The organism is Gluconacetobacter brunescens (assembly GCF_048695475.1).
GTDB lineage: Bacteria > Pseudomonadota > Alphaproteobacteria > Acetobacterales > Acetobacteraceae > Gluconacetobacter.
In genome coordinates this window covers 115,343-172,796 of record NZ_JBLHEN010000001.1, presented here as the reverse complement: position 1 = coordinate 172,796, position 57,454 = coordinate 115,343, and the positions used below count along the sequence as shown (strand labels likewise).

The following is a 57,454-nucleotide window of genomic DNA, read 5'->3' as shown; positions in this document are numbered from 1 at the left end:
GGAAACGGCGGTCGCGGCGGCGCTGGAGGCGGAGCGCACTGCCGCCGACGACGAGCGCGAAGTGCGCTGGACGGCGGACGGCCGATTTGTCCGCCGCCTGCGCGAGGGCCTGCCGGCGCGCGCCGAGGGCCCGAAAATGGATGTGCGGCTGATCCAGCCGGTGCCCGGCCCGCTGGACCGGCTGTGCTGGATGCCCGAGCCCAGGGTCGCACCCGGCCCGCGCGACGTGGTGATTGCCGTGCAGGCCAGCGGCCTGAACTATCGCGACGTGCTCTCGGCCATCGGCATGCTGCCCGACGAATTGCTGCTGGACGGTTTCGCCGGCGCGACGCTGGGCATGGAATGCGCGGGCACCGTGCTGGAGGTGGGCGCGGAGGTTACCGACCTGGCTCCCGGCGACCGGGTGATGGCGCTGGCCGCCGCCGCGCATGCCAGCCGGGTGGTGACCGACCGGCGCAGCGTCTTCGCGCTGCCGGAATGGCTGTCCTTCGCGGCCGGTGCGACCATTCCCGTGACGTATCTGACCGTGCTCTATGCGCTGGAAACCGTGGGCCGGTTGCGGGCCGGCGAGACGATCCTGATCCATGGCGCGGCCGGCGGTGTCGGCCTGGCGGCCATTCAGTACGCCAGCCATGTCGGGGCGCGCATCATCGCCACCGCCGGCTCCCCCGCCAAGCGGGCGGCGCTGCGCGAACTGGGGATCGAGACCGTGCTGGACAGCCGGTCTCTGCGGTTCGGGGCCGATGTGCTGGCCGCGACCGGTGGACAGGGCGTGGACGTGGTGCTCAATGCCCTGAGCGGCGAGGCCATGGAGCGCAGCCTGGAACTGGTGCGGCCGTTCGGCCGCTTCCTGGAACTGGGCAAGCGCGACTTTTTGGCCAATACGCGGGTCGGCATCGGCCCGCTGCGGCAGAATGTCAGCTATCATGCGATCGACGTGGATGCGCTGGTACGGCATCGGCCCGATCTGGTCTCGACCGTGACCGACCGGCTGCATGCGCTGCTCGAGGACGGGGCGATCGGGCCGCTGCCCTATACCGCCTTCCCTGCCTCGGCCGCGACCGATGCGTTCGCGCTGATGCGGACCTCGGCGCATGTCGGCAAGATCGTGCTGACCATGGGGCCGGTCCATGTGCCGCCCGTGCTGGATGTGCCGGCCGACCGCACCATGCTGGTGACGGGCGGGACCGGTGGCTTCGGGGCGCGGGCCGCGCGGTGGCTTGTGACCCGTGGGGCGCGGCATCTGGTGCTGGTCAGCCGGCGCGGGCCGGCGGCCGAGGGCGTGGCGGCGTTGCGCGAAACGCTGCTGGAGGCCGGGGCTGAGACCGTGGAGGTGCGGGCCTGCGACGTGACCGACCATGCGGCGCTGGCGGCACTGATCGCGGAGATCCGGGCCACCATGCCGCCCCTGGGCGGGATCGTGCATGCCGCCGTCACGGTGGCGGACGGGCTGGTGGCAACCTTGTCCGAGGAGCAGGTGACGGCCTCGGTGCAGGCCAAGCTGACCGGCGCGCTGTCGCTGGATGCGCTGACGCGGGATGATCCGCTGGCGCTGTTCCTGGTCTTCTCTTCCGCCACCATCACGCTCGGCGCGCCGGGCCAGGGGGCTTATGTGGCGGCCAACGCGGCGGTCGAGGCGCTGATCCGGCGCCGGCGCGATGCGGGCCTGCCCGGCTGCGCCGTGCGCTGGGGGCCGATCGGCGATGCCGGCTTCCTGGAACGCAACGAGGCGGCCCGCGAGGCGCTGGACCGGCGGCTGGGCGCGCGCTCGATGCGCTCGATGGCCGCGCTGGATGCCTTGCCCGACCTGCTGGCCTCGTCCGACCCGTGGCCGGTGCTGGCGGAAATGGACTGGCAGGCCACCGGCAGCCTGCCGATCCTGAGTGAGCCGTTGTTCGGCGCCGTGGCGCGGCGCCGGGACGAGGACGGCGATAGCGGCGACCTGATGAGCCTGCTGGCCACGGCGACCGAGGAACGGCGGGAAGAGATCGTCGCCGACCTGATCCTGGGTGAGCTGACCCGCATCATGCAGACCGACCGCGAGGCCCTGCCGCTGGACCAGCCGCTGGCTGAACTGGGCATGGATTCGCTGACGGCGGTTGAACTGGCGCTGGGGCTGGAACGCCGGCTGGGCGTGTCGCTGCCCGGCTTTGCCTGGCAGGAAATGACGGTGCGGCGCGTGGCCCGCCAGGTCTCCACCCTGCTGGGCAACAAGGGGCAGGAGACGGCGGCCGCCACGCCGGACGAGGCCGTGATGGCGCGCCATCTGGCGTCGGACGAGGAACGGAACGTCGTGGTCGAGGCCGGCGAGGTTGCCGAAGAGACCGAAACGCCGGAGCCCGTGCTTTCGAACGAAGAAGAAGCGAGGCGATGACAGGACCAAAATTCGGCCGGCGGCTGGGCGAACGCATCAAGCTGCTGGCCAGCCTGTCGGGCAGCGCACCGGCGGAGAGCAGCACGCGCGGCTGGTCGCTGCCGGGCGTGGAGGAAATGGAGTTCATCGCGAAGCGGGCGGCGGCGCTGGGCGTCTCCGACCCGTTCTTTCGCCAGCATGACGGGCTGGCCGCCGCCACGACCCTGATCGACGGGCGGGAATATATCAATTTCTCGTCTTACGATTATCTGGGCCTGAATGGCGATCCGCGCGTGATCGCCCAGGTGGAAGAGGCCCTGCACCGCTACGGCACGACGGTTTCCGCCAGCCGCATGGTCTCTGGCGAACGGCCGTTCCACCGGGAACTGGAGGGCGCGCTGGCCGACTGGCATGGCGCCGAGGATTGCGTGGTGATGGTGTCGGGCCACGCGACCAACGTGACCACGGTGGCGCAGCTCATGCGGCCGGGCGACCTGATCATCCATGATGCGCTGGCCCATAACAGCCTGATCCAGGGCGCGATCCTGTCAGGTGCGCGGCGCATCGCCTTTACCCATAACGACGTGGCGGCGGCGCGCGAGCAGTTGTGGATGCATCGCCGGGCGCACAAGCGCGCGCTGCTGGTGCTTGAAGGCCATTACAGCATGGATGGCGACATCCCTGATCTGGCGGCCTTCGTGGAACTGGCCCGCGAGTTCGACTGCATGACGCTGGTGGACGAGGCGCACTCGACCGGCGTGCTGGGCGCGCGCGGGCATGGCATTGCCGAAGAGACCGGCGTGGCGCCCGATTCGATCGATCTGTGGATGGGCACGCTCAGCAAGAGCCTGATCTCGTGCGGCGGCTATATTGCCGGCCGTGCCGATATCATTACCTATCTGAAGCGCACCGCCGCGGGTTTCGTCTATTCCGTCGGCCTGCCGCCGACCAATGCCGCGGCCTCGATGGCGGCGCTGGGCATTATCCGCGAGGAACCCTGGCGCATTGCGCGGCTGCGCGAGAACGCCACCCTGCTGCTGCACCTGTTCCGCGAGGCCGGCTTCGATACCGGGACCTCGGAAGGCTACGGCATCGTGCCGGTGGTCACCGGCAGTTCGCTGCTGGCCGGCCGGCTGTCGCAGGCGCTGTTCGAACGCGGGCTGAATGTCCAGCCCATCATTCACCCGGCGGTGCCGGAGAAGGCGGCCCGCCTGCGCTTCTTCGTCAGTGCCTCACACACGCCCGAGCAGATCGAGCAGACCGTCTCGATCGTGACTCAGGCGCTGCGCGCGCTGTCGGAATAGGCCGACAGGATCCGCCGCACCGAGCCCTCGACCGCGAGGGCTCGCCCCTCGGGGGTGAAGAAATCGCCTTCGACCAGGACTTCCTGGATCAGCATGCGGCAGAACGCATCCAGCAGCCCGGCATCCGGCATGCTCGCCTGGCGCCAGAAGAGATCCAGAGGCTCCTGGAACGTCAGCCCTGGAACATCGTAGATGGCTTCGCCGAGAATCTTGACCGGCCTGTTGCGCCGCAGGGCCAGCAGCCCGACCGTGCTGTTGACCGTGACGATCCCTTCGCTGGCGTCCAGCACGGGTTCGAGCAGGCCGTCGGCCATGAAATAGACCCGCGCCGCGATACCCAGCGCGCGCGCGCGCCGGATGATCAGCCCTTCCCAGTCCGTCAGGCGCGGATCGAGCGGGTGGCGGCGGACGACCAGGGCCAGCGTGTCCGGCGCATGCGCGGCGAAAGAGGCCAGGATCTGTTCCAGCGCCTCGGCCATGCCGTGGAATGGCGAATGGACCCGCAACTGGTAGTCGCCATCGAGTTGCATCGGCACCAGCATGAAGGGACCCCGGGGCAGGATCGCGTCCTTCGGCTTGCGCACCACCCGCCCCGCCCAGTCCCGCAGCCAGCCCGCATATTCCACGAACGGACTGACCGCCGCGTGGAAGCGCGCGTGGGGAAACAGCGCCGTCATGGCCACGCGCAGCCCGTGATAGGAGACATCGTAGACCGCGCGGCGCAGGAAATCGGAATGCGGCTCGTAATGCATGGCGGGCCACGGCGCCTGGCCCCGTTCGCGGATATGCGCGGCATCGCGCGGCAGGGCCGAAAATCCGTTGACGCCATGCGGCTCCAGCGTGATCCAGCCGGGCCTCAGATATCCTTCCTCGAACACCCAGATGGCGATGCCGTGCGCGCGCGCGATCTCGGTTGCCACAAGATGAATCGGGCGGCAGTCGCCGAACAGGATGAGTCCGTCCGGCTTGTCCTCGGCGATGATCTTTTCAAGGAAGGCAGGCAGGGCGCGCTCGCGCCCGCGAAACCATGTGACGTCGTGCGAAAAGACCACGTCGCCGCCATTGAAGGCGATGCGGCGGACATGATGGCCGGCGGCCCGGAGCGCGATCGCCAGCTCGGAGAAAAACGGCGTGGCATTCCCTTGCAGCATCAGAAAACTCAGCAAACCGCTCCCACCTTCCGTCCGTCACACATGACTGCTCCCTGGCACGCCCGTGCGTTATGTCCCGTTTCCGTTCTCGATCACGCCCAGCGCGCGCAGACCGGCCGCCACCTGGGTCGGCCAGTCGGCGAATGACGGGAGCGCCCCGCCGGCCGCAGCTTTTTCATCCCCGCTCCGTTCGCGGATCGCACGCCGCCAGCCGGGGCCGTCCAGAGGGTCCAGATAGACCGGCAGATCTCCCGCGATTTCGCGAAAGACCGGCAGATCGCTGCACAGGCACGCAACCCCCATCGCCAGCGCTTCCAGCAGCGGAAGACCGAACCCTTCGGCAAAGGACGGGAACAGCAGCGCACGCGCCCCCCGGACCAGGCCCGCCACGGCCTGGTCGGATAACGTGGCATGTTCGTGAACGATGCCCTGCAAAGCAGGGCATCGTTCGATCATGTCCAGGATATTTTCGTTTTCCCATCCGCGCCGGCCGATGATCACCAGATGCGGCAGGGGCGTGGCGCCGCCCTCCATCGCCATCTGGCGCCAGAGATTCAGCAGCAGCAGATGGTTCTTGCGCGGCTCGATCGTCCCCAGGATCACGAAATAGGGGGCATCGGGCGCCAGATTCCCGACGGATGCCGGAATGCTGGACGGGAGGAGGCAGCCGTGATGCACCACGCTGACCGGCGGGCAATGCCCGTGGGGCGTCAGATACTGCCGCAGGGCCTCCCCGACCGGCCGGGACGGTACGATCACGCTGTCGGCCAGCCGCCCCACCGTGTCCATGCGGCGGCGATGGCGGTCGGGTTCGGTCGGGCGGGCATATTCGGGATAGTCGATCGGGATCAGGTCGTGGACCATGACCGCCATCCCGGCATCGGCCCGTTTCAGGAAGGTCTCGATCGCATCGTCGCGCATCAGGTGATGATGCGAAAGAAGGAGATATGTCCGGCGTTGTTTCGCACGGCCGGCCCTGCCGAGGGCCGCGGCCTGCAACAGCAACCCGGCCAGCAGCGATGCCGTGCGCGACGGCCGCGTGCCGCCTGCCCAGGCCCGTGCGAGGATGCGCAGGAAACGATCCGTCAGCGCGCGCGGCAGGAGGCCGATGCGCCCGACCGGATGAAAGGCCACGAACAGGACCCCGGACGCGGGAAAGCGCATGAGATACAGCGCATATTCCAGTTCCACGCGGTCGATCCCCGTCGGCACGGCGCTGCCGGCGCGCGACAGCAGGCGGGAAATATCCATCAGAACCGGACGGGGCGTGATGTCGGCCGCCTGTCGTGAACCGTGAGCCGGGCTGCCGCTCATAAGGTACGGACCGCCCGGACGCGCGCCCATGCCTTGCGCAGGGCCGTCTGCGCGGCCAGCGCGCGCATCCACGGGGTGGGTCGCCAGAGGTCGGGGGTTTGCAGGCGGTCGATCAGAACTTCCGGGCCGCAGGGCAGGCGCGTGACCGGGTCGAGATAGCGTGGAAACAGGATCAGCACTCCGGCAACGAGGTCTTCGAGGGACAGGCGCCGTGTCCGGCGCGCGGGAACATCCCCCAGATCGACCGTAAGCCCCCACCCGGCATAGAACGGCGCGCCATATGTAACAACCCGCCGCCCACGCATAAGCGCTTCGAAACCGGCAAGAGAGGTCAGGGTATGGACCTCGTCGACCCGGGCGATCGTATCGAGGATCGCGCCGCCCCGGTCGATGCGATCGGCCAGTTGCATGACAACGGAATCATCCATGTGGCCCAATCTGTGCGTTGCCTCGACATCCGGATGCGGCCTGTAGACGATAAAGGCGTCAGGATTATGTCGCCGGACCGCCTGGAGCAGCTCCAGGTTGCCGCCGATCCGGCCGCCGCCGCAGCGCACCGACTGGTCGTCCGCCACCTGTCCGGGCACCAGGATCGTCCGCCGGTCTCCGCTGTCCCACGATTCGGGCGCATGCGATGCACGGCCCGCGCCGTATTTGGAAATGCCGAGCCGGACCAGGGAGTCGACGAGCCGTCCGGCGCGGGCACGCAGGGCGGGGCCGAAGGAGGCCGTCGCCAGGATATGCTCCAGATCGCTCTCCCGCGCCGGATCGTAATAGATTCCGCGGGTGTCGATGGTGATCGACGAGGGCGGCATCAGCGCGCTGCCCAGACCGATGGAGCGGACGAAACCATCCTCCACGCGCCACAGGGGCGTGCCGGCCCGGCGGGCATCGTCCTCCAGCCCCGGCGGCAGGCGTGTTGCCCAGACGGCCATGGCGCCCGGCAAGCCGGCGCGAAAGGCCGGGATGAAGGGAGGCGCGCCGGGTGCCTTTGCCAGGAAATCGGCAATGCGCCGCCGTTTCCATCGCGACATGCCCAGACAGGCCCCGATCTGGCGGTTGACCATGATCGTACGGCGCCAGTCGGCCAGCAGCGTGATGGCCTCGGCACAGGAGATCGGCGCGGCGGTGTAGGGGCTGACATACGCCGTGCGGTCCAGGAGATCCGCCAGCACATCGGCCCGCAGGAAGGGCTGCTCACGCCCGCCTTCGGCCCCGAGCATGATGGGCAGGCCACGCAGGGCCGCCAGGCGCACGATATCGCCCACCGAATCGGCATAGACCCGCGTTGCGCCATCCAGCAGCGCATGCGGGTCGCTCTGCCATGGGGCGTGCGCGATGCCGAGGCGGCCCGCCAGCCCGGAGGCGGCCTCGCTCGGCCCCCGGCGAACCAGCAGGACATCGCGTGCGGCATGGACCGCCAGGACGTGCTTCAGCATGGCGACGGCGCGATGGCGCGCGCGCGCCGTGCGGGACAGGACGACCAGGACCGGACGCCGCTGCCCGGGCGCCGGAGCCCAGAAAGAGCCGCCGACCCGTTCGCGCCAGATGCGCTCGGCCAGTTCTTCCCGCTCCGAATCCGGCACGGGGAACGCGGGCGCCGCATCCTGCCGCGCACGGGCGAGAACGGGCACGGATCGGTGGAAGGGCGGTATCCGCAGCAATCCGGTCATGCGCGGGGCCGGCCCGCCGGCGGGATGACGGAGCAGGCTCGGGCTTTCCCGGCATGTGCTGCCTGCATGTCACCATTCTCCCATCGAAGACTTATGAAACAGCCTCTTAGCATGGCCGCCTCCGCACCCAAACAGTCGATCCCGGCCGTGGTTGCCCCGCCCGGACAGCCGAACGCGCCGCAGGAATACGCTGGCGGCTGCCGTTTCGCTTATCGCTGGCCGGAGGGCGCGTATTGCGCGTCGTACCAGGCGACGAACGCATCCACGCCGGTCTGAAGCGGCGTGGAAGGACAGAATCCGGTCAGGGCCCTGAGGGCCGAGCAGTCGGCCCAGGTTCGGGGCACGTCGCCCGGCTGTATCGGCAGATAATGGCGCACGCATGGCCGGCCGGTCGCTTTTTCGATCGCCGCGACAAATGTCGCCAGGCTGACGGGCTGGCTGTTGCCGATATTGACCACGCGATAGGGGGCCACGGGGCTGCTGCCCGGATCGCTCTCGCCCGCTTTCTCGGGCGCCACCCTGGAGAGGCGCAGGACGGCCTCCACCACATCGTCGATATAGGTGAAATCGCGTGCCATCTCGCCATTGTTGTACAGCGTGACCGGCTTGCCGGCATGGATGTTGGCGATGAACCTGAACAGCGCCATGTCCGGCCGCCCCCACGGGCCGTAGACGGTGAAAAAGCGCATGACCGTCGTGGGGATTCTCCAGATATTGGCATAGGAATGCGCCAGGTCTTCGGCCGCTTTCTTGGTCGCCGCATACAGGCTCAGCGGATGATCGCACCGATGCGCCTCGGAGAAAGGCAGGAGTGTGTTTGCCCCGTAGACCGAGGAGGAGGAAGCCATCATGAAATGACGGGGCGGGTTGCGGCGCATGGCCTCCAGCAGCGTGTACGTGCCGACGATGTTGGAGCCGATATAGGTGCCGGGTGCGTCCAGACTATGGGAGACGCCCGCCTGCGCGGCGAGATGCAGGACCATCTGCGGCGCCGATTGCGCGAACACCGCGCCCAGCGCCCGCGCATCCTCCAGCATGAACTCGTGGGACGTGAACTTCCCGAACAGATGCAGGATGGCATGACGCTGGCGTTTCAGGGCAACATCATAATAATCGGTCATCCCGTCGATACCGATGACAGTGTATCCGTCTTCCAGCAGCCGCCTGGCGACATGAAACCCGATAAATCCCGCCGTGCCGGTCACGAGAATACGCATCTGAAACTCCAGAAAACCCCGGCCAGAGCATTTCCACCAAAGAGAGGTTCGGTGGAAATGCTCTGGTTTATTGTTTTTACGAGCATCTTCGCCTGTTCGAACGCACATGTTCAAACAGGGTCCGCTCTATACACATGCTGCCCGGCATGGACAGGCCACCACGGCGCGCATCACATCAGCGAATCGTAAAACCCGCGCAGCCGGTCGAGATAGGCATCGGGCGTAAACCGGGCGGCGCGTGCTGCCCCCCTGGCTATCAGCGCCAGACGGGCCGGATCGTTCTCGCCCCAGCCATCCAGCAGGCGGATCCCCTCGGCGATGGCGGAGACATCGAGCGGATCGACCAGGATGGCGGCGTCTGCCGTGGCGATCTCGCCGGTCGCGCCGCCCCGCGCGGTCAGAACCGGGGTGCCCAGGGCCATCGCCTCGACGATCGGCAGGCCGAATCCTTCGGCCAGGGAGGGAAACAGCAGGGCATGGGCGTCCTGCATCGTCCTGATCAGGGTGGCGCGATCGCTCCAGGGCAGGCGGATGACCGGCACGTCGCCGACGAACGGCGCGTAATCGGGCCTGTCGTCACCATCGGGGCCGATCAGGACCAGCGGGCGGCGCGTGCCGCTGCGCGCATGGGCGGCGACCAGGCGGCAGATGTTCTTGCGTCGCTCGACCCGGCCGACATGCACGAAATAGCCCGGCGGGGCCGGCGGCCGGGCGGCGCGTGCCTGCCGCAGTTCCTCGTCGGAGAACGTCACGGCCTGGTACAGATTGTGGATGCGGGACGGGGCGATGCCGCAATGCGTGATGATGTCCTGCCGGGCTGTTTCGGACACCGTTACGATCATATCGGCGCTCTCGGCCAGGCGCGCCATCAGGCGCCGGAAACGGTCGGGGTCGATTCCCGTCAGGTCCGGATGGGTCAGCGGCACGGCATCGTGGACCGTGACCACGTTGCGCGCGCCTTCCAGCCGGATCGGCAGGGGGTAGGTCCAGTGCATGATGTCCGGCGGCGCGGCCGTCCGGACCCGCGCCAGGGTGCCCTGATGCGTGAATTTGACGTGGGCGATGCGGAAGATGTCGGGACAGACAGCCCATGGCGCCCCGCAGGGCCCCTGCCCCACCCCCTCGCCCGCCCCGCGCAGGGCCGCGCGGTAATGCGGGCGCAGGCTTTGCAGCCGGCGCCATATCTGGCGGCCCGGCGTGTGCGGGTTGGCGGGGGCCTGACCAGGGGCGTAATCGGTGAGGCAGGTCGGCTTCATGCCCGCGCCGGCCAGGCATTCCGCGATCATTTCCGCATAGCGTGCCACACCAGTGCCACCAGCCCGGTTCACATTCCGGGCATCCAGCCAGATCATCGGCATGGCAAAAGCTCCTTCTTCCCGGTATGAGACATGCCCCATCGATCCCCGCGCGACGAGAACCGAAATTTGCCAAGCACGCTTCCGACTGCCCAGACGCGACAGATGACCGCACCGCGCCGCGCGCAGAAAACGGGGGAATAGGATGTACGGTTGGGCTATCGCCGCCGTATCGGGCCTTGCGGTCGTGGCGCTTGTCATCCTGCGGATCACGAGCGGCAGGCCGTTCCGGCCGCTCTGGAACGATCTGCCCGATGTGGCGGTCGCGCTCATATTATGGCTTTCGCTGGCGCTGCTGACGCAGCGCCCGGCCTCGTCGGCGTTGCTATGGGTGGTGCTGGCGGCAGGGTTGCTGCTGGCCGACCATACCAAGCGGGCGGTGCTGCGCGAGCCGATCGTGTTTGCCGATGCCAGCGAACTGCTGCTGGTCTTCACCCATCCGCGCTTCTACCTGCCCTATGTCCACCCCGCGATCTTCTACGGGATCGGCGGGCTGCTGGTGGGCGCGACGGCGGCGCTGTTTTCCATCGAGCCCCCGGCCATGCCGGGCGACCCGGCCCTGTCGCGGCTGATCGGGGCGCTGTTGCTGATCGTGCCGATCGCCGCCTATTTCTGGCGGCCGTCGCTGAATGTCATGGCCAGCGTGATCCGCCTGCTGCGGCCCACCGGCGACCCGGTGGAGGATGCCGAAAAGCTGGGCATGCTGGGCAGTTTCGCAGCCCATACCGTGTGCTCGCGCCAGGAGCGCCCGGCACGCCAGGCCGCGTGTAGCTTCGGCATCGTGACCGTGCCGCCGGACAAGCCGCCGGTGGTGCTGGTGCAGGCCGAATCCTTCTTCGATATCGGCAGGCTGGACCCGGCCCTGCCATCGCCCCTGACGGATTACCAGGCCTGCCGCGCCCAGGCGTGGCGCCATGGGCGCCTCGATGTCGATTCGTGGGGGGCCAATACCACCCGCAGCGAATTCGCGGCCATCAGCGGCGCCACCCCGGCCGACCTGGGGCTGGACCGGTTCAACCCCTATTATTCCTTCGCGCGCCGGCCGCTGGACACGCTGGCGGCGCGCATGCGGCAGGCCGGCTACCTGACCGTGTGCGTGCACCCATACGACCGCCGGTTCTATGGCCGGCACAAGGTCATGCCCAACCTGGGCTTCGATCACTTCATCGGCGGCGAGGCGTTCGAATCCCGGCACGGCGAGCTGGTGCCCGACGAAGTGCTGGGCGACTGGATCAACGATTTCATCGCCCGCGAGACGCGGCCCGTCTTCCTGTTCGCCATCACGGTCGCCAATCATGGCCCGTGGTCGGCGCAGGCCAGGACCGAGAGCCCGTTCGCGCCCATGCTGGGCGGCTATTTGGACAGCCTGATGGGCACCGACCGGATGATCGGCCAACTGGCCGGTTCCCGATGGCTGAACGAGGAGGGCGGCATCTTCGCGCTTTATGGCGACCACCAGCCCAGCCTGCCGGTCCTGCTGAACGATGGCGCGCATATCGGCGCCTCGACCGATTATTTCATTCTCGACCGCACGCACGCTGCCGGCCCACGGCAGGATATCCGCGTCGATCAGCTTGGCCGGGAGCTTGCCGGATGCCTGAGGAACCATACCCCCCTACCGCGCGCCATGGCCGGCCGGTAAGACGGAACCGGGCTTTCCGCCCTGCCGAGCATGTGCGGCATGCAACTCGGCGTGACCGCAGCTGTTTCAGGCACATGCAGCCGACACGCGCCGTCATTGTCCGTTATCTTCCGCCTGGCGGCATGCCGCCGGCCCGGCGCATGGATGACGCGGGGTGGAATCCGGCCGGCGATGGAGCGCCCCGGGATGGACGCCGCCCTGTCGCGCATCGAATAGTCCAAGCTATCTGCTGTATGGATAGAGACATATATACCGTTGTTAAATACGGTCCTTCGGAGATCGGTTATGAATAATATTTTCGTTGATAGCCTGAGCATCGATGAGAATAGGAATTCCGGAAATTCCAATGGTTTCGAGTACGTAGATAGATTCAACACGGAATATTTTTCCGAACTTTTGAAAAATGTCGATATCGTATCGTTTGACGTCTTCGATACGCTTCTGGTTCGCCCCGTGTTTCAGCCGACCGACGTTTTCCTGTTCATGGAACGCCAGACGGGGATTGCGGGATTTCATGATGCGCGGATCATAGCGGAGCAGGATGCGCGCTCGGCGATGTATGCGGCATCGAAAACCAACGAAGTCACCCTGTCACAGATCTATGATGCGTTGCAGATCCGCGGGAAATCGTTGACCGCGGGCGGCAAGGCCGAACTGATGGGCCGCGAGATCGAGATCGAAGCGGCGTTCCTGACACGCTCGCCGCGTGTCGGCGCCCTGTACGACCTGGCCGTCAGCATGGGCAAGACGATCATAGCCATCTCGGACATGTATCACTCATCGGCGGTGATCGGTCGTTTTCTGGCGCAGAACGGCTTCAGGGCCGATCGTATCTTCGTCTCCTGCGAACATCATGCGTCCAAGCATGAAGGCGATCTGTACGGCATCGCCGCCCGGGAGATGAAGGTTGCCCCCGGACAGATCCTTCATTTCGGCGACAATTTTCATTCCGACGGTTCCGCGGCGCTCGAAGCGGGGGTGGCGGGCTATTTCCTTCCGTCCATCGGCAGCCAGCTCTGTCAGGATCATCGCTTCAACCAGCGGGCAATATCCCAGTTGCATGAGGCCGCCGTCTCAAAAAGTTCGAGCAAGAAGAACCTTTTTGCATCGGTCGTTCTGGCCTATCTGGCGCGGTTCAAGGCCGAACAGCCGATGGCTTCCATGGCTGAACATTTCGGGGGCATGTATGGCGGCCCGCTGGTGTCCGGTTTCGCGATCTGGCTGAATACCATGCAGAGGGTCGATAACGTCCGGCACCTGTGGCTGGCGACGCGGGACGGATATATCACCAAATCTGTCTGGGAACGCCTGGGCTTCGACCCGAACGCCGCGTCGATCCTGCATAGTTCCCGGCGGCTGACGATGATGCCCGCCCTGTATAGCGCGTTCGAAAAGGAAATTGCCTCGCTGCTCAACACGGGTACGACCTGCACCATGCAGGAGTGCATCGAGCGGCTGGACCTGGGAGAAGATTCGGCAGAGTTGCTGAAGGTGCTCAAGCGCTTCGTGGCTCTCGACCGCCCCATCGATACGCCGATGAGGGCGAAGGCCGCGCTGAACGCCCTGAAGAACAGCTCCAGCCGGCTGAAGAGCATCGCGAAGAAGGAAAAGGAAGCATACGAGCAATATCTGAAAGCCGAGGGTTTCGACCCGGCTTGCGATGCCTTCGTCGATTGCGGGTGGGCCCTGTCGTCGCAGCGGCGCATGGAGCGGATGCTGGGCGAAACATTCAGGGGCTATTATATCGGGTCTCTGGACCATGCGTATCTGCACGAACACATTCGTGAATTCCTGTTCCACAAGGGGGAGGAAAAGGCATGGGTCACGATCGCCGAGCGTGGCGTGGAACTTCTGGAACTTCCTTTCTCTTCCACGAACCTGCAGATCTGCCGTTTCGAGCCCGACGCGAAGAGCCCGAGCGGGGTGCGCCCTGTTCCGATCCAGCAGGCGGAACAATATGACCTCGTGAGACGTGCGTTTATCTGCAAGATGCACGAGCAGATTGAAGATTTCGCCGATTTCATCAAGCCCTTCATAGATGTGATGCCCATGGAGGAACTTCAGAAGGGACTGTTTGTCCTTTTTGATTCTCTCGTCAATCATCCGACTGAGCATGAATATCACGGGCTGGCGATCCTGCCCCATAATCGGGAACTCGGCGCCTCCGGGTTCGCGACCGTCGGCACATTCTGGCAGACGGGCGGAACGCATTACCAGCAGAGGCAACAGCAGTCGCGATGGAAAGACTATATGCGCCTCGGCATGATTTCGCTGCGCCAGAACGGGTTCAGGCTGACCTGGGCGACGGCCAGGCGCGTGCTGCGACGCAAATTAAGCCGACGTTGACCCGTTCCCTCCCCCGGGAGCAAGACTGATTTCTGTGCTGCTGGCCCCATGGAACGGCCGGCAAGCCGGTGTTGCGCCTGCGTCTTGAGGCCGGTTCGCCTATCCTCGATTTGTTTCGAGGTTCCGGCTCCGGGCGACGTTTTCTTTCAGCATTAGGATGACGCGAGCGCGTCGCCTTCGGGCGCGGGCCGCCGGCTGCCTGACCGTGTGCGGGCGTCGCCATGGCTGCCGGTTCCGCCGCCGCGAGACATGAAGCCGTCGAAGCCTGACCTGAAATGCGCACTGGCGGCGATCCAGCGCGCATTTCAGGTCAGGCGATCAGGCATAAAGAAGTTAAATAAATAATAAAGAAGAACGATAAATTTAAACAAATAAATTATTGAATGGTGTTCATTTTCTTGCTTTATGTCTTTTTATTGTAGCATCGTTATACCAGAGAACGAGGAACGACTGTGCGCATACTCGTAACAGGTGGATGCGGCTTTATCGGCTCGGCGGTGGTGCGACATCTCATCGGGGCGACCTGCCATTCCGTGGTGAATGTCGATGCCATGACCTATGCCGCCACGCGGGACTCCACGGCCCAGGTGGTTGCGAACCCGCGCTATCGGCATATACAGGCCGACATTACCGACGGCGCGGCGATGCGGGCGATCTTTGCCGCCCATCAGCCGGAGGCGGTGATGCATCTGGCCGCCGAAAGCCATGTCGACCGCTCGATCGACGGCCCCGGCGTGTTCATGACGACCAACGTGCTGGGCAATTTCACCCTGCTGGACGCGGCGCGGGATTACTGGTCGGCACTGGATGTGGCACGGCGGGCCGCGTTCCGCTTCCATCACATCTCGACCGACGAGGTTTTCGGGACGCTGCTGCCGGGCGATCCGCCCTTTACCGAGGCCACGCCGTATGACCCGCGCAGCCCTTATTCGGCGTCCAAGGCGGCCTCGGACCATCTGGTGCGGGCGTGGCAGCACACTTACGGGCTGCCGACCTTCGTCACCAACACGACCAACAATTACGGCTTCTGGCATTTTCCCGAGAAACTGATCCCGCTGGTCACGATCAATGCCATAGCCGGGCGGCCCCTGCCCGTTTACGGCAATGGCGGCAACATGCGCGACTGGCTGTTCGTCGACGACCACGCCGAAGCCCTGGTGCTGGCGGTGGAACGCGGGCAGCCCGGCGAGACCTACGCCATCGGCGCCCGCCAGCCGCGCACCAACCTGCAAGTCGTCCGCGCCATCTGCGCGCTTCTGGATGAGCTGCGCCCCGACCCGGCGGGGCCCCACGCGCGGCTGATCCGATACGTCCCCGACCGGCCGGGCCATGATTTCCGCTACGAGATCGACCCGTCGCACGCCGAGGCGGCGCTGGGCTGGCGCCCGCGCCATGATTTCGAAACCGGCCTGCGCCGCACCGTGCAATGGTATCTGGAGCATGAGGACTGGTGGACCGCGCTCCAGGCCCGGCATGACAGCACGAAACGCCTGGGCATGGCGACGATGACGGGCGCTCCATGACGACGATCGCAGCAAAGCCGGCGACGGCCGGCGAATCGGGCACGCGGCGGCTGCCGGACCGTCACACCCTGGTGATCCATGACCCGCTGCCTGTGCCGACACCGGACGGAGCGTGGTAGAGACCGATGCAGATCGAACGCCTGGCCATTCCCGACATCCTGCTGCTGACCCCGCGCCGTTTCGCGGACGCACGGGGTTTTTTCTGCGAAACCTACAATATCCGCGCGATGGCCGAGGCCGGCATCACGCCGCCTTTCGTGCAGGACAATCACAGCCTGTCGCGCCAGCGCGGCGTGATCCGGGGGCTGCATTGCCAGCTAGCCCCACACCCCCAGGGCAAGCTGGTGCGCTGCACGCGCGGCGCGATCTGGGATGTGGCGGTTGACGCCCGGCAGGATTCGCCCAGCTTCGGCAAATGGGTCGCAGCCGAACTCAGCGCGGAGAACGGAGCGCAATTATGGATGCCGGCCGGTTTCCTGCATGGGTTCTGCACCCTGAGCGAGGACGTGGAGGTGCAGTATAAATGCACCGATCTGTGGGACCGTGACAGCGAACGCTCGGTGCGCTGGGATTCGCCGGAACTGGCGATTGCCTGGCCGGTGGCGCCCGGGGAGGCGATCCTGTCCGACAAGGATGCCGAGGCCCCGACCTTTTCCACGGTGCGGGACTGGTTCTGATGCGCGCGGCCCCGGCCCGGTTTTCTCCGATTCTGGTCGTCGGCCGTTCCGGCCAGTTGGCCACCGCGCTGGCCCGCGCCGGCCGATCCGACATCCATTGTCTCGGACGGCCGGACATTGATTTCGACCGGCCGGAGACGCTGGCGGCGGCTTTTGCCGCGCTCTCCCCTGCCCTGGTCGTGAACGCGGCCGCCTGGACGGCGGTGGATGCGGCCGAAAGCGACCCCGAAGGGGCCGCGCGCGCCAATCGCGACGGCCCTGCCCTGCTGGCCCGGCTCTGTGCCGAACGCGGCATTCCGCTGATCCATGTCTCGACCGACTATGTGTTCGACGGCACCAAGGGCGCGCCTTATGTCGAGACCGACCTGATCTCGCCGCGCACCGTGTACGGGCGCAGCAAGGCGGAGGGCGAGCGCGCGATCCTGGCCGCCCATGACCGGGCGATTATCCTGCGGACCGCCTGGGTCTATTCGCCCCATGGCCGGAATTTCGTGCGCACCATGCTGAATGCCGGGGCGAAGAACCCGGTCCTGCGGGTGGTGGGCGACCAGCATGGCAACCCGACCAGCGCCGACGACCTGGCGGACGCCATCCTGGCCATCATCGACAGGATCGGGCGCGAGGGCTGGCACGATGACTATGCCGGCCTGTTCCATGCCGTCGGCAGCGGGGAGACGACCTGGCACGGGCTGGCGGTCGCTGCATTGCGCAACGCCGCAAAAGCAGGCCAGCCGATGCCGGAGGTTCTGGCCATCGCGACTGCCGACTGGCCGACCCCGGCCGTCCGGCCGCGGGACTCGCGCCTGGACTGCACCCGCCTGCATGATGTGTTCGGCATCCGCCTGCCCGACTGGCGCGATGGCGTTGCGCGCAGCGTCGCACGATTGATGGCAGCACCCGCGGCCTGATGCGCCGCCATGGCCGGCCATGGCGGTCGTGGCCATTATGGACTAACAATCGGCCCGAAGCACCGCATGCGGGGCGGCCCGGACCAATTGCAAGATTCTGGCGTATCATGATCGAAAACTTCAATTTTGGCCGCGTTGCCGTTCTCGGTGACCTGGTGCTCGACTGCTACATCAACGGCTCCGTGGGCAGGATTTCACCCGAGGCCCCGGTGCCGGTCCTGCTGCGCGCCCATCATACCGCCGTGCCGGGCGGAGCCGCCAATGTCGCGATGAATGCCGCCACCCTGGGCTGCACGGTAGAGTTGATCGGCCTTGTGGGATGCGACGCCCCCGCCGACACGCTGAAGACGACGCTGTCGGGAAACCGGAATATTGACCTCTCCGGGATCGTGGCCGACCCTGCCTGGACGACGATCACCAAGACCCGCGTCATCAGCGGCCGGCAGCAGATCGTGCGGATCGACGAGGAGTTTATCGAGCCCATCGCGCAGGAGACCCGGACCCGCCTGATCGACGCCGCCTGCCGGGCGATCGGGCGCGCCGACGTGCTGATCTGTTCCGATTACGCCAAGGGCGTGCTCTGCGACGACGTGCTGGAAGCCGTGATCGGCCATGCGCGCCAGCTTGGCGTGCCGGTGATCGTCGACCCCAAGCGCAAGGATTTCGCCGCCTATCGCGGAGCCTCGCTGGTGACGCCCAATCGGGGCGAAGTCGCCGTTGCGACCGGGCTTTCCCTGGGCAGCGACGCGGACATCGAGCGTGCCGCCCGCGACGTTTCCGGCCAGTTCGGCGGCGACGTGCTGGTGACGCGCTCGGAAGAAGGCATGACCCTGGTGCGGCGGGATGGACGGGTGACCCATGCCCGCGCGCGCAAGTCCGAGGTCTATGACGTCTCGGGCGCCGGCGATACCGTGGTGGCGACGATCGCGAGCGTGCTGTCGGCTGGCCAGGACCTGGAAACCGCGATCGTGATCGCGACCTGTGCCGCCTCCATCGTCGTCGGCAAGCTCGGCACCGCCACCGTGACCCGTCACGAACTCAGTGCCGCCCTGAGTGCCGAAATGCGCGAGGACGGCGCGCTGGTCTCGATCGACCGCGCCCGCGCCCTGACCGAGGGATGGCGGCATCACGGCGCGCGCATCGTCTTTACCAATGGCTGTTTCGACCTGATCCATCCCGGCCATATCTCCCTTATCCGCGCGGCGGCGCGGCAGGGGGACAAGCTGGTGGTGGCCATCAACAGCGATGCGTCCGTCGCCCGCCTGAAAGGCCCCGCGCGGCCGCTTCAGGACGAACAGGCCCGCGCAACCGTCATCGGGGCCCTGCGCGACGTGGATCTGGTCGTGATCTTCGACGAGGACACGCCGCTGGAAACGATCCGCGCCCTGCGGCCCGATGTCATCGTCAAGGGCAGCGACTATCAGGAACATGAAGTCGTGGGCGGGGATGTAGTGAAATCCTATGGCGGATCGGTGGTTCTCGTCGATCTCATCCAGGGGCGTTCGACGACTTCGATCGTGCGGAAAATGCAGCCGGGCTAAAGAAGTTCCTTTGGAGGCGACGGACACGCCCCCCAGGCACGCTCTCGCTCGCCAGGCTTCATTTTCGGCCAGGCTCCGGAACATTCATTTCGAACGGAGTTTCAATATTTTATTCATGTGTTTCCTTATTTGTTTTTTTAATAGAAACCAACGTGTTTTATGGGTCGATATTGACGACAACATGACATCCAAATCATGACTATTGGCTGGGTGCGACGGTGTCCAAGACATTTCGCGACGAATGCGCCGGGCGGGGTTCCCGCCCCATAACTCTCGCGAAGGAATCAGACCACGCACGACAGCGCCGGCCGAAATGATTGAGCCTGCCTTGATCCGGGTACCCTTCAGAATTTGCACGGATTCACCGATCCAGACATGAGGGCCGATATCGACATCTTGTGGAAAATTACGCTGCTTCATCGTCTTCAGATCAATGACCGCATGATGGTCGAACGTCCAAATCTTCACGTTGTCCGCGATCAGGCAATTTTCTCGGATTCTGAGGGTCGTTCCTGCATATATGGATGCAAAAAGACCAAATATAGAAAAACATTTCTCTATGTGAAGATTGGAATTTTCATATAAGAAAACTCTCAGATTTACATCGTTTTCTCTATTTATCACTACATTTGAATTATTTCCTATAAACGATATGGAACCTTGCGGTAAATTATTTCCTATCAAGGTGACGGAATTGTTCTCTCCCGAGAAATATATATTCAGTTTTTGTGGTTTATTTTCTTTTAATAAATTTTTGTCCAAGTATATTTTGTTTGATTCGCACTCGGTGTGGATGCATTTTATGCCGAAATTGAGTAGATCTGCATGGTCCGTGTGGACCGAGTAAGCTCCTTCGAATTCAGTCATTTTATTCCCCTGCGGAAATTACAGATATATGCTGTTTAATTGAAAATATAAACCGTGCATTCAACACGTTGGAGCGATTAATCGATCTTTCCCGACATTTTCCGGGTGCACTGTGATTGGGAAGGCAAAGGCCGGTTTTACTTTGCCCATTTGTTCCGTTTGGGAGACACCTCAGAGCCTGTTTGGAAATGCGCCCTGGTGAGCGAGAGCGGCCTGGAACGGGCCGCGCCCGTCGTGTGTTTCCGAGCATCGGAGCGGAGCAGCCTTGATGGCCGCCCGCCGCGAAGCACAGGAAACGCGTGGAGGATACGCCGCCAGCGCGCATTTCCGAACAGGCTCTCATATGATCGTCATTGACCCCCTGTGGGCCATAAGTCGCCCTTGCCTTGCCGGGAAAACCCGTTCTCGAGCAGGCTCGGGACCTTGGCCGGAAATTTGAAGACCATATCTGTTGCATGGATACAACATATCCAGCGCCGCGACGCTTTCCTGACCACCATCGATTGCAACATTATAACATACCATGTATGAGCTTGAGGGCCTTCATACGAACAGGATCGCCCTGAATGAGTTCGCCTCGACCTGCGCTTCGCATGGCCGCCCTCTTGCTTGCCGGAACCGCACTTGCCCTTCCGCAGGCCGTCCGTGCCCAGACCGCCGATCAGTCCTCGCCTGCCTCCGCCGCGACCCCGGCCACGGATACGGCCGCACAGCAGGACACGTCGTCCCGGTCGTCGTTCACGCGCTCTACCGACCGTGTGCTGCCAGACGGGAGCGTGGAGGCGACCAACGAGGAACATATCGTGGTCAATGCGCATCTGGACGTGACGCGCGCGGCCCTCCAGGCCTCGACCGGGGCCACGATCTATCGCTTCACGCGGCGCGATATCGAAACCATTCCCGGCGGCGACAACGCGCCGCTGAATTCCGTGCTGTTGCAGGCGCCCGGCGTGGCGCAGGACAGCTACGGCCAGATCCATATCCGCGGCGACCACAACGAGGTGCAGTTCCGCCTGGATGGCGTGGAACTGCCCGAGGGCATGAGCGTGTTCGGCCAGACGCTGATGACGCGCTTCGCCCATTCGATGTCGCTGACGACCGGCGCGCTGCCCAGCGAATATGGCTTCCTGCAAGCCGGCGTCATCGACATCACGACCAAGACCGGCAGCGCCGATCCCGGTGGGGCCGTGTCGATCTATGGCGGCGCGCGCGATTACTTCTTCCCGTCGCTGCAATATGGCGGGCATGCCGGGAAATGGGATTATTTCGCCACCGCCGATTTCGTGCATGACCGGGTGGGGGTCGAAAACCCGACGCCGGATTTCAATGCCCTGCACGACTTGACCAACCAGTACCATTTCCTCGGCCATCTGCGTTACACGGCCGATGAAAACACACGCATCAGCCTGACAGCCGGCGTGTCGAACGCCGAATACCAGCTTCCGAACAATCCGGGGCAGCAGAGGCAGTTTGCCAATCCGTCCTTCCTGGACAGTGCGCTGTCGCAGAACCTGTATGGCAGCGTGGACAGTGCAAGCCTGAACGAACGCCAGAAGCAGATCACCGATTTCGGCATCCTGTCGTTGCAGAAGGATATCGGCACGATCAGCCTGCAGAGTTCCGCCGTGGTCCGCTACAGTTCGTTGGGCTATTCGCCGGACCCGCTGGGTGACCTGGTCTATAACGGCATTGCCCAGCGTGCCCAGCGCTCGGTCTTCTCGTCGGGCTCGCAGACCGATGTGACCTGGCATGCCAACGCGCAGCATACGGTGCGTTTCGGGTACCAGATCTATGTCGAACGCACGATTTCCAAGACGGATTCGACCGTCTATCCGCAGACCGGCGTCGATGAGGACGGCGAGGCGGTGTTTGGCGACCAGCCCGTTTCGATCCATGACGGCAATGGCCGCACCGGCTGGATGTATGGCCTCTACGCCCAGGACGAATGGCGCCCGGTGCGTAACCTGACCATCAATTACGGCCTGCGTTTCGACGGGGTGGATGAATATACCCATTCCAAGCAGGTCAGCCCGCGCATCAATATCGTCTACCAGCCCTGGCATGGCGGCACGTTCCATGCCGGCTACTCGCGCTATTTCACGCCGCCGCCGTTCGAACTGCTGAGTGGCGCGCAGCTTGGCAAATTCGCCAACACGTCGGCCGCACCGGCCACGTTCCAGAACACGACCGTCAAGGCGGAGCGCGACCATTATTTCGATGCCGGTTTCGCCCAGGAGATCCTGCCCGGGTGGCACGCGTCGTTCGATGCCTATGTGAAGCTGGCCAGGAACCTGATCGACGAAGGGCAGTTCGGGTCGCCGATCATCCTCTCCGCCTTCAATTACCGGCGCGGGCAGGTGCATGGCTATGAATTCGCCACCAATTACGAACACGGGCCCTTCAGCGTCTACGGCAATTTTTCCTGGTCGCGGGCCATCGGCAAGGACATCAACACCGCCCAGTGGAATTTCGATCCCGATGATCTGGCCTATATCCAGCATCGCTGGGTGCATCTGGACCATGACCAGCGCTGGACGGCGTCGGCCGGCGGCAGCTACACGGCATTCTACAGGACCGGCCATCCGCTGCGCCTGTCGGCGACCATGGTCTATGGCAGCGGCCTTCGCCAGGACAGCGACATCCCCAATGGCGGGGTGATCCCGCAATATGCGACCTTCAACCTCTCCGCCGTGCAGTCGTTCCAGGACCTGTTCCATATCCCGTTCCTGAAGCGCACCCAGTTGCGGCTGGATGTGATCAATCTGTTCGACAAGCGCTACGAACTGCGCAGCGGCTCGGGCATCGGGGTCGGCGCGCCGCAATATGGCCTGCGCCGGACCATCCTGACCGGTATCGAACAGCGTTTCTGACCCGCGTGGCTGGCGGACGCGCAGGCGCGCCGCCAGCCTGCAGACTTGACAGACCGGCGGACCCGGTGGCCTGATCGGGTCAGGCAATGGATTTCTGCCTGACCCGCTCCGGGTCGAACCGCCTCGCCAGTGAGGCTGATGATTCCTACCCGGCCCGACAGGGCATGAAGGGAGGAATCCGTCCATGTGGCATCATCATCCATACGCATCATCCGCTGCTCGCACCCGTTTTCGCGATGGGATAGATATCGTCCCTATCCGGAAACGCTGAGGGAGAGGCCGCGATGCGCATACTCGCCATTCTGGACCGGCCGGAGACCGCCCAGTTCACGCTTCAGGCTGCCGGCGAACTGGCCCGGCGGCTGAACGGGCAGGAAATCCGGCTGCTTCATCCCAAGCGCGCGGACGATCCGGCTTTCCAGGCACCCGACGAAGGGATTCCCACGCCTGCCCAGCGTAGCGCCTTCGCCCGGCAGGTCGCCCTGCGCGCGGAACGGCTGCACGATATCGCCCGGACATGGATCGGTGCGGCCGATCATCCGGTGATCGCCCGGGCGAATTGGGTCGAGATCGCGGGCGATATCCGCCAGATCGCGGCCCAGGAAGCGCGGAGGGCCGACCTGGTGGTCATCAGCCGCCCGTGCGCCAAGGACCGGGACGAGATCGGGCAGGCTCTGGCCGGTGCGCTGTACGATGCCGAGGCGCTGGTCCTGATCGCCCCCTTGCAGGCCTATGACACAGTCGGCCGGCGCCCAGTCGTCGCATGGCATCCCTCGCCCGCCCTCGATCGGGCACTGGATGCGGCCCGGCCGCTTCTGGACGCGGCCGAGCATGTCACCTTCGTGATCGGCGCGGAACATGACACAACCGAAGCGCCGCCGGAGCCGGCCCGGGGATTGATCGCGCGCGGAGTTGCCGTCACGATCGACCGGTTCGTCGTCCCACGCGACAGGCTCGGCGAGGAGATCCGCGCGCATGCGCTGGCGGCCGGGGGCGACCTGCTGATCATGGGCGCCTATACCCATGCGCGTTTTGTGGAATGGCTGTTCGGCGGCCCGACGCGCGACCTGTTCGCGCATGCCACGCTTCCCATCCTCACCTGTCATCACGGCATCGAAGACCCTATTGCATGACCTCCAACCTGTTGACGACCCTCGGCATCGCCCTCGCCGGTGCCTGCGGAACCCTGATGCGCTACTGGGTCGGCCTGGCGACCGCGCGCATCAGCCAGACCCTTCCCTGGGGCACGATCCTGATCAACATGTCCGGATCGTTCGCCATCGCGTTCTTCGGCACGCTGACGCTAGGCAATGCGCGCTTCCAGGTGTCGGATACCGCCCGGCTGATGTTCATGGTCGGCATCTGCGGGGGATACACCACCTTTTCATCCTTCACGCTCCAGACGCTCGACCTGCTGCGCGGCGGGGCGCCGGGGCGGGCGGCGCTGAATATCGTGCTCTCCATCGCACTGGGCATGGCCAGCGTGACCGCCGGATACGTTGCCGCCCAGGCGCTCAACCCACCGCCCCCCGCAACCGGACCCGGAGAACCCTGATGGATACGCCCCCTGACTGCCGCATCAGCGCGATCATTCCCTGCAATGACCTCGACGCGGCCGAGCGCTGGTGGAACGGGCTCGGTTTTTTCGGACCGGCCGATGACGATGGGGATTACCGCATCCTGTCCAACGAGGACGGTGCGACGATTCACCTCCATCCCGCCGTGCCCGGATGGGTGGTGCCCGGGCGGAACCCGTTCGGCGTCTATCTGTCCACGCCCCATGTCGATCGGCTGGCCGAAGCGGCGGGGGATGCCATTCTCGGCCCGGTGAAGGCACCGCGCCATACCGAATGGGGCATGTACGAATTCGCCCTCAACGGCCCGGATGACCTGCTGGTCCGCATCGGCTGGCCGAGCCGGCTGTTGCAGGCACCGGGAATGGACGCTCTTTCCGGCTGATGGTACAGAAGGGCCATTGATGAAGGGAAACGTGGCCCGCGCCATACGTTTGCCGAAAATGGGTGGTCCGGAAGCCTGTCTGGATTATCGTTTTTTGAGAGAATGCCGCATGAAAATAGCCGATTGGATGAAACAGTCCGGGGTCGCCTTTGGCACCAGTGGCGCCCGGGGGCTGGTCACCGCGATGACGGACGCGGTGTGTTTCGCCTATACGGTCGGCTATCTGCGGCACCTTGCCGCGCTGGGCGAATTCGCGCCCGGAACGCCCGTCGCGGTGGCGGGCGATCTGCGGCCCAGCACGCCGCGCATCCTGCGGGCCTGCGTGGCTGCCATCCAGCACATGGAGGGCAAGCCGGTCTTCTGCGGTTATGTGCCCACGCCCGCCCTGTGCCTGCATGCCTTCGCGCAGGGTTATCCGTCGCTGATGGTCACCGGCAGCCATATCCCCGCCGACCGCAACGGCATCAAGTTCAACCGCGCGCGTGGCGAATTCCTCAAATCCGACGAAGCGGCCATGCGCACGCAGGACGTGGCGCTGCCCGAGGGCTGGTTCGATGCTGATGGCACGCTGGTCGCCTCCGTCGAACTGCCCGAGCTGACGGATGTCGTGCCGGGCTATGTCGCGCGCTATCGCGCGTTCTTCGGTCCTGACGCGCTGGCCGGGCTGCGGCTGGGGGTCTATCAGCATTCCGCCGTCGGGCGCGATGTGCTGATGCTGATCGTCGAGGCGCTGGGTGGGACGGCCGTGCCGCTGGGCCGCTCGACGAGCTTCATCCCCGTCGATACCGAGGCCGTGCGCCCCGAGGATGCCGTGCTGGCCCGCGAATGGGCGGCGGACGGCAAGCTGGATGCCATCCTGACCACCGATGGGGATTCCGACCGGCCGCTGCTGGCCGATGCCCAGGGCAACTGGCTGCGGGGCGACGTGCTGGGCATTCTGGCCGCGCGCTTCCTCGGTGCCGCCGCCGTGACCACGCCGGTCAGCAGCAATACGGCGCTGGAGAAAAGCGGCTTCGCACGCGATGTCCGGCGCACCCGCATCGGCTCGCCCTTCGTCGTGGCGGCCATGACCGACGCGGCCGAGGCCGGCGTTACGCCCTCGGTGGGCTATGAGGCTAATGGCGGCTTCCTGCTGGCCACCGACATTGCACGGGATGGCCGGACGCTGGACGCCCTGCCCACGCGCGATTCCGTGCTGCCGATGCTGTGCGCCCTGGTCGCCGCTCGCCGGGCGAACACCAGCCTGGCCGCCCTCGTCGCCACGCTGCCGCCGCGCTTCACGCTCAGCGACCGGCTGGTGAACATGCCGACCGCGCAAAGCCTGGCGGAAATCGAAAAACTCAGCCGGAACCCGGCGGAAGGCGCGATGGGGCTGGGCTTCATCGGGGCGCCGGGCGATCTGGCGCATGTCGACCAGACGGACGGGCTGCGCATGACATTCGCCAATAACGAGATCATCCACCTGCGTCCCTCGGGCAACGCACCGGAACTGCGCGTCTATGTCGAAGCCGATACGCCCGAACGGGCGGCGGACCTGCTGAAGACAGGCATCGGCGCCGTCAGCGTATGGAAAGAGCGTTGAAGGAAAGCTGTTGAATAGCGGCGATGGATATTGTCTGCCGAAACGATGAACGCACTGGATCGGTTCTCTCCGCGCTTCGATTTCAGCGAACGGCATCATATCGACATCGCCGCGTCGGATCGGCGCATCATGGATGCGGTCGTCGCCTATCGCACGCAGGATGACCGGTTGACGCGCATGGCGATCCGACTGCGAGAAGCGCCGGGCCGGCTATCGGGCCTGAAACAGGGTCGCCCCCTGGATCGCAGCGATTTCACATTGCTCGAACGGAGAGACGACATGGCGATCGTCTACGGCCTGATCGGTGCATTCTGGCAGGCGGACTATGGGCTTTGCGCGATTCCCTCGCCCGAGAGCTTCCGGGCCGATCGCCATGATGACGTCTGCAAGCTCGCGCTCGGCTTTACCCTCCAGTCCGGCCCGGACCATAAGCGCAGGCTGGTGACCGAGACACGTGTTTTCTGCGTCACCGCCCGGGCGAAGCGCCGCTTTGCGCCATACTGGTATCTGATTCGTCCGGTCAGCGGCCTGATCCGGCGGCGTATGCTGGCGACGATATGTCGCGCGTCAGAAGATCGAGGCGGTATCGGTCTTTCGTCATCCTGACGGTGGAGCGGATGCCGGGCAGCGCCGTCATGGCCGAGATGAAGAGATCCGCCGCCTCGGCCCCTTGCAGGGCTTCCGCCGTGGGGCCGAGATAATTGACGAGCACGCAATGGCCGTCGGGGCACCAGTTTGCCGCGATCCGGTCCGCGAGGTCTTCGATTTCGTCCGGCGAGAGGAAATACAGGACTTCCGACAGCACGATCAGGTCGACCGGGCTCCCGGCGGGCCAGGCTCCCGGCAGTTCGCCGCAGCGGAACGTGATGTTCGGCCGGTCCGCATTACGGCGCGCCGATGCGTCCAGCGCGACTGACGAGACGTCGAGGCCGATGACATGATCGCAGCGCCGGGAGAGCAGCCGCGTCAGCTCGCCGATCGAGCAGCCGGCCTCGATCGCGAGGGCGTAGCGGGGTCTTGGCAGGGCCTCCATGGTGGCCCGGTATTTGCCTTTCTCATAGGCCGAGCTTCGGAATTTCCACGGGTCGATATCGCCGGCATAGAGCCGGTCGAACCGGGCGGCCCGTTCAGACATGACCGGCATCTCCAACGAACAATTCTGGATTTTCGAGAAAATGGCGGCGGGCCCGTGGGTCCATGACGAACCCATCGGGATCGTCGGCAATGAGCGCCGTCATCTGGGAGCGGTGCGCGTCGATGGCCGCGCGCTTTTCGGGTTGGAATGGGGTGCTGTCGAAACGGTGGAGAATATCGTCCGCCTGCGGGGCGTCCTCGACGAAACGGCCCCAGACCGGATAGCGCCATAATGTCAGATCGGGCCGCGCCTGGGCGACCGCGCGGGCGATCGCGGCGGCGCTGCGGTGGTCGGGGTGCGGGTCTTTCTCCCACGTCGTCCAGAGGGCGCTTACATTGTGGGTGTCGATCAGGTGCAGCAGCCGGTTTCGTACCGCCGCGCGGTCGGCCGGGCTTTCGGGGGCGCCCTGGTCGGGGAAGCCGAGCATGAATGTCTCGCCGGTGCCCTGCGTCAGGATGCTTACTGCTTCGGCCAGTTCCGCCTGCCGGAGGGCGATCAGCCTGTCGGGCGGGAAGAGCCGCGAATGGGGGTGCGACAGCCGGCCATCGGTGAGGGCGACGACGAGCACCTCCCTGCCGACGCGGCTGGCCGCCGCGATGGCGGCGCCGCAGCCCAGCGATTCGTCATCGGGGTGCGGCGCCAGCACCAGCAAATTGCCGGGGCCGGTCAGCGCCGTGATCTCGATGGTGGGGGCGTGTCGTCCGGCCCGGACGATCGCGCCCTCGGCAAAGGGCGTTACCATGGCGCACCCTGCGCGCCGGTCAGCAGACGGGCCGCCTTGAGCAGTTTGGCGTCGGGCGCGGCCTGGCGCAGAAACATCGACAGGTCCCGCCGGGTGCGGTCGATCGGGGTGCCGGTGACATAGGCGGCGGTGCCCAGGGATTTTTCCGCAAGCTGGAGGATCTGGACGCAGCTTTCCTCCACGAACTGGCGCGCCAGCAGGGCTCCGGCGACCGCTTCGTCGATCATGTCCTGCGGCTTCGCCGCCGCTGCCTCGACGGTCTGGGCCGTATCCCGCAGCAGGCTTGCCATGGCATGGCAGAGGGCAACCGCCCGCGCATAGCGGGCAAGCTGCATCGGGTTGTCCAGCCGGCCGCGGCTGGTCAGGGCCGCGCGCCAGAGATCGACCAGTGCTTCCGCGCCGCCGAGATGGGCCGCGCAATAGCGCCAGATGCCGCCCTCGAAATGCGGCTCGCGCATATAATCTCCCGGCTGGCCGACGAGGTGGCCGGGGTCGATCTCCTGTCCGGTGAAATCGAAGCGGCCCGAGGCCGTGGCGCGCATCCCCGACGCTTTCCAGGCGGAGAGGTCCTGGCGCGCACCATCGGACACATCCACCAGGGCGAGCCGGGATGGTCCGTCATCGTCGTTCCCGTCACGCAGGGTCACGACGGCGAAATGGACCAGCCCCAGGCCGGAGGCAAAGATTTTCTCGCCCTCAAGCCGCAGGCGGCCGCCGGCACCGAAGCCGCGAAGCGGATGGGGGCCGTCGGCGCCCCAGACGCCAAGCAGGGCCCCGTTCCCGACCGCCTGCGCAACGTGCTCCCACACATCCGGACCACCATACAGATGCAGCAGCTTCACCGCATTCATATGCCCCTCGAACAGACGGGCAACCGAGAGATTCGCGCGGCCCAGTTGCCGCAACAATGTGCATGTATCGTGCGCGGTCTCCGCGCCGAGCCCCAGCCCCTCCCCGCCTTCGGTCTCGGGCAGGCAGGCTGCCAGCAGGCCGGCCTGCCGGATGGCGTCGATCTCGGGCGCGAGGCCCGCAGGGTCCGTCTCGGCCCTGTCGGCCCGGTTTGCCAGCCACTGCATCAGCGCGTCATGTCCGGCTGCATCAGGACATTGCCGGGAGAGCGAGAGGGCGGGACGGCAGGTCATGCGATCTCTCCGGATTGCCGGATGCGCGTGCCTGTCGCGGCCGCTGCCTCTTCGTCGCGAAGCGCTTCGAGAAGGGGGAGTTCGGCTACCATTTCGTCCCACGACATCCGGTGGCGTGCGAGGCGGGGGCTGGTGGTTTCGACGAATGCCCATAACGCGCCGAAACCGGTGAAGGCGGGTGCGGTCCGGCGCTGCTCGGCGGATAATCCCGCCTCGGTCAGGGCCGCATCGCGTTGCCGGCCGTCGCGAAACGTCCTGCGCAGCCGCGCGCGTATATGCGCGCGGAACCAGGTCTGCCGCGCGGGCTCCAGGGACTCGTCGCACCAATGTTGGCCGCCGGCGAGGCGGGAGGCGATGGTGGCCGCCATGCCGCCCGGTGCCCGCCCCTCCAGCCGGCAGGAGGTCACGACATGCGGGGCATCGCTGTAGAGCACAGGCAGATCGTGGTCGAGAAAGCGGCGGACCAATGCGCGATCTTCCCCATGGGGGACGATCGGCGCGCCGCCGATGCGGTCATAGGCGGCCACCGACATGGCTAGGTTGGCGCCCGATATCGTGCCGTGAAAAGGCCAGGGATTGAGGGGATCGGGATCGAGCAGGCTGGTGAGTTCGCGCGCTGTGCGGCCGTAGAGGTCTTCCACCGCGCCGTTGGCGGTTGCCCAGGAGGGCAGTTGCGCGAATTCCGACGGATCGAGCTCTATGGTGCCGCACACCATCGCCGCCCGGCCGGCGGCCAGAGGGGCCAGGCTGGCGTGGACCCAGTCCGGGTCGGGCCGGGAATCCGCGTCCGTCGTCAGCAGATATCCGCCCGATCCAAGCGGGGCGCGGGCGAAATCGAAGGCGGCGCGGCGCGCGGTGCCGGCGTGGGCCGTTGTGTCGGGAAAGCGCCATTCCGCCAGCCGGAGCGGCGCGCCGGTTCTCCGCGCCCACGAGAGGGCACGGGCGGCGGTATCGTCGCCGCTGTTATTGACCAGCAGCGCGATGACCCCGGGCTGGGGCCAGCGCGCCATCGCTGCGCGGCACGCTTCGAGGCAGGGGAGGATGCGCCCTGCCTCGTCGCGGGCCGGTATGGCGATGGCATAGACCGGCCGCATGACGGCGAGCGCCCCACCGGGCATGACCGTTACGCTCCGGCGTCGAGATCGACCTTCGCTTCGCGGTCCCAGAAGCGAAGGGCATGGCATGCCGTTACGAAGCCATCGACGTCGGCATCCGTCTTCAGAACCATGCAACCATCGTCGAGATCGTCGACCAGGCCGGCTTTCGCGAACAGCGTGATCGCTTCCTCGGCGTAGCCGATGAATTTGCAGTGGGCGAAGGCGTCGGTCACGAAGTCCTTGGCCGCTGCGTCGCCGGCGAGCAGTGTCGCCCCATCGGCCGAGGCGATCACCGCCACCGCGTCGAACAGCACGGAGGGGCCGCCGTCGATCTTCTGCTGTGCCGGCAGGGCCCTGCCATCGGAGAGGGTGACGCCGCCGATCCTGGGCGCGACGATTTCATAGATCGCCTTTTCCTTTTCAGCCGCCGTGACCAGCGCATCGAACAGGCCGGCATCCGCACCATCGGTCAGGAGGATGCCGAACTTGCGGCCGGCGAAGCTGTGGGGGCCGTTCCGGACGATGCTCAGCGCGTCGGACGGCGGCAGGTCGGCGATGACGGGCCGGGCCGCCTTTGCCGGTTCGGGCAGCGGCAATCCCAGCCCGCTGGTGACGGTTGCCGCCAGGTCCTCGTCGATATGGCGCAGGTGGGAGACGACGCGGGCGCGGATGTCCGGGCGCTCGACCTTGCTGAGTTCGAAGGTGATGGCGTCGCCGATATGTTTCCGTTCGATCGGGGTCTGGCTGATCACGAATTGCCGCGCCTGGCTGTAATGGTCGGCGAAGCTCTCGGGCCGGAGCCGAACCTTGCTGGGGCCGGCTTCCGCCGCCGCGAAGCTGCGGAAACCGCGCGCCGGGTCTTCGCGCGGGCCGCCCGCTTCGCCCCAGCTATTGGGTTCGTAATTGGCGCGGCCGATCGGGTTGCGCATCGCCATGTGCCCATCCTGCTGGAAATGGGCCATCGGGCATTTGGGGGCGTTGATGGGGATATGGGTGAAATTGGGGCTGCCCAGCCGCTTCACCTGCGTGTCGAGATAGGAGAAATTGCGCCCCTGGAGCAGCGGATCGTTCGAGAAATCGATCCCCGGCGGCACGTTCTGGGTGCAGAAGGCCACCTGCTCGGTCTCGGCGAAGAAATTATCGACCACGCGATCGAGCACCAGCCGGCCGACGATCCGCACCGGCAGTTCCTCTTCCGGGATCAGCTTGGTGGGATCGAGCACGTCGAAGGCGAAATTCTCGGCGAAGGCCTCGTCGAAAAGCTGGACGCCCAGTTCCCATTCCGGAAAATCGCCGCTGGTGATGGCGTTCCACAGATCGCGGCGGTGGAAATCGGGGTCGGCGCCGTTGATCTTGACGGCCTCGTTCCAGACCACCGATTGCAGGCGCAGCTTGGGTTTCCAGTGGAATTTCACGAAGGTCGAGCGACCCTGGGCATCGAGCAGGCGGAAGGTATGCACGCCGAACCCTTCCATGAAGCGGAAGGAGCGCGGAATGGCGCGGTCCGACATGACCCACATGATCATGTGCAGGCTTTCCGGCGTCAGCGATATGAAGTCCCAGAAATTGTCGTGGGCCGACTGGGCCTGGGGGAAGTCGCGGTCCGGTGCCGGTTTCACCGCGTGGACCATGTCGGGGAACTTGATCGCGTCCTGGATGAAGAAGACCGGGATATTGTTGCCGACCAGGTCCCAGTTGCCCTCCTGCGTGTAGAGCTTGACCGCGAAGCCGCGCACGTCGCGCGCCAGGTCGAACGAGCCCTTGGCGCCCGCGACGGTCGAAAACCGCACGAAGGCCGGCGTGCGTTCGCCGACGCGCTGGAAGATATCCGCGCGCGTCACGTCCGCCAGGCTGTCGGTGAGTTCGAAATAGCCATGCGCGCCATAGCCACGGGCATGGACCACGCGCTCGGGGATGCGTTCGTGGTCGAAATGGAAGATCTTTTCGCGGAAATGGAAATCTTCCATCAGCGCGGGGCCACGGGGGCCGTAACGCAGCGTATTCTGGTCGTCGGCGACCGGCGCGCCCTGCGCGGTCGTCAGCGTTGCCACGTCGCCACCGGCGACCTGGTGCGTCTCGCCACCTGCGCCCTGTACCACGTCGCTGGCCCCGGCCGGCGCATCAGGGGCCTTCTTCGGCACGGCTCCCGCCTTCTTTCCCTTGATGGTCATGATTTCTCTCCTCGCCGCCATTGCAGACAGGGCGCCGGGACCGCCGTTCCGGGAGATCGACCGCCACGCCCGACATCGTCCTGCTGCTACGCACGGCAGGAGGAGAGGTTCCGACATTATATCTGGATAAAATTGTTTTCGGTAATATCTTCCATTATATAATATATATATTTTCGATTTATTCATCACATTGATGCAAAGGACAAAGCCCCGGTCGCCAGCTTGAACGTCAAAAGGAAAGACGGCAGATATAATTTTTTCTTTATCGGCCGATATCAATGGCTATCTTCCGCTTTCTGGTGCTTCGTTTTTTATTGATTATTGTAGAATGGTTCGGCATTTCCCGGATATTCCGGCCCCTGCCCTGTCAGCGTGCATTCCCTGGTTTACGGCCCGGAAAACTTTTTCCGCTGTCCGGCCTTGTCGTCGGATAGGGCGCGTGCGCCGTAGAGGGCCGCGTCCACTCTTGGGACCGGGAGCATCGACCATGCCGCGTGGTGACAAGTCCGCCTATACGGACAAGCAGAAGAGACAGGCCGAGCATATCGAGCAGAGCTATGAGCAGCGTGGCCTCGGCGAGGAGGAAGCCGAACGCCGGGCGTGGGCCACCGTCAACAAGGAGACCGGTGGCGGCAAGAAAAGCGGCTCCGGCAGGGGGCATGAGGTGACCCACGAACCTTCCCGCAAGGGCGGCAGGCTGGGTGGTGCGGCCTCGGCGGATCGCTCGCCGGAAGAGCGCTCGGCATCGGCGAAGAAGGCGGCGGAGACCCGGAAGAAGAATGCCGGGAAATAGCGGGCTTTGCGCGCTGGTTCAGTCCGGGCGCCCGAAGACCCGGCGGAGTTCCCCTTTTGCCCGGTTGAGAATGGTGCGCCTTTCCGGCGGCAGCGCGCGCCCTGCCCGGTTGATGTAGAAGACCAGCATCGACATGGCCGAACGAAACGGCGTGGCCTTTCGGCGCGTGCTGGCTTCGGCCGACTGCTTCAGGGACTCCGCTATGCGATGCGGGTCGTCGGACTTGAAGATATCGGGTTCCAGATCGAGCGCGTCGCTGTGATGGGTGACGTCTCCCGACCAGCGTTCGGGCTTCTTCCTGTCAGTCATGAGACGGCTCCTTTTTTCTCGAAACCCGCCGTGTCTGTGTGTTGTTGGAAACGCATGCCGGGTGATGCGGATGCTTCAGGAAAGTAGGATTACGCGATGGCGCCGAGACCGTTCTGGACGGGGTATCTCAAGCTCTCCCTCGTGACCTGCGCCGTGTCGATGACGCCGGCCACCACGCAGGCGGACCGCATCCGCTTCCACATGATGAACCGGAAGACCGGGCATCGGGTCGTCGTGCAATATGCCGATGCCACGACCGGCCGGCCGGTGGATGACGACGATCTGGTGAAAGGCTACCCCCGGGGCAACGACCGGTATGTGCTGCTGGAGGATGACGAACTGGATGCCGTCGCCCTTGAGAGCACGCATACCATTGATATCGAACGCTTCGTCGATGCCGACGAGATCGGGTGGATCTGGTACGATACGGCCCACTATCTGATGCCGGACGACGCCGTGGGAGAGGAAGCGTTCGCCGTTATCCGCGAGGCCATGCGCCATACGGGCACGGTCGGCATTGCGCGGCTGGTGCTGTATCGGCGGGAGCATGCCGTGCTGCTGGAGCCGCGCGGCAAGGGGATCGTGGTCTGGACACTGCGCTATGGTGAGGAGGTTCGCCGGCCGGGGGATTATCTGCCGGCGGAAAAGAGCCCTGAGCCGGCACGGGAGGCCCTTGCCCAACTGGAGAAAGTGATCGGCGAGCGCATCCGGCCCTGGAGCCCGGATATGGTGCAGGACCCTGTGGAGGCGCGGCTGCAAGGGATTATCGACGCCAAAAGGCGATCGCGGCCGAAGAAGGCAACCAAGCCCGCCGAACCGGCTGCCGAAGGCCATGTGGTGGACATCATGGATGCGCTCAGGGCGAGCCTGAAATCGTCCGCGAAGGGCGGTAAAGCGTAGCTGTCAGGGCTGGATCGGACGGCGGGCCGTGTGAAACGCCTCCCATGGGTCGGTGCGGAGCGCGGTGAGCCGCGCGAGGGCGTTGTTGATCGTGAACTGCGCCGATCCGGTGATCTCCCCCAGTTCATCCCAGGACAGGGGCATCGAGACCGGCGCGCCGGCGCGGGCGCGGGTCGAGTATGGCGCAACGGAGGTCGCGCCCCGCTGGTTGCGCAGGTAGTCGAGCAGGATTTTCCCGTGGCGCTTCGCCTTGGTGATCGTCGCGATGTAGCGGTCCGGGCGGTCGGCGGCCATTGTCTGTGCCAGAGTTCGGGAGAATGCCTTCACCGTTTCCCAGTCCGCCTCGGGTTTCAGGGGCGCCACGACGTGCAGCCCCTTGCCGCCGGAAGTCTTGACGAAGGGGGTGAGGCCGGATGCCGCCAGGCGCTCGCGCACGTCCCGCGCCGCGTCGATGACCCGTTCCCACGCCACGCCCTCGCCGGGGTCGAGATCCATGACCAGTTGGTCCGGCCGTTCCCAGTCGCGGCAGGAGGCGCCCCAGGGGTGAATTTCCAGCACCGCCGACTGCACCAGCCCCATGAGGCCGTCGAGATCGTGCAGAGCGATCAGATGTTCCTCCGTATCGGTGGCCGGATCGTCCAGTGTCCGGATGTGGGCGTTCATGCCTTTCCAGGCGTTCTTCTGGAAGAAGCGCGGCCCGTCGATGCCTTCCGGGCAGCGCAGCAGCGCCAGCGGACGATCGACGATGAACGGTGCGATGCGCGGCCATATGGCGGCGTAGTAGTCGGCCAGGCCTTCCTTGGTGACACCGGCATCCGGCCAGTAAAGCCGGTCGGGATGGGTCAGGGCGACGGTGCGCTTCTGTTCGGTCTTGGTGGGTGCTGTCTCGGGAACGGGCATTTCACGTACGATCTCCGATGCGGGCTTGTCGTCGCGGATGCCTCGGAAAGAGGCGTGTCGCAGCCTGCCATCCGCCGTCCAGGCGCGAAACTCCACCTCTGCCACGCGCTCGGGGCGAACATAGCGCACGCCGCGTGCCTCGGGTGCGGACAGCCGGTCCGTAAAGGGGTTTTCCTGCGTCCTGGTGGCGTCCAGCGTGCGAAACAGTTCCTCTGCGACAGGGGCGGAAAAGCCGGTGCCGACGCGCCCGACATAGCGCAGACCCTCCGCGTCATGCACGCCGAGCACCAGCGACCCTATGCTCCTGCGGCCCGTGGTCGAGGGCACGTAGCCGCCGATGACGAATTCCTGCCGCGCCGAGCATTTCGATTTGACCCAGATCCTGCCCCGGCCGGAGCGATAGGGGGAATCCGCCTGTTTGGAGACGACCCCTTCCAGGCTGAGGCGGCAGGCATGGCGCAGTACCAGCGCGCCGTCTTCGGCAAAATCCTCGCTGAAGCGCAGGATGCGGGGGGTTTGCGGCAGGATCTGGCGAAGGGCTGCCTTGCGGTCGCGCAATGTCGCGGCGCGAAGATCCTCGCCATCCAGATAGAGCAGGTCGAAGGCGTAGAAGACGAAACGGTCTGTGCGGCCTTCGCTGAGATCGGCCTGCAAGGCTGAAAAATCGCTGGCGCCGGTTCCGACTTCGACGACCAGTTCGCCGTCGATCAGGGCGGTTTCGATCGGCAGGGCCGCCAGCGCGTCGCGGACGGCATTGCCGAATTTCGTGGTCCAGTCCAGGCCGCTTCGCGTCAGCAGCTTCACCGCGCCGTGCGCGATCCGGGCTTCGAGTCGGTAGCCGTCGAACTTGATTTCGTGAATCCAGCGCTGTCCCGAAGGCGGTCTGGCGACCAGGGTGGCCAGGGCCGGGGCGACGAATACGGGCAGATCGGCGGGTTTCGCCCCCTTTATCCGCCGGGCATCCTGCGTGGCGGACGGCGTTTTCTGGCGCGCTTGCGGTGCGGGTTCGGGCGCTTTTCGCGATTTGTCCGCGCGGCGGGGTGGCTTGGCGGCAGCCGCAGGCGTGCCATTGGCGATTTCGGCGATCGTCCGGCCCGTTTTGACGGAATCCGGCTGTTCTTCGAGAATATCCGGGTCGGTGGCGCTGCGGGCCGCGTCGTCGTCGCCCTTGATCAGCAGCCAGTTGTCGTGTTTGTCGCGCGGCCGGCCTTTCATGCGGACGAGGTGCCAGCGGCCGGTGAGCTTTTCGCCGTGCAGTTCGAAATCGAGATGCCCCTTGGCCAGCCCTTTTTCCGCATCGCCGAGCGGCGTCCAGGTTCCACGATCCCACACGGAAACCGTGCCGCCACCATATTGCCCCTGGGGGATCGTGCCTTCGAAATCGCCATAATCCAGCGGGTGATCCTCGACATGCACAGCCAGGCGCTTTTCGCCCGCGACGAGGCTGGGCCCCTTGGTCACCGCCCAGCTTTTCAGGACGCCATCCAGTTCCAGCCGGAAATCGTAATGCAGCCGTCGCGCATCGTGCTTCTGGACGACGAAGCTATGCCCTGCGGTCTGGGCTTCTTCACCCGCCGGCTCATGGGTTTGCCTGAAGTCGCGCTTCTGGCGGTAGGTGTCGAGTGCCATCGCTCAACCTGCCTTGCGGCGGCCATGCGGGGGCCGGGAGCGTGATCCGGGCTTTTTGCGGCGGGCTGGCGCGGGTGTGCCGGTTTTGGTCGCGCCGGCGCTCTGGCGCAGGGCGTCCATCAGGCTGACGATCTTGGCTTCGGCCGGGCTGGGCGGCGGCGTGGGCTTCCTGCCCTTCAGTTTGGCCTCGACCAGGGCGGCCAGGGCGGCCTCGTAGCGATCCTCGAACGAAGAGGGGTCGAAATGGCCTTTCTTGGTCTCGATGATGTGGGCCGCCAGATCAAGCATTTCCTGCGGGAGCGGGTGGTCGGGAATCTCGCGGAACGCATCCTGCGACGCGCGCACCTCGTCATCGAAATTCAGGGTCGTCGCGATCAGGATGCCGTCATGGGCCCGGATAAGCAGTGTGCGCACACGCCGGAACAATACCGTGCGGGCCAGTGCCGCGACCTTCTGTTGCGCCAGGCTCTCGCGGATCAGCGTGAAGGCTTCTTCCGCCTCCGGTGCCGCGGGGCCCAGATAATAGGGGCGGTCCAGATAGACATCGTCGATCTCGCCGCAGCGGATGAAGGCGGAGACCGTCAGCCTCTTGTCGCTGTCCGGCACGGCGGCTGCGATCTCTTCCGGATCGAGCAGCACGATCTCGCCGTTTTTGGTCTCGTAGCCTTTGACCTGATCGTCACGCGGCACGTCTTCGCCGGTCTCGCTGTCGACATAATGCCGGTGCACGCGGTTGCCGGTCGCACGGTTGATCAGGTGCAGGGCAATCCGTTCGGAGGTCGAGACCGCCGCGAAGAGCGCGACCGGGCATGTCAGCTTCCCGATCGCGAGAGCGCCCTCCCAGCTTGCCCGTGGGGCCATGGCGACATCCTCTTCCCGAATGGGCACCAGAGCAACGCTTCAGGCCGCGCGTGCGTTGCGGCCCCATGGACAACCAGCCGGGAGGGGCCGCGCGGGGGTTTTAGTGCCCTGGCTTGTACGGATCTGGTTTGCCGCACATCCGCTTTGCCAGCGCCACGATGCCCGCCACGACAGTCAACCCGAGGGCCACATATGCCAGTTTGCGGGCGAGGCCGCCGGATTTGGCGACGGCACTGCTCTTTTCGAGCCGGGCGGCGGTCTCGCCGAGCAGTACGGAGACCTGCTGCGCGCGCTCCTGCGAATCACCGACCTTTTCCAGGATCTTCTTGTTCAGGTCGTTGGCCTGGGTCACGGCGGTGTCGCTGAGGTCCTGGAGACGCTTGGCGGTCTTGCGCAGTGCCTTGGCGCCGTTCTTCGTGCCCCACGACTTGAATTCGGTCCGCAGGGCCGTGTCTGTTTCCCGAAGATCGGCGCCGATTGTCTCGAGGTCGGAGCGGAGCCGTTGAACCTTGTCGTAAATGTCTGCCACACTGTCTCTCCTGTTATGCGTGCCCGAATCAGGCCGCGCCGCCGCTATCCGCTGCCAAGGCCGTGCGGAGCTTCTGCTCGGCCTCGGGCGAAAGCGAGGTCTGCACGATATGGGGGTGGCCGCTCAGTGCCCGGAGATGGGCCACGACTTTTTCCGGCTCCACCTTGCGCACCAGAACGAAGAGCGCCGAGGTGCCCGGCTTCAGGGTCGCGCCCACCTTTTTCATGAAATCGTCATTGATGCCGAAATCGGTCATGGCCCCGCCGACGGTGCCGGCCGTTCCTCCAGCCACCGCGCCGACGGCGAAGCCGGCCAGGGGATTGAGAAACACCAGCCCGATCAGCGTTCCAAGCAGCATACCGCTCCACACACCGTCCACCGCCCCGAGGGCCACCGTATGCACGGACTGGTCGAGATGAATCTTTCCATCATCCGTCCGACGGACGACCACCGCGTCATCGACGTCAACGAGATATTCGTTTTCGAGTTTCCATATCTCCTCGCGGGCAAGCGTCGCGCCGTCGAGCGTATCGAAACCGAGAACCACAAGGTCGGACATGGAGGCCTCCTGTGTCACATGGGAGCCGCCCCGGTGGCTGCCCCCCGTGTGGAGAGCAAACGCCCAATCGCCGGCGTTCGCAACTGCCCTGCACGCAGCCCAGCCTCACCGTACGCAACCGGATCGCCGCCCTCCATCGTTTCCGGCCAGCCCCGGTGGGAGCCGCCCGATGGAAGCGGGCTATCGCGCGGCGTCTCCGATGGATTTCCGGTCGTCGACCCGGAAATCCAGCTGATAGACGGACTGGTCCTTTGAACGCTTCTGCTGAAGGATGTGGATCGAGGCATCCTGTGGCAGCAGGCAGTTCACCAGCCAGACCGTCTCGAGGCTGGACGCCCCGTTCCGGTAGGCCAGACGATAGGGCCCGTTGCCCAGAGCGGTCTTGACGTCGAACACGATGTCGATCACCCCGGCGCCCCCCTTCAATGCGTCGAGGCCTGGAAACGCGCCCGCCCGGGGATGCAGGGCAAGCGATTGCCCGTTCAGCGACAGCGAGAGGGCCCCCGCGATCCGCTGGGCGTAGCCCTGCTGCTCCCCGGGCGAGAGGATGCCGTCGCCGTTGCGGTCGATCTGGCCGATCACCCGCTGTGCCACGTCCATGCCGGGGGTCAGCCGCAACCGCAGCGTGATCCCCTGCCGCGCGAGTGCGATCGTCGTCGCCTGGAGATATTCATCCAGCCTATGCGCCTGCGCCGGGGCGCCGGCGGCCATCAGCATGGCCGCCAACATAACCACCGGCGCCGCCCGGCATCCGCCTCTCACGGGTGCGTGAACCGGCTGCCATAGCTGTTCGTCGGGTCGCGATAGACCGTATGAACATGCATCGTCGCATCACCGCCCACGCCCTGCGGCGAGAATTCGATCAGCAGGTGTGGGCCCTGGATCCGGTAATAGGACGAGCCGTTGCGGTCCGGCGCATGCGTTACCGGGCCGCTCCAGGCAAACCATGTCTCGTCCAGATCGTCATGGATCTCCTTCAGGCGCGGGGCCGCGTAGGCATCGTTGATGATGCCCGCCCATTCGCCGATCACATCCATCAGCAGGTTTTTCTGGGCCGTTGTCAGCGACGTGCCCTTGATCCCTTCGGGGACGATCGTCTCGCCGTCATGCCCTGGTCCGGAGACCAGGTCCTCGACCGCGTAGGGCAGGATGGCCTGCCGGCGCTGCTTGGCATCCAGTGCGTCCAGCAGGGCGAACGCCTTGTCGTTCTCTCCCGCCAGCACCCGGACCGTCTTGCCGTCGGCCTGATAGACCGCCGGCTGCGCGCCGGTCAGGGTCGGCGTCATCGTTCCATGCGCGCCGTCAATCACCACATTGAGGCCGAGATGATGGCCGCCGAACTGCACCATCCATGGTGCCTCCGCCGATGGGTCGCCGAAGAGCGCGATCGTATAGACCGCCCTGCCGGAGGCGAACGGCGTTCCGCTATCCGCCAGCGCCTGGTCCGACCCCATGATGTCGAGCACTTTCTGGTAGCCTTTCGCGCTCAGAAGCGTTTCCAGAAGATGCATCGCCGCCGTGCGCTGCGCCGCCGAGAGGTGGCCCATCTGCACGCCCGGACGTGGTACGTCGCTGACGGGGAAATTCGACCATACCGACGATCCATACTGCTCGCCGATAAAGCCGCCTGGCGACCCCATGCCCGGCCCGCGCATTGCCGGCGCCGCCGCCTGCGCGTCCGTTACCGGCATGGAGGGACCGTCGGGCGTGGCGCGGCGAAAGCGGGCCAGCGTGCCATGCTTTTCTGTTACAAAAGGAAACTGTACCGCCGCGCGGCCCCGCGTGTCGAACATTTCGAGAAAAGCCGTTGCGGCTTCGACAATTTTTCGTGTCTTGCTGGCCGACATGGGGTCTTCCGACGATCTCGCAGCCGGAGCGGCCTGTGCCGGAGCACTCTGTCCGACAAGGGGCGCAGCCAGCAGAAACAACCCGCCGGCAACCAAAAAACGCTTACGCATCAGTGTTCTGCTTCCTCTTCGGCACGCCGGGGCCATCCCGAGTCCACCATGCGGCATCCGGACGGTGCCGCGCCGGCGCCATTCGATCAAGGGCTTTACGTTTCCCTCTTTTCCGCGCTCAGAATATGCCGAACGTCATGCTGGAGCATGGCATCCTGACCCTATCGCCAACGGGAGCCCGTCATGCCTCGCCAGCGCCTTCCTCCGTATGCCGCCGGTCGGCGCGTCATCGCTGGCACGGTCGCCTTCTCCGCCATTGCCCTGCTGCTGGCCCCCCTGCCCGCCCGGGCCGTGGACTGTACCGCTCTCGCGCACCAGGCCTTTCCCGATGGCCATTTCACCCTGGTCGAAACCATTGCGGCCGGTGCCTGGCATTCCCCGCAGAGCCATCTTTCCCGCATCATGACCGCGCCGGGCATGAATCTCGCCGGCCTTGCCACGCAGCCTGCCAACCCCGCCTTCTGCCGGGTCGCCATGACGCTGCACCCGACATCGGCTTCGCAGATCCGCACCGAAATCTGGCTGCCGCAGGAAGGATGGAACGGCAAACTGCTGGGCGTCGGCAATTTCGGCTGGGCGGGTTCGCTGATGTATGACGGCATGGCCACCGGTATCGGCGCCGGCTATGCCGTGGCCAGCACCGATACCGGCCATGACGATTCCACGCCGGAGGGCCAGGGCGGCCGCTTTGCCCTCGGCCAGCCCGAAAAACTGATCGACTACGCCTATCGCGCCGATCATCTGATGACGACGACGGCGAAAGCCCTGATCCGCGCCTTCTATGGCAGGGCGGCGTCACATGCCTACTGGATCGGCTGTTCGCTCGGTGGGCTGGAAGGGCTGATCGAGGCGAAACGCTATCCGGACGATTATGACGGGATCGTTGCCGGCGCGCCGCCCAACCCGATCGTCGATTTCAACGCCGAGCAGCTTTGGGCGGGGTGGATGAGTTACCATAATCCCGCGCTGCGGGTGGCCCGTGACAAGTTCCGCCTGCTCAATAGCGCCGTCATGAAGGCCTGTGCCTCGCCCGTCGGCAGGAAGCAGGGTTTTCTCGACGAACCCGATGCCTGCACGTTCCAGCCCCGGCAGCTTCTCTGCACGGGACAGGCCGGCGCGGACTGCCTGACCGCCCCGGAAGTGCAGGCTGCCGAACAGATCTATCGAGGCCCCGTCAATCCCCGGACCCATGAGGTCATTTTTCCCGGCCCGGCCATGGGAAGCGAAGACGGCTTTTCAGCCGATGGAAAACCCTTCCCCGTTGCACTGGATCTTTTCAAATATGCGGCCTTCCAGAATCCCGATTGGGACTGGACGACCCTGAACTGGGATAGCGACATTGCCGAGGCCACCCGCAAGGTCGGCCCGTTGCTGCATGTCGACGACAACCTCAATCCGTTTTTCCGCCATGGCGGCAAATTGCTGATGTATATCGGCTGGAATGACGGCCATAATCCGCAGCAACTGGCCACCTATTATCAGGCCCTGATGCAGCATGCTGGCACCGCCGGCCGCAATTCGGCCCGTCTTGTCACCATTCCCGGCATGGGCCATTGCTATGGCGGCGCCGGTTGCGACACGTTCAGCAAGCTCGGCGCCATCGACGATTGGGTGACGCAGGGCCACACCCCCGAAAAGCTCATTGCCGCCAGGGTCAGCGACGGCAGGGTCGTCCGCACCCGCCCCCTCTGCGCCTGGCCGAACGTCGCGCGGTATGATGGCCACGGGGATATGGACGATGCTGGCAGTTTCGCCTGCGTTCCATCGGCAGCCACGCTCCGGAGGCAGCATTCGTAAAAGCGCAAGGACTGGCGCCGTACTGCAATGCGTTACCATCGCTGCGCCCATACTTTCTTTTCCGCTATCGTCGCGCATCGGACCACCACCTGCACGCATTTTCGGACTACGTCACGCAGGCCGTTGCGAAACTCGCTTCGTTTTACGGCAAATATCTCCGATGGCCACGCGCATCCTCACCTTTCCAGCGCCTCGATATTGGCCAGCACCCGCTTGAGGAGCGACACGAGTGTGTCGACTTCCTCGGGGGCCAGGCCCCTCGTCATGTCGGCATTGCCCTGACGCAACACCGCGCGGCCGGCCGGTAGACGCTCGAGCGCCTTGTCGGTCAGCGAAATCAGGCTCGCGCGCCTGTCGCGCGGGTCGGAAGTGCGCGTGACCAGGCCGTCGCGCTCCATCCGGCCGAGCATCTGCGCCATGGTCGGCTGTTCCACCTTCGCCCAGCGCGCCAGTTCCGCCTGCGAAAGCCGTGCGCCGTCCTTGAGCGCCATCAGCACCGGCAGTTGCGCCGTGGCGAAGCCCAGTTCGCGCAGGCGCGTATCGCCGATATGGCTTAATCCCCTGGCGATGCGGCTGAAATAATGGCCGGGATGGCGCATGGGGTCCCATTCGTCATCGCGCATTGCATAGGCTCCTATGTTTATATATAGGTTCCTATGTAACTGGGACGCAATGAGATGGCAATGAATCGGATAGCGATTGTCGGAGGGGGCCCCGGTGGGCTGATGCTTGCGCGACTGTTGCAGTTGCGCGGCCTCTCGCCCGTGGTGTTCGAGCGTGACGCGCATGCTGCCGAGCGCCCGCAGGGCGGATCGCTGGACCTGCATGACGAGACAGGGCAACGCGCGATGCGGCTGGCGGGACTGGAAGCCGCATTCACCGCGGCCGCACGTCCCGAGGACCAGGGCGACCGGCTTTACGACGCCGATGGCACCTTGCTGTTCGATCGTGATGAACCCACGGATGACCGGCCCGAGATTGATCGCACCGCGCTGCGTCGGATTCTTCTGGAAGCGCTCTTGCCCGGCACGGTTCGCTGGAACAGTCGGGTCGTTGCGATCGCGCCGGGCGACGAGGGGCATGAAGTGATCGGCGACGGCCGGCGCGAGCGGTTCGATGTCGTGGTCGGTGCCGATGGCGCCTGGTCGCGAGTGCGGCCGCTGCTGGGGGATGGCAGGCCGGTCTATGAGGGCGTTACGCTGGTGGAACTGGGCTTCGAGGCCGCACGTCATCCCGCGATCGACCAGTTGACCGGCAGCGGGAAAATGTTCGCGGTCGGCGACAACCGCGTGCTGATCACGCAGCGGAACGGATTCAGCCATATTCGTGGCTATGCGGGCCTGCGCATGAGCGAGGCTGCGGCGCGGCGATGGCAGATTTTGCCTGCCGAAGACGTGCGTATCGCGCTGCGTGAAGCGTTTGCTGGCTGGGCGCCCGGTTTGCGGGACGTGATCGAAACGGGCGCGTTCATCGCGGTCCGGCCGCTTTATGCGTTGCCGGTCGGGCACCACTGGCAGAGCCGGAGGGGACTGACGCTGCTGGGCGATGCGGCGCACCTGATGTCCCCCTTTTCGGGTGAAGGCGTGAATCTCGCGCTCGCCGATGCGGTCGATCTGGCCGGAGCGCTGGCCTCGGGTCACGATTGGGCGGACGTCACCCGCTATGAAGAGGCAATGGCAGCGCGCGCCGCCATTGCCGCCGAAGGGGCCGCACAGGGCCTGAACGGGGCCTTCTCGCCCGAGGGGGCCGCGCCGGTGCTGGAACATTATCGCGCGCGCGTGGGAAGTGGCGATGCCTGACCGGCTGATTTGACGTGCCTCGTGCGGAGTGGTCCATTACGTGTGACAAACCTTTTCGGAACGTTCACCCGCCGCATGGAGAGTATGAGCTGAACGTGTCGCCTTGAATTTGGACCGGGCCCTGGCTGAGCCTGACCATAATCCGGCTCCCGGCGGCCTCCGACGAAAAAACACTGTGGATATAGACAACGTGCAGGAGAACTCTTTTGTCTCTCTTTGGTAAGAACTGGACATCCGCGCTCTGTCTCGGGGCTGTGTTCTCGTCCCTGGCCATGGGCGGCCAGGCATCGGCCGCGGCAACGGGTGCGGGCCAGGGGGAGATCCTGTGGGACAGTTTCGGGGTGCCGCATGTCTATGCTCGGAGCGAGGCCGGGGCCTTCTACGGTTTCGGGTGGGCGCAGGCTCATAGCCATGGCAACATCCTGCTGCGGCTTTATGGAACGGCGCGTGGACGGGCGGCGGAATATTGGGGGCCGAAGGAGGAGGATTCCGACCGGTGGCTTCTGGCCAATGGCGTTTATGACCGGGCGAAGATCTGGTACGCGCAGCAATCTCCCGATTTCCGCAAAGATATGGATGCGTTCGCTCGTGGCATCAACGATTACGCGGCAGGCCACCCGAACGAGATTGCCGACGAGATCAAACCCGTCCTGCCGGTGAATGGCGTGGATGTCATTGCCCATGCCCTTCGGCTGATGAATTACGTCTATATCGCCGCCGAAGAGAAAATGCTGGCCGACCCGCCGTCGCGCGCGGCGGGCGGATCGAATGCGTGGGCCATCGCCCCCTCACGCACCACGGACGGTCATGCGGTGCTGCTGGCCAACCCGCATCTGCCTTGGGCCACCCCCTTCTACACCTATTATGAAGCCCAGGTCAGCGGGCCGGGATTCAGCATTTACGGTGCGACGCAGGTGGGGCTGCCGATCCTGCGCTTTGCGTTTACCAAGGATGTCGCCTTCACGAACACCGTCAATACGATCCTGGGCGCGACCCGCTATACGCTGACGCCCGATGGCGATGGGTATCGTCTGAATGGCAGGAAGCATGCCTTTACGACGAAAACCCTGTCCTACAAGGTGAAGATGCCGGACGGGACGGTGGCGACGAAGCGCTTCGCGCAGAATTATGCCGTGCAGGGGCCGGTTTTCAAACGGGCCGACGGCACGTCGTTCGCCCTTTACGTCGTCGGCCTCGATCGTCCCGGCATGCTCCGGCAATATTGGGACATGGCGCTGGCGCATGATTTCGAGCAGTTCCAGATGGCTCTTAAGAAACTGCAGATTCCGATGTTCAACATCGTCTATGCGGATCATGACGGCCATATCATGTATCTGGACAACGGAATCCTTCCGAAGCACGCGGACGGGGATTTCCATGACTGGAACGGCTACGTTGCCGGCGACAGATCCGACAATATCCCCAAAAGCATTGTCGCTTACGAAGACCTTCCGAAACTTGTTGATCCGTCCACCGGTTTCGTCCAGAACGCCAACGATCCGCCATGGGTGGCGACCTATCCGCGCGCCTTATATCCCGAGGCCTATCCGGCTTACGTCGCCGTGAAGGGACCGATGACGTTCCGCGCCCAGATGTCGACGACGATGCTGGCGGGGAACGACAAGATGTCGTTCGACGAGATCGTGGCGAAAAAGCTCAATACGCACGCGCTTCTGGCGCAGCGCATCCTGCCGGAGCTTCTGGCCGCCGCCGCGACCGACAAGCGCCGCGATGTCCGTGATGCCGTCCGGGTCCTGCGCGCCTGGGATGGCGCGGATGATGCCGATAGCAAGGGCGCCCTGCTGTTCGAAACATGGGCCCGCCTGTTCATGGGGCCGAAGCTTGGCGATTCCACGAACTTCGCGAAACCCTGGTCGCTGGACGACCCGATTCACACCCCGTCGGGCCTGAAGAACCCGACACAGGCGGTTGACCTGCTCGCGCGGGCCGTCACGGAGACGAAGCGGCTTTATGGGGCGATTGATCGGCCTTTCGGCGAGGTCTCGCGCTTTCATCTGGGCAATGTCAACCTGCCGGGCAATGGCGGCTTTGGTAATACCGGGGTTTTCCGGACCATCACCTGGGGGCCGATGAAAGACGGCGAGCGGACGCCGTTCCATGGCGAAACCTGGGTCTCGCTCGTCAGCTTCTCCACACCGATGAAGGCAAAGGGGTTGCTGAGCTATGGCAATTCCAGCCAGCCGGGCTCGACGCATCGCACCGACCAGCTCTCCTATCTCAGCAACAAGACCCTGCGCGACCTGTGGCTGACGCGCGACGAGGTGGAAAAGCACGTCGAATATGTCGATCAGCTCCGCTGATCTGCCATGTTCGCATAGGACTCATCCGGAATAACGGCGCCACGTCCTTCAGATCGGGCGCCGTTATTTGCCGTTCAGATGCTGTTCGATCAGCGCGACGTTGCGCAGGTTCGCCTTGAAGGCGGCGTCGAAGACGTCGCCGACCAGCGGGACCGTATCCACGGCCGTCTCCACCGCCACATTGGCGACCATGCGGACGAGCAGCCCGCTGGGCACCCCGATCCGCCATGCCTCCCAGACGATATAGAGCGAGACGAGCCCCATGACGGCGCTGCCACCGCCCGGGATCAGCCCGATCAGGGCGTCCAGCCCCAGCCGGAACTTCGTGCCCGGCAGGCGGAAAGCCGCGTCGAGAACCCATGCCAGCGCCTTGACCCGCCGTAACCGGCGCACCGCGTCGTCGGTCAGGGGCGGGAGAATGTCCCCGGAAAATGCGCCTGCATGTGCCATGCCTGATCATATGGTTCCGTGCAGGATCGATTTCAATATTTCGCCGTCATAGATCCCCGCCCGTGTGTTCACGCGCAATCACACCGCCGGGGCGTTTTTTTCAGGAACGGTGATGGGGGCCCGCCTCTCCTGCCGCCGGTTTTGCCACCATCGGAATTCCGGCCACCGTCAGGACCACTTTGTCCGCATATGCCGCGATCGTCTGATGCAGCCAGCCGGCTTCGTCGCGAAACCGGCGCGCCAGCGCATTGTCCGGCACGATGCCCAGCCCGACCTCGTTGCCCACCAGCACCGTCATCGCTTTTCGGACTGACAGCGCCTCCTGCAACTCTGCTGTCGCGGCGGGAATATCCCGCTCTTCAAGCAGCAGGTTGGTCAGCCATAATGTCAGGCAATCCACCAGCACCGGCCTGTCACCGGCATGCCGCAGGGCTCGCGCCAGGGCGAGCGGCTCTTCCACCGTCAGCCAGCCATCCCCGCGTTCCTGCCGATGCCGGACGATGCGGTCGCGCATTTCCGCATCCCATGCACGGCCGGTCGCGATATAGACCCATGGGCCCGGCCTCGCACGCACCACGGATTCCGCGTAGCGGCTCTTTCCGGACCGCGCCCCGCCGAGAACCAGCTCAATCATCGTGCCGCTCCTTCAGCCACTTCATGTGCTTGTTCATGAATGCCATCCCTTCTTCCTGGACCCGCGCGACCGGCAGGTCCGCCTTCGATTGGCTGATGAGAGGATAAATCCCGCAAATAGTACCTTATGTATGAATTTCTCGTATAATACACGAAATATGGGAATTAATTCGCTTGATCGGTTTTTCGGTTAATTCTACAATTTTGGGTGCTAACGCGCATAAATCGACAGGGGTGCCCGTTATGTTGGATTTAAGCTTCAGCACACCGAATGAGGTCGTCAAGCGACTTTGTGAGCGTCTGCGTATGGAGCGGCTGGCGCGGCAGATGACGCAGGCCGATGTAGCGGGCCGCGCCGGCATTGGCATCAATACCGTGTCCAACCTGGAAGCTGGGCGCAATGTCGGGTTCGAGAATGTGGTCCGCGTGGCGATGGTCCTTGGCCGAATCAAGGAACTGGAGGGCCTGTTTCTGCCGAAACTGGACAGCCTCGAAGACGTTCGCCGCTACGAAAACAGTGCCCGCCGCCATCGCGTCAAGCGGAAGGCCAGCAATGCTTGAGCAGGTGAACGTCTATTACGAGGGCTGGGGCGAACGATGGCTATGGGGCACGCTGGTGTCCACGACTGCTCTCACCGGTCGCCCCCAGATCGTGTTTGAGTACAGCGATGAGGCAAAGCGAAGAGGCCTTGAACTCTCGTCCCATACCCTGCCGTTGAAGGGGCCCCGGTTGCGCCGGGATTTCCCGTCCCACCAGTTGGGCCTGCCTGGGCCCGTCTATGACTCGTTGCCTGACGGTTGGGGCATGCTGTTGATGGGCCGTTTGTTCAGACGTCGTGGTCTTGCCACCGCGCGCATCGGGCCATTGGAGCGACTGGCTTACATTGGCAGCAATGCCATGGGTGCCATGTCGTTCGAGCCTGCGATGCCCGAGGGGCGGGAACCGCATGTGCATGTTCCACTCCACCAGCTTGTCGCCGAAGTGCAGGACGTGCTCCGTGGTGACGGCGGGGAATTCCTCCAGAGGCTGCTGCTGGTGGGAGGATCGCCTCAAGGCGCCAGGCCAAAGGCTCTGGTCTATCGCGACCCTCGGACCGACGCCTTTACAACCGCTGTCACACCGGGTTTCGAAGCCTGGATGGTCAAGTTCCCGGCCAGAGAAGAACATGCGGAGGTGTGCGCCATCGAAAATGTCTATGCCGAGTGTTTGCGCATGTGCGGTATCCAGACCCCGGATACGCGGTATTTCAGCCTGCCCGACGGACAGGCGGCATTCGCCAGCAAACGCTTTGACCGCCAGGACGGTCGGCGCGTACCCATGCAAAGTCTCGCCGCCTTTACCGGCGCCGACTATCGATGCCCTGGGGTTCTGGACTACGTGACCTTCCTGCGTGCGACCCAGATGTGTACCAACGACGTGCGAGAAAAGACATTCGCCTTCGCGCGTGCCGTCTTCAATGTCGCGTTCAACAACCGGGACGATCACCCCAAGAACTTCGCATACCTCATGTCGTCCACTGGCGCGTGGAAGCTGGCACCTGCTTACGACGTGACCTTCTGCCAGGGACCGGGTGGGTACCATCAGATGGACGTGATGGGTGAGACACTGGCGATCGACCGCGCGGCAATGCTCCAACTTGCCCGGGAGGCCGAGGTCCCGGCGGAAACCGCCAGCCACATCATCGAGAGCATTTGCAACGTGGCCGGCCAGTTTTCAGCCATCGCCGACAAGCTGCATCCGCAGGCAATCACCCGGGGCACCCTGCATGTGATTCAGAGCCATATCGACCACAATATCGCCCGACTGCGTCAGGGTTGCACGGCTCGCGGCCGGTAGCGATCACATGGCGGCGAGACGGCGGCATGATTGCCTTCCCGCCGAATAAGACAGAACCGACACCATGCCATCCGTTCGCGGCTCAGCATCGGCAGCCTGCTCATTCCCGTCCTCCATAGAGAGTTGGAATGACATCCGGATCAGGCCGTAAAGCGACCCTGGCCGACCCTTGAAATATCGATTTATAGGTTATGCCTATAACGGAACTCAGATATTCGGGCCTAAACACGACCCGAAATTGAGCATAGGATGTCTGGGGTTTTGTAATATTGATTGGATTGCACCGCTTGTCATGCATCAAGCTGGCGGGAGGACGGCCTTCTCTGTCATCTGCTGCGCATGTTTTCGCGACTATTTCTGGGCGAGAAAACATGACCGTGATTCCGACACGGTCCAGCATAAGGTCTTTGTGGAGTGAATATTTGTGACGCAAGATAGATATCGGTCGCTTGCCGGTTCGTCCAACGCATCGCCCAATGCCATCAGAACAAGCCTGTCCTTGCGTCTGTTGCGTCGGGATGTGCTGTTGGGCGGCATCGGGGCCATGGTCGCCCATGGCGTCGCCGGTGCGCCATCGCGCGCCCAGGCCGCGACCGACGATCCGGACGTCGCACGCTTCTTGGACATCTCCCACTGCCTGACGGATCGGCCGCACCTTGATCCGCGGATCGGTGCCGCCCTGTATGGCGGGATCATCCATTCCGCTCCCGCCCGCAAGGACCAGTTGTCCAGGCTTCATGACATCATGGCGAGCGGTCACCTGACGACGGCTTCGGATCTGGCAAAGGCCGCCGAACAGGCCGACGCCGGCCTGAAGGACGTCATCCATGACATCATGGTTGCGTGGTATCGCGGCGTCGCGGACGGCAAGGTCGTGGTGTACCGCTCCGCCCTGATGTTCGACATCACCAGGGACGCGATCTATCCCAAGACCTATGCGGCCGGCGGTCCCTTCTACTGGACCACGCAGCCGCCCGAAGTGGCACGCCCGACCGGACAGCCCGCGCTGTCGCCGTCCCCGTTCGTCGTGGAACCCACCTGAGAGCCTGACCTGAAATGCGCGCAGGCGGCGATCCAGCGCGTGTTTCCTGTGCTTCGGTGCTCACGGCCATCAAGGCCGCTCCGCTCCGATGCTCGGAAACACACACCGGGCGCGGCCCGTTCCGGGCCGCTCTCGCTCGCCAGCTCACATTTCAGGTCAGGCTCTAAGAAACCGGAAAAGTCTCATCCATGTCTTCAGACCAGAATCTTTCCGCCGATGTCGTCATCGTCGGGTCCGGTGTCGCGGGCAGCTCCATTGCCAACGAACTGGTGCGCGCCGGAATTTCCGTCATTGTTCTCGAAGCCGGCCCCCGCGTGGATCGCCAGCATTTCGTCGAGAATTTCCGCAACCTGGAGAACAAGCCTTCCTATCAGGGCCCCTTCCCCTCTACGCCGTGGGCGCCGCATCCGCCCAACCAGATCACGCCGAACAAGTACCTGCATACGACGGGGCCGAACGCCGAGGCGTATCAGCAGGTCTATCTGCGCATGATGGGCGGCACGACCTGGCACTGGGCCGGATGTGCGTGGCGTTATCTGCCGTCGGATTTCGAACTTAAGTCCCGCTACGGGCAGGGGCGCGACTGGGCGCTGAAATATGACGAGCTGGAGCCGTTCTATTATCAGGCCGAGATCATGATGGGTGTCTGTGGTCCGGACCCGAAGATCGAGGATCTCGGCTCACCACGGCGCCAGCCCTACCCGATGGACGCACTGCCGATTTCCTACGCCGCGCAGCAGTTCCGCAAGCTTATCGGCGAGCAGACGCCTTGGCGCGTGGTCCATGAGCCGCAGGCCCGCAACACGCGGCCGTATGACGGGCGCCCGACCTGCGAAGGCCATAACAACTGCATGCCGATCTGCCCGATCGGGGCCATGTATAACGGCAGCTATTCCGTCTATCACGCCGAGGCGGCGGGGGCGCAGTTCATTGCCAATGCCGTCGTGTACAAGATCGAGCGGGATGCGGCGAACAAGAAGGTTACGGCGGTTCATTACTACGATCCGGACAAGGGCTCGCACCGCGTCACCGGCAAGTATTTCGTGATCGCCGCACACTGCATCGAGACGGCGAAGCTGCTGCTGGTTTCCGCCGACGAGCAGAGCCCGGATGGCATCGCCAACAGTTCGGGCCATGTCGGCCGGAACATGATGGACCATACCGGCGTGCAGGTCACGTTCATCAGCGGCGACAAGGCCCTTTGGCCCGGTCGCGGCCCGCTGGAAACCAACGTCATCGACAATTTCCGCGATGGCGACTGGCGCAATGAACGCGGGGCCTACCTGGTGCATATGGTGGATGACAACCAGGTGGATTTCGCCACGCAGATGGCCATTGCGAAAGGCTATGTCGGGCGGGACCTGGAAGAGCAGATCCGCTATCTGGCCTCCCACACCGTCCGTCTGTTCAGCCACAACGAGGCACTTCCCGACCCCGACAACCGGCTGACGCTCAGCAGGACGGAAAAGGATGCGCTCGGTATTCCGCATCCCGAGGTCTACTACAAGCTGCCGGAATACACGGTGCGGAGTTGTGAGCACACGCGGGGCGTGTTCAAGCAGCTTATCGGCCTGATGCACGGAACGGACGAGGAGTGGACCCCCGGCTACTTCCCGCAGGATCATCCTTCCGGCAGCACCATCATGGGAACGGATCCGAAGGATTCCGTCGTGGACGGGCAGTGCCGGACGCACGACCACGAAAACCTCTTCATTGCGAGTTCCTCCGTCTTCTCGACGGTCGGAACGGGCAATATCACCCTGACGGTGGCCGCCCTCGCGCTTCGTGTTGCCGATACGCTGAAAAAAGAATTGCTCCATGCCTGATATCAAAAAAATCCTTGGGTCATTTCTGGTCGGCGGAGCGGTTCTGGCGGGTCTCGGCGCCCATGCCGCACGGGCGGCCGACGACGAGCAGGCCCTCATGTCCCGGGGCGCCTATCTGGCGACGGCCGCGGATTGCATTGCCTGTCATACCCGGCCTGGCGGCAAGTCGTTTGCGGGTGGGCTGAAGATCTCGACACCGAAGGGTGACGTGATTTCCACCAACATCACGCCGGACGCCGAGCATGGCATCGGCAGCTACACGGAAGCCGACTTCGAAAAGGCGCTACGCCATGGCGTGCGGAAGGACGGCGCGTATCTTTATCCCGTGATGCCCTATGTCTCCTATGCGGGCCTGACGGACCAGGACGTCAAGGCTCTCTACACCTGGTTCATGCATGGCGTGCGCCCCGTAGCCGAGAAGCCGCCCGAGACGCAGCTTAATTTCCCCAGCAATATCCGCCTGTCCATGATGGCGTGGAACACGCTGGCGGGACGCGAGAAGCAGGAGACCGGGGATTCCGCGACCTACGACAAGCTGAGGCGCGGACATTATCTGGCGACCGCGCTAGCACATTGCGGAACCTGCCATACCCCGCGCAATTTCATGCTGGTTGAAAAGCAGGATCGATATCTGGCCGGCGCGCCCTTGGAGGGCTGGTACGCGCCGAATATCACCCCCAGCAAGACGGGCGGTATCGGCGACTGGAGCCAGGATGACCTCGTCGCCTACCTGAAGACCGGCCACGCCAAGGGACGCAGCCAGGCTGCCGGCCCGATGGGTGAGGCCGTCGAGCATAGCACCAGCCACCTGACGGATGAGGACCTCCAGGCTCTGGCGGCCTTTATCAGGCAGGTGCCGTCTTACGATGACGATATGGACCGTCAGGCCCGCGACAGCTTCGGCAAGGCGATCGACAATTCCGACCTTCGTTCCGGCGAACTGACCCGGATCGACGATCTGGGCGAAATGAGCGGCGCCCGGATCTATGATGGCAATTGCGCCGCCTGCCACGGGCAGGACGGCGCGGGAACGGCTGACCAGTATGCGCCTTCCCTCTATGCCAACTCTGTCGTCGGGTCCGCGCGCCCCGACAATCTCATCATGGCCATTGTCTATGGGGTAAATCGGACGACACCCGACGGTCATGCGGGGATGCCCGGCTTCGGCCGCAATTCGGACGTGCAGCGTCTCAGCAATGAGGAAATCGCCCGCCTCGTGAATTATGTGACCGCGACGTTCGGAAGCGGAGACCACCATGTGACGGCCGAGCAGGTGGGAAGTGCCCGAACCGATCATCTTGAAAAGACGGTCAGTCATGTATCGGTCAAGACTTCGTCCGACGCGCACTGAAACGAATCAGGGCCTGTAAACTGCCCGCCTTGCAAGGGCCGGCGGGAATACGGGTTTTGATCGCAACGACCGGGGCCGAATTTGCTCGTGGAATGGAGAGGCCGGAGATGCCCTCTCCATTCCACGCAATATCAAGAAGCAGCACGGTGTCTTGCGGCCTGATGGCCGCGCGAAGGTGCGCCCGTCCCTATTTTGATATCGGAGAAATTTGACCTTGCCCCCCTGAAAACTCAATCTTGAGCATCCGAACTCGTACGGCTTCTCCTCTGATTTTCGGGACTGACCTCAAACCTTTGCGCGTCCGACGATATCCATCAGTTGCTCATAGCTGGTGACGACATCGTATTTGACCAGACCATGACTGACATGGCACTCGATCTCATCGAAAAACTTCCTCGCACAAGCTATTTTGGTTTTCTCGATCTCGCGGAGCTTCATTGAGGACATTGTGCCTTTGGTTTCCGCGACGAAGTAGATGTGCTTGACGCGGCCTTCCTTGAAAGCAATTGCCCAATCAGGGTTATAGTCGCCTACAGGTGTCGGGATCAGGAAACCACGCGGCAACTTGGCGTAGACCACGACCTCGCTAGCAGTATCCAGTTTCTCAACGAATTCGCGTTCGATTCCGGAGTCGGCAACAACGTAGTCATAGATGTGGTGTTTAAGTCTAGCTGAAGCCTTGGAAAAATCCTGGCCTGTCTGGTTTGCTGTAAAGATATCCACATCATACCGCTCGGACAGACCGTCGTAGGCGAGCCGTTCGATGATCATCGTGGCCTTCTGTTCGGCGATGATCCGAGAAGCCTCCGCAATGAAGTGCTCGGGGTTCTCCTTGAACTGGCCAAACACACCGGCCTGAATCCTGGTGAGAATATCAGCCACAGTCTTACGCGTCAGCTCGGTCTTTTCCGCGACCTTACCAAGAAGATCGTATTTCACGAGGCAATGGATGGAGCCACCGCGTTCGGTTGTCGAGTCCAAAAGGGCGAAACCGTCGCCGGCCTTCAATTGTTCATCGGTCAGCTCGTCACCCTGGAGGCCGATCTGCACGGTGTATTGAAGCGGCGTGACCCGAAGCTGGCTGTCGAGCGCGCTCACGCATTTGCGGACCAGTTCGTTGGAATCGAATTCGACGCGATAGACAGCCTTCTGGTTAATTCGCCGCCAGAGTTCCTGGAATTCCTTCTTGTCGACATTGTCGTTCAGCGGATTGATCCTGGATTTCCGGCCATCGTCCACCTTCGGCAACTGGGCATCGCTGAATATGCTGTCGACAATCTGGAAAATCTGATCCGCGTAAGGCTTCAGGTCGTCCGGTAACGCTGGCAGAGTCCCGGCCTCTCTGGCCTCGTGGTAGGCTGGGGTTATCTGATCTGTTTCGTCCGAGTAGCCGTTCTTCAACAAATAACGATAGATCTGCCTTGCCATCGCTGGCGTGATCTCGATCAGGCCCGCATCGGTTGCGATGGTCTTCCCGGTGAAATAGGCCTCGGTCGCCTTCCGGGGGCGGGATGTGAGCGCGTCGGCAATCTCTTTCTGGAGATCGCTTACAAAAGCCTTATAGCTCTCGCTGGCCACGACGGTCAGCACATTGATGTCGTGGACCACAGCGGGGTTGTCCATACGGTCGCCGTGTTTATCCACTGACAGGCGCAGTCCACGGCCAATCTCCTGGCGGCGCGAGATCGTGTTGTCGCTGTGCTTGAGCATACACATGACGAACACGTTGGGATTGTCCCACCCTTCTCGAAGAGCCGAGTGCGAGAAGATAAAGCGAGTCGGTTCGTTGAAGGATAACAGCCGTTCCTTGTCCTTCAGAATCAGATCATAGGCATCCACATCGTCGGATTGCCCTTTGCCAGCGCCGGTTTTTGCGATGACGGGATCTCTCAGATGCCTGGTTTTCTTGTCGATCGAGAAATAACCCTTATGCGTTCTGGCTACATCGATACCTGCCAAATACTTCCTGTAATGCCCGTTATCGATCCCCAGCTTCTCCAAATATTCCGCTTTGAGAAGTTCATACTCTTCCTCAAACACGCCGGCATATTCGCCTTTTTCATCGGGCCGCGCGTAGTCGCGATACTTCACCACCTCATCGATGAAGAACAGTGAGAGCACTTTGATGCCCTGGGCGAAAAGCTGATGCTCCTTGTCGAGATGCGCCCTGATCGTCTCACGGATCTGGATACGCCTTATGTCGCGCTCAGACACATCTCCGGTTGCCTCGCCGGCATGAAGCACCAGGCCATTCGTAAACTCCACTGTGTCATTGCGGGCATCGATTTGCGCGATCGTAAAGCCGTTACGATACTGGTCCAGTTCTCCGGACTCGGCGAACAGGTTGTCACGCAATTCCAGCCGTCTGAGCTGACGTTTGATCTCGCCAGACTTCAACTTGACCTCGATTTCGATGCGCGCAACCGGTGCCTGCTTCGAGATGTCCATGCCTTCGAGATAGAGATAGACATTGGTGCCAGCGAAGCCGCGCGTCTGTATGCCACGCACGGCGATCTTCTTCACCAGCTTCTGGTTATAGGCATCGAGGGCATCGAGCCGATGGACGCGATTATGTTCGGTTCGGTGCGTCGCCGAGTAGCGCAGGATCATCAGAGGTTTGAATTTGGGAAGCGCCTCCATCGTGGCGGCACCTTCCATCTTCTGCGGCTCATCGAGGATCAGGATCGGCCGGTTGCTGGCAATGACGTCGATGGGCTTGCGCGACTGGAAATCGTCCAGTTCGTCATGGATACGCCGGTTATCGATGCCCCGAGCGTTGAACGCCTGGATGTTGATCACCATGACGTTGATACCGGCATCCGACGAAAAACTCTCCAGTTCGTGCAGTCGCCTGGAATTGTAGATGAAGAAACGCGCCTTCTTGCCGTAGCTCTCGATGAAATGGTCGGCGGTGATCTGAAGCGATTTGTAAACGCCCTCACGGATGGCGATGCTCGGCACTATGATAATGAATTTCGACCAGCCGTAGCGCTTGTTTATCTCGAACATGGTCTTGATGTAGCAGTAGGTCTTGCCCGTGCCCGTTTCCATCTCGATATCGAGATTGAAACGGCATCCAGCGCTGGAAACCAGCTTGTCCGACATCGGCAGATTCTGGCGACGTTGGACATCCCTGATATTGGCCAGCACCTGAAGGTCCGGCAGGACCAGGTCGGCATTTTTGAAGCCATCATACTCGGCCTCTGGCCGGTAGTGCTCACCTTTCCTCACCTGCCCAGGATCGATCCGATACGTGATAGCACTTGCCATCGGCTGCCCGGTGAAGCAGTCCACCACCGCATCGACGGCTTGGGTCTGATAGGGCTGGACCTTGAATTTCAGCTTCATATCAGTTCCTTCAGATCGACCGGACGTCGGTGCCAGGGGAAAG

Annotated in this window: 48 protein-coding genes and 1 riboswitch (2 of these 49 cut by a window edge); of the genes, 25 read left to right on the top strand and 23 right to left on the bottom strand. The window is 64.1% G+C overall.

What is annotated here, in order from left to right; genetic code table 11:
- Both ACMAUO_RS00745 and ACMAUO_RS00740 read left to right on the top strand, forming a co-directional pair.
- Positions 1–2,374, top strand: the 3' end of a protein-coding gene (locus ACMAUO_RS00745) for a type I polyketide synthase (RefSeq protein WP_420355099.1). It extends 4,655 nt beyond the left edge of the window; only the last 2,374 of its 7,029 coding nucleotides appear in the window; the start codon falls outside the window, past its left edge; the stop codon is at positions 2,372–2,374.
- Positions 2,371–3,657, top strand: a complete 1,287-nt coding sequence (locus ACMAUO_RS00740; protein WP_420355098.1) for an aminotransferase class I/II-fold pyridoxal phosphate-dependent enzyme — start codon at positions 2,371–2,373, stop codon at positions 3,655–3,657. The genes ACMAUO_RS00745 and ACMAUO_RS00740 overlap by 4 nt, the downstream gene beginning before the upstream one ends.
- Here ACMAUO_RS00740 and ACMAUO_RS00735 read toward each other — a convergent pair.
- From ACMAUO_RS00735 to ACMAUO_RS00715, 5 genes are all read right to left on the bottom strand, one after another.
- On the bottom strand, positions 3,630–4,808 hold the full coding sequence (locus tag ACMAUO_RS00735; protein WP_420355097.1) for a capsule polysaccharide biogenesis protein: 1,179 nt from the start codon (positions 4,806–4,808) through the stop codon (positions 3,630–3,632). The genes ACMAUO_RS00740 and ACMAUO_RS00735 overlap by 28 nt on opposite strands.
- A 69-nt stretch (positions 4,809–4,877) precedes the next feature.
- Complete coding sequence (locus ACMAUO_RS00730; RefSeq protein ID WP_420355096.1) at positions 4,878–6,122, bottom strand: glycosyltransferase family 4 protein; 1,245 nt, start codon at positions 6,120–6,122, stop codon at positions 4,878–4,880.
- Positions 6,119–7,795 (bottom strand): capsular polysaccharide export protein, LipB/KpsS family, encoded by a 1,677-nt coding sequence (locus ACMAUO_RS00725; RefSeq protein ID WP_420355095.1) that lies wholly within the window; start codon positions 7,793–7,795, stop codon positions 6,119–6,121. The genes ACMAUO_RS00730 and ACMAUO_RS00725 overlap by 4 nt, the downstream gene beginning before the upstream one ends.
- A 209-nt stretch (positions 7,796–8,004) precedes the next feature.
- Positions 8,005–9,012: an NAD-dependent epimerase/dehydratase family protein gene (locus ACMAUO_RS00720; RefSeq protein ID WP_420355094.1), complete on the bottom strand. Its 1,008-nt coding sequence runs from the start codon at positions 9,010–9,012 to the stop codon at positions 8,005–8,007.
- 170 nt (positions 9,013–9,182) lie between these two features.
- Positions 9,183–10,370 (bottom strand): glycosyltransferase family 4 protein, encoded by a 1,188-nt coding sequence (locus ACMAUO_RS00715; RefSeq protein ID WP_420355093.1) that lies wholly within the window; start codon positions 10,368–10,370, stop codon positions 9,183–9,185.
- A gap of 142 nt (positions 10,371–10,512) precedes the next feature.
- Between ACMAUO_RS00715 and ACMAUO_RS00710 the strand changes: the two genes are divergently transcribed.
- The 7 genes from ACMAUO_RS00710 to rfaE1 all read left to right on the top strand — a co-directional run bounded on the left by ACMAUO_RS00710 (position 10,513) and on the right by rfaE1 (position 19,004).
- Complete coding sequence (locus ACMAUO_RS00710) at positions 10,513–12,009, top strand: LTA synthase family protein (protein ID WP_420355092.1); 1,497 nt, start codon at positions 10,513–10,515, stop codon at positions 12,007–12,009.
- 396 nt (positions 12,010–12,405) lie between these two features.
- A complete protein-coding gene (locus ACMAUO_RS00705) occupies positions 12,406–14,355 on the top strand; it encodes an HAD family hydrolase (protein WP_420355091.1) in 1,950 nt (649 codons plus the stop codon).
- A 452-nt stretch (positions 14,356–14,807) separates the two neighbouring features.
- Positions 14,808–15,878 (top strand): dTDP-glucose 4,6-dehydratase, encoded by a 1,071-nt coding sequence (rfbB, locus tag ACMAUO_RS00700; protein WP_420355090.1) that lies wholly within the window; start codon positions 14,808–14,810, stop codon positions 15,876–15,878.
- On the top strand, positions 15,875–15,997 hold the full coding sequence (locus tag ACMAUO_RS00695; RefSeq protein WP_420355089.1) for a hypothetical protein: 123 nt from the start codon (positions 15,875–15,877) through the stop codon (positions 15,995–15,997). Before rfbB ends, ACMAUO_RS00695 begins: the two co-directional genes overlap by 4 nt.
- Before the next feature lie 6 nt (positions 15,998–16,003).
- A complete protein-coding gene (rfbC, locus tag ACMAUO_RS00690) occupies positions 16,004–16,555 on the top strand; it encodes a dTDP-4-dehydrorhamnose 3,5-epimerase (protein ID WP_420355088.1) in 552 nt (183 codons plus the stop codon).
- A complete protein-coding gene (rfbD, locus tag ACMAUO_RS00685; RefSeq protein WP_420355087.1) occupies positions 16,555–17,463 on the top strand; it encodes a dTDP-4-dehydrorhamnose reductase in 909 nt (302 codons plus the stop codon). The genes rfbC and rfbD overlap by 1 nt, the downstream gene beginning before the upstream one ends.
- A 107-nt stretch (positions 17,464–17,570) precedes the next feature.
- A complete protein-coding gene (rfaE1, locus tag ACMAUO_RS00680; RefSeq protein WP_420355086.1) occupies positions 17,571–19,004 on the top strand; it encodes a D-glycero-beta-D-manno-heptose-7-phosphate kinase in 1,434 nt (477 codons plus the stop codon).
- Positions 19,005–19,088: 84 nt separating this feature from the next.
- Here rfaE1 and ACMAUO_RS00675 read toward each other — a convergent pair whose 3' ends face one another.
- Positions 19,089–19,871 (bottom strand): acyltransferase, encoded by a 783-nt coding sequence (locus ACMAUO_RS00675; RefSeq protein WP_420355085.1) that lies wholly within the window; start codon positions 19,869–19,871, stop codon positions 19,089–19,091.
- Positions 19,872–20,464: 593 nt separating this feature from the next.
- On the opposite strand from ACMAUO_RS00675, the gene ACMAUO_RS00670 reads away from it, so the two are divergent.
- The 6 genes from ACMAUO_RS00670 (at position 20,465) to ACMAUO_RS00645 (ending at position 26,888) form a co-directional block, all read left to right on the top strand.
- Positions 20,465–22,741 carry a TonB-dependent receptor gene (locus ACMAUO_RS00670; RefSeq protein WP_420355084.1) on the top strand — a complete coding sequence of 759 codons (2,277 nt, stop codon included), beginning with the start codon at positions 20,465–20,467 and terminating at the stop codon, positions 22,739–22,741.
- Between the two features lie 73 nt (positions 22,742–22,814).
- Positions 22,815–22,896, top strand: a riboswitch (Fluoride riboswitch).
- A gap of 129 nt (positions 22,897–23,025) precedes the next feature.
- Positions 23,026–23,874, top strand: coding sequence for a universal stress protein (locus ACMAUO_RS00665; protein ID WP_420355082.1), 849 nt, complete (start codon positions 23,026–23,028; stop codon positions 23,872–23,874).
- Positions 23,871–24,296, top strand: coding sequence for a CrcB family protein (locus ACMAUO_RS00660; RefSeq protein ID WP_420355081.1), 426 nt, complete (start codon positions 23,871–23,873; stop codon positions 24,294–24,296). The genes ACMAUO_RS00665 and ACMAUO_RS00660 overlap by 4 nt, the downstream gene beginning before the upstream one ends.
- A complete protein-coding gene (locus ACMAUO_RS00655) occupies positions 24,296–24,700 on the top strand; it encodes a VOC family protein (protein WP_420355080.1) in 405 nt (134 codons plus the stop codon). Before ACMAUO_RS00660 ends, ACMAUO_RS00655 begins: the two co-directional genes overlap by 1 nt.
- 127 nt (positions 24,701–24,827) lie before the next feature.
- Complete coding sequence (locus ACMAUO_RS00650; RefSeq protein WP_420355079.1) at positions 24,828–26,282, top strand: phosphomannomutase; 1,455 nt, start codon at positions 24,828–24,830, stop codon at positions 26,280–26,282.
- Positions 26,283–26,327: 45 nt separating this feature from the next.
- A complete protein-coding gene (locus ACMAUO_RS00645; protein WP_420357158.1) occupies positions 26,328–26,888 on the top strand; it encodes a hypothetical protein in 561 nt (186 codons plus the stop codon).
- Here ACMAUO_RS00645 and ACMAUO_RS00640 read toward each other — a convergent pair.
- From ACMAUO_RS00640 to katE, 5 genes are read right to left on the bottom strand one after another with little or no spacing between them, the layout of a single operon-like run.
- Complete coding sequence (locus ACMAUO_RS00640; protein ID WP_420355078.1) at positions 26,803–27,417, bottom strand: class I SAM-dependent DNA methyltransferase; 615 nt, start codon at positions 27,415–27,417, stop codon at positions 26,803–26,805. The two genes, ACMAUO_RS00645 and ACMAUO_RS00640, sit on opposite strands and share 86 nt — an antisense overlap.
- Positions 27,410–28,159: a PIG-L deacetylase family protein gene (locus tag ACMAUO_RS00635; RefSeq protein ID WP_420355077.1), complete on the bottom strand. Its 750-nt coding sequence runs from the start codon at positions 28,157–28,159 to the stop codon at positions 27,410–27,412. The genes ACMAUO_RS00640 and ACMAUO_RS00635 overlap by 8 nt, the downstream gene beginning before the upstream one ends.
- Positions 28,153–29,301 (bottom strand): acyl-CoA dehydrogenase family protein, encoded by a 1,149-nt coding sequence (locus ACMAUO_RS00630; protein ID WP_420355076.1) that lies wholly within the window; start codon positions 29,299–29,301, stop codon positions 28,153–28,155. The genes ACMAUO_RS00635 and ACMAUO_RS00630 overlap by 7 nt, the downstream gene beginning before the upstream one ends.
- Positions 29,298–30,419, bottom strand: coding sequence for a glycosyltransferase family 2 protein (locus ACMAUO_RS00625; RefSeq protein ID WP_420355074.1), 1,122 nt, complete (start codon positions 30,417–30,419; stop codon positions 29,298–29,300). Before ACMAUO_RS00625 ends, ACMAUO_RS00630 begins: the two co-directional genes overlap by 4 nt.
- A 5-nt stretch (positions 30,420–30,424) precedes the next feature.
- Positions 30,425–32,569 carry a catalase gene (gene katE / locus ACMAUO_RS00620; protein ID WP_420355073.1) on the bottom strand — a complete coding sequence of 715 codons (2,145 nt, stop codon included), beginning with the start codon at positions 32,567–32,569 and terminating at the stop codon, positions 30,425–30,427.
- A 487-nt stretch (positions 32,570–33,056) separates the two neighbouring features.
- On the opposite strand from katE, the gene ACMAUO_RS00615 reads away from it, so the two are divergent.
- Complete coding sequence (locus ACMAUO_RS00615; RefSeq protein WP_420355072.1) at positions 33,057–33,362, top strand: plasmid stabilization protein; 306 nt, start codon at positions 33,057–33,059, stop codon at positions 33,360–33,362.
- 18 nt (positions 33,363–33,380) lie between these two features.
- Here the strand turns inward: ACMAUO_RS00615 and ACMAUO_RS00610 are convergent, their stop codons facing one another.
- On the bottom strand, positions 33,381–33,671 hold the full coding sequence (locus ACMAUO_RS00610) for a DUF3175 domain-containing protein (RefSeq protein WP_420355071.1): 291 nt from the start codon (positions 33,669–33,671) through the stop codon (positions 33,381–33,383).
- A gap of 96 nt (positions 33,672–33,767) precedes the next feature.
- Between ACMAUO_RS00610 and ku (ACMAUO_RS00605) the strand changes: the two genes are divergently transcribed.
- A complete protein-coding gene (ku, locus tag ACMAUO_RS00605) occupies positions 33,768–34,571 on the top strand; it encodes a non-homologous end joining protein Ku (protein WP_420355070.1) in 804 nt (267 codons plus the stop codon).
- Between the two features lie 3 nt (positions 34,572–34,574).
- Here the strand turns inward: ku (ACMAUO_RS00605) and ligD are convergent, their stop codons facing one another.
- The 6 genes from ligD to ACMAUO_RS00575 form a co-directional block, all read right to left on the bottom strand.
- Positions 34,575–37,100, bottom strand: coding sequence for a DNA ligase D (gene ligD / locus ACMAUO_RS00600; RefSeq protein WP_420355069.1), 2,526 nt, complete (start codon positions 37,098–37,100; stop codon positions 34,575–34,577).
- A gap of 3 nt (positions 37,101–37,103) precedes the next feature.
- Positions 37,104–37,961 carry a non-homologous end joining protein Ku gene (gene ku / locus ACMAUO_RS00595; protein WP_420355068.1) on the bottom strand — a complete coding sequence of 286 codons (858 nt, stop codon included), beginning with the start codon at positions 37,959–37,961 and terminating at the stop codon, positions 37,104–37,106.
- A 100-nt stretch (positions 37,962–38,061) separates the two neighbouring features.
- Complete coding sequence (locus ACMAUO_RS00590) at positions 38,062–38,490, bottom strand: hypothetical protein (protein ID WP_420355067.1); 429 nt, start codon at positions 38,488–38,490, stop codon at positions 38,062–38,064.
- Positions 38,491–38,518: 28 nt separating this feature from the next.
- The gene (locus tag ACMAUO_RS00585; RefSeq protein ID WP_420355066.1) at positions 38,519–39,049 is read right to left on the bottom strand and encodes a DUF1269 domain-containing protein; all 531 of its coding nucleotides are present in this window, start codon (positions 39,047–39,049) and stop codon (positions 38,519–38,521) included.
- Positions 39,050–39,229: 180 nt separating this feature from the next.
- Positions 39,230–39,778, bottom strand: a complete 549-nt coding sequence (locus ACMAUO_RS00580; RefSeq protein ID WP_420357157.1) for a hypothetical protein — start codon at positions 39,776–39,778, stop codon at positions 39,230–39,232.
- Between the two features lie 29 nt (positions 39,779–39,807).
- A complete protein-coding gene (locus ACMAUO_RS00575) occupies positions 39,808–40,896 on the bottom strand; it encodes a DUF3500 domain-containing protein (protein ID WP_420357156.1) in 1,089 nt (362 codons plus the stop codon).
- 294 nt (positions 40,897–41,190) lie between these two features.
- Between ACMAUO_RS00575 and ACMAUO_RS00570 the strand changes: the two genes are divergently transcribed.
- Positions 41,191–42,804 (top strand): tannase/feruloyl esterase family alpha/beta hydrolase, encoded by a 1,614-nt coding sequence (locus tag ACMAUO_RS00570; RefSeq protein ID WP_420355065.1) that lies wholly within the window; start codon positions 41,191–41,193, stop codon positions 42,802–42,804.
- Between the two features lie 176 nt (positions 42,805–42,980).
- Here ACMAUO_RS00570 and ACMAUO_RS00565 read toward each other — a convergent pair whose 3' ends face one another.
- Positions 42,981–43,427, bottom strand: a complete 447-nt coding sequence (locus ACMAUO_RS00565) for a MarR family winged helix-turn-helix transcriptional regulator (RefSeq protein ID WP_420355064.1) — start codon at positions 43,425–43,427, stop codon at positions 42,981–42,983.
- 60 nt (positions 43,428–43,487) lie between these two features.
- Between ACMAUO_RS00565 and ACMAUO_RS00560 the strand changes: the two genes are divergently transcribed.
- Positions 43,488–44,603 carry an FAD-dependent oxidoreductase gene (locus ACMAUO_RS00560; RefSeq protein ID WP_420355063.1) on the top strand — a complete coding sequence of 372 codons (1,116 nt, stop codon included), beginning with the start codon at positions 43,488–43,490 and terminating at the stop codon, positions 44,601–44,603.
- Positions 44,604–44,809: 206 nt separating this feature from the next.
- Complete coding sequence (locus ACMAUO_RS00555; RefSeq protein WP_420355062.1) at positions 44,810–46,924, top strand: penicillin acylase family protein; 2,115 nt, start codon at positions 44,810–44,812, stop codon at positions 46,922–46,924.
- Between the two features lie 63 nt (positions 46,925–46,987).
- Here the strand turns inward: ACMAUO_RS00555 and ACMAUO_RS00550 are convergent, their stop codons facing one another.
- Together ACMAUO_RS00550 and cobU are read right to left on the bottom strand one after the other, a co-directional pair.
- The gene (locus ACMAUO_RS00550; RefSeq protein WP_420355061.1) at positions 46,988–47,374 is read right to left on the bottom strand and encodes a DUF4112 domain-containing protein; all 387 of its coding nucleotides are present in this window, start codon (positions 47,372–47,374) and stop codon (positions 46,988–46,990) included.
- Between the two features lie 100 nt (positions 47,375–47,474).
- Complete coding sequence (cobU, locus tag ACMAUO_RS00545) at positions 47,475–48,008, bottom strand: bifunctional adenosylcobinamide kinase/adenosylcobinamide-phosphate guanylyltransferase (protein WP_420355060.1); 534 nt, start codon at positions 48,006–48,008, stop codon at positions 47,475–47,477.
- Between the two features lie 173 nt (positions 48,009–48,181).
- Between cobU and ACMAUO_RS00540 the strand changes: the two genes are divergently transcribed.
- From ACMAUO_RS00540 to ACMAUO_RS00520, 5 genes are all read left to right on the top strand, one after another.
- On the top strand, positions 48,182–48,568 hold the full coding sequence (locus ACMAUO_RS00540) for a helix-turn-helix domain-containing protein (RefSeq protein WP_420355059.1): 387 nt from the start codon (positions 48,182–48,184) through the stop codon (positions 48,566–48,568).
- Positions 48,561–49,844, top strand: coding sequence for a type II toxin-antitoxin system HipA family toxin (locus ACMAUO_RS00535; protein ID WP_420355058.1), 1,284 nt, complete (start codon positions 48,561–48,563; stop codon positions 49,842–49,844). The genes ACMAUO_RS00540 and ACMAUO_RS00535 overlap by 8 nt, the downstream gene beginning before the upstream one ends.
- 424 nt (positions 49,845–50,268) lie before the next feature.
- On the top strand, positions 50,269–50,886 hold the full coding sequence (locus tag ACMAUO_RS00530) for a sorbitol dehydrogenase family protein (RefSeq protein ID WP_420355057.1): 618 nt from the start codon (positions 50,269–50,271) through the stop codon (positions 50,884–50,886).
- A 188-nt stretch (positions 50,887–51,074) separates the two neighbouring features.
- Complete coding sequence (locus ACMAUO_RS00525; protein ID WP_420355056.1) at positions 51,075–52,712, top strand: GMC family oxidoreductase; 1,638 nt, start codon at positions 51,075–51,077, stop codon at positions 52,710–52,712.
- On the top strand, positions 52,705–54,063 hold the full coding sequence (locus ACMAUO_RS00520) for a c-type cytochrome (RefSeq protein ID WP_420355055.1): 1,359 nt from the start codon (positions 52,705–52,707) through the stop codon (positions 54,061–54,063). The genes ACMAUO_RS00525 and ACMAUO_RS00520 overlap by 8 nt, the downstream gene beginning before the upstream one ends.
- Positions 54,064–54,348: 285 nt before the next feature.
- Here the strand turns inward: ACMAUO_RS00520 and ACMAUO_RS00515 are convergent, their stop codons facing one another.
- The gene (locus ACMAUO_RS00515) at positions 54,349–57,411 is read right to left on the bottom strand and encodes a type III restriction-modification system endonuclease (RefSeq protein WP_420355054.1); all 3,063 of its coding nucleotides are present in this window, start codon (positions 57,409–57,411) and stop codon (positions 54,349–54,351) included.
- Between the two features lie 10 nt (positions 57,412–57,421).
- On the bottom strand, positions 57,422–57,454 hold the 3' portion of the coding sequence (locus tag ACMAUO_RS00510; RefSeq protein ID WP_420355053.1) for a site-specific DNA-methyltransferase. It continues 1,944 nt past the right edge of the window; the window shows 33 of its 1,977 coding nt (coding positions 1,945–1,977); its start codon lies off the right edge, out of view — the gene reads right to left on this strand; the stop codon is at positions 57,422–57,424.

Bases quoted from the DNA above. Each gene is read 5' to 3' on its own strand.
- ACMAUO_RS00740 (WP_420355098.1), top strand. From the start codon at position 2,371: ATGACAGGACCAAAATTCGGCCGGCGGCTGGGCGAACGCATCAAGCTG.
- ACMAUO_RS00735 (WP_420355097.1), bottom strand. From the start codon at position 4,808: ATGCTGCAAGGGAATGCCACGCCGTTTTTCTCCGAGCTGGCGATCGCG.
- ACMAUO_RS00730 (WP_420355096.1), bottom strand. From the start codon at position 6,122: ATGAGCGGCAGCCCGGCTCACGGTTCACGACAGGCGGCCGACATCACG.
- ACMAUO_RS00725 (WP_420355095.1), bottom strand. From the start codon at position 7,795: ATGACCGGATTGCTGCGGATACCGCCCTTCCACCGATCCGTGCCCGTT.
- ACMAUO_RS00720 (WP_420355094.1), bottom strand. From the start codon at position 9,012: ATGCGTATTCTCGTGACCGGCACGGCGGGATTTATCGGGTTTCATGTC.
- ACMAUO_RS00715 (WP_420355093.1), bottom strand. From the start codon at position 10,370: ATGCCGATGATCTGGCTGGATGCCCGGAATGTGAACCGGGCTGGTGGC.
- ACMAUO_RS00710 (WP_420355092.1), top strand. From the start codon at position 10,513: ATGTACGGTTGGGCTATCGCCGCCGTATCGGGCCTTGCGGTCGTGGCG.
- ACMAUO_RS00695 (WP_420355089.1), top strand. From the start codon at position 15,875: ATGACGACGATCGCAGCAAAGCCGGCGACGGCCGGCGAATCGGGCACG.
- rfbC (WP_420355088.1), top strand. From the start codon at position 16,004: ATGCAGATCGAACGCCTGGCCATTCCCGACATCCTGCTGCTGACCCCG.
- rfbD (WP_420355087.1), top strand. From the start codon at position 16,555: ATGCGCGCGGCCCCGGCCCGGTTTTCTCCGATTCTGGTCGTCGGCCGT.
- rfaE1 (WP_420355086.1), top strand. From the start codon at position 17,571: ATGATCGAAAACTTCAATTTTGGCCGCGTTGCCGTTCTCGGTGACCTG.
- ACMAUO_RS00675 (WP_420355085.1), bottom strand. From the start codon at position 19,871: ATGACTGAATTCGAAGGAGCTTACTCGGTCCACACGGACCATGCAGAT.
- ACMAUO_RS00670 (WP_420355084.1), top strand. From the start codon at position 20,465: ATGGCCGCCCTCTTGCTTGCCGGAACCGCACTTGCCCTTCCGCAGGCC.
- ACMAUO_RS00665 (WP_420355082.1), top strand. From the start codon at position 23,026: ATGCGCATACTCGCCATTCTGGACCGGCCGGAGACCGCCCAGTTCACG.
- ACMAUO_RS00660 (WP_420355081.1), top strand. From the start codon at position 23,871: ATGACCTCCAACCTGTTGACGACCCTCGGCATCGCCCTCGCCGGTGCC.
- ACMAUO_RS00655 (WP_420355080.1), top strand. From the start codon at position 24,296: ATGGATACGCCCCCTGACTGCCGCATCAGCGCGATCATTCCCTGCAAT.
- ACMAUO_RS00650 (WP_420355079.1), top strand. From the start codon at position 24,828: ATGAAACAGTCCGGGGTCGCCTTTGGCACCAGTGGCGCCCGGGGGCTG.
- ACMAUO_RS00645 (WP_420357158.1), top strand. From the start codon at position 26,328: ATGAACGCACTGGATCGGTTCTCTCCGCGCTTCGATTTCAGCGAACGG.
- ACMAUO_RS00640 (WP_420355078.1), bottom strand. From the start codon at position 27,417: ATGTCTGAACGGGCCGCCCGGTTCGACCGGCTCTATGCCGGCGATATC.
- ACMAUO_RS00635 (WP_420355077.1), bottom strand. From the start codon at position 28,159: ATGGTAACGCCCTTTGCCGAGGGCGCGATCGTCCGGGCCGGACGACAC.
- ACMAUO_RS00630 (WP_420355076.1), bottom strand. From the start codon at position 29,301: ATGACCTGCCGTCCCGCCCTCTCGCTCTCCCGGCAATGTCCTGATGCA.
- ACMAUO_RS00625 (WP_420355074.1), bottom strand. From the start codon at position 30,419: ATGCCCGGTGGGGCGCTCGCCGTCATGCGGCCGGTCTATGCCATCGCC.
- katE (WP_420355073.1), bottom strand. From the start codon at position 32,569: ATGACCATCAAGGGAAAGAAGGCGGGAGCCGTGCCGAAGAAGGCCCCT.
- ACMAUO_RS00615 (WP_420355072.1), top strand. From the start codon at position 33,057: ATGCCGCGTGGTGACAAGTCCGCCTATACGGACAAGCAGAAGAGACAG.
- ACMAUO_RS00610 (WP_420355071.1), bottom strand. From the start codon at position 33,671: ATGACTGACAGGAAGAAGCCCGAACGCTGGTCGGGAGACGTCACCCAT.
- ku (WP_420355070.1), top strand. From the start codon at position 33,768: ATGGCGCCGAGACCGTTCTGGACGGGGTATCTCAAGCTCTCCCTCGTG.
- ligD (WP_420355069.1), bottom strand. From the start codon at position 37,100: ATGGCACTCGACACCTACCGCCAGAAGCGCGACTTCAGGCAAACCCAT.
- ku (WP_420355068.1), bottom strand. From the start codon at position 37,961: ATGGCCCCACGGGCAAGCTGGGAGGGCGCTCTCGCGATCGGGAAGCTG.
- ACMAUO_RS00585 (WP_420355066.1), bottom strand. From the start codon at position 39,049: ATGTCCGACCTTGTGGTTCTCGGTTTCGATACGCTCGACGGCGCGACG.
- ACMAUO_RS00580 (WP_420357157.1), bottom strand. From the start codon at position 39,778: ATGTTGGCGGCCATGCTGATGGCCGCCGGCGCCCCGGCGCAGGCGCAT.
- ACMAUO_RS00575 (WP_420357156.1), bottom strand. From the start codon at position 40,896: ATGTCGGCCAGCAAGACACGAAAAATTGTCGAAGCCGCAACGGCTTTT.
- ACMAUO_RS00570 (WP_420355065.1), top strand. From the start codon at position 41,191: ATGCCTCGCCAGCGCCTTCCTCCGTATGCCGCCGGTCGGCGCGTCATC.
- ACMAUO_RS00565 (WP_420355064.1), bottom strand. From the start codon at position 43,427: ATGCGCGATGACGAATGGGACCCCATGCGCCATCCCGGCCATTATTTC.
- ACMAUO_RS00560 (WP_420355063.1), top strand. From the start codon at position 43,488: ATGAATCGGATAGCGATTGTCGGAGGGGGCCCCGGTGGGCTGATGCTT.
- ACMAUO_RS00550 (WP_420355061.1), bottom strand. From the start codon at position 47,374: ATGGCACATGCAGGCGCATTTTCCGGGGACATTCTCCCGCCCCTGACC.
- cobU (WP_420355060.1), bottom strand. From the start codon at position 48,008: ATGATTGAGCTGGTTCTCGGCGGGGCGCGGTCCGGAAAGAGCCGCTAC.
- ACMAUO_RS00535 (WP_420355058.1), top strand. From the start codon at position 48,561: ATGCTTGAGCAGGTGAACGTCTATTACGAGGGCTGGGGCGAACGATGG.
- ACMAUO_RS00525 (WP_420355056.1), top strand. From the start codon at position 51,075: ATGTCTTCAGACCAGAATCTTTCCGCCGATGTCGTCATCGTCGGGTCC.
- ACMAUO_RS00520 (WP_420355055.1), top strand. From the start codon at position 52,705: ATGCCTGATATCAAAAAAATCCTTGGGTCATTTCTGGTCGGCGGAGCG.
- ACMAUO_RS00515 (WP_420355054.1), bottom strand. From the start codon at position 57,411: ATGAAGCTGAAATTCAAGGTCCAGCCCTATCAGACCCAAGCCGTCGAT.